General features: G+C 68.3%; 51 protein-coding genes (2 of these 51 running past the window's edge). 23 read left to right on the top strand and 28 right to left on the bottom strand.

The genetic code is table 11. The annotated features are described in order from the left end of the window. Positions 1 to 647, bottom strand: the 5' portion of a protein-coding gene (locus tag MLG87_RS04250; RefSeq protein WP_243293961.1) for a helix-turn-helix domain-containing protein. It extends 163 nt beyond the left edge of the window; 647 of the gene's 810 nt are visible here — the first part of the coding sequence; the start codon lies at positions 645 to 647; the stop codon falls past the left edge of the window. A gap of 92 nt (positions 648 to 739) precedes the next feature. On the opposite strand from MLG87_RS04250, the gene MLG87_RS04245 reads away from it, so the two are divergent. Continuing rightward, positions 740 to 1,249: a DUF3224 domain-containing protein gene (locus MLG87_RS04245; protein WP_243293960.1), complete on the top strand. Its 510-nt coding sequence runs from the start codon at positions 740 to 742 to the stop codon at positions 1,247 to 1,249. Here the strand turns inward: MLG87_RS04245 and MLG87_RS04240 are convergent. Then, positions 1,240 to 2,436 (bottom strand): phosphoglycerate kinase, encoded by a 1,197-nt coding sequence (locus MLG87_RS04240; RefSeq protein WP_243293959.1) that lies wholly within the window; start codon positions 2,434 to 2,436, stop codon positions 1,240 to 1,242. The two genes, MLG87_RS04245 and MLG87_RS04240, sit on opposite strands and share 10 nt — an antisense overlap. 53 nt (positions 2,437 to 2,489) lie before the next feature. Next, entirely contained in the window at positions 2,490 to 3,230 is a 741-nt protein-coding gene (locus MLG87_RS04235; RefSeq protein WP_243293958.1) for a class I SAM-dependent methyltransferase, read from the bottom strand. Positions 3,231 to 3,282: 52 nt separating this feature from the next. On the opposite strand from MLG87_RS04235, the gene rbfA reads away from it, so the two are divergent. Both rbfA and truB read left to right on the top strand, forming a co-directional pair. After that, positions 3,283 to 3,675 (top strand): 30S ribosome-binding factor RbfA, encoded by a 393-nt coding sequence (rbfA, locus tag MLG87_RS04230; protein ID WP_243293957.1) that lies wholly within the window; start codon positions 3,283 to 3,285, stop codon positions 3,673 to 3,675. Then, on the top strand, positions 3,676 to 4,575 hold the full coding sequence (gene truB, locus MLG87_RS04225; RefSeq protein ID WP_243293956.1) for a tRNA pseudouridine(55) synthase TruB: 900 nt from the start codon (positions 3,676 to 3,678) through the stop codon (positions 4,573 to 4,575). An 82-nt stretch (positions 4,576 to 4,657) separates the two neighbouring features. Here the strand turns inward: truB and MLG87_RS04220 are convergent, their stop codons facing one another. The 6 genes from MLG87_RS04220 to MLG87_RS04195 form a co-directional block, all read right to left on the bottom strand. Further along, positions 4,658 to 6,733: a bifunctional metallophosphatase/5'-nucleotidase gene (locus MLG87_RS04220; RefSeq protein ID WP_243293955.1), complete on the bottom strand. Its 2,076-nt coding sequence runs from the start codon at positions 6,731 to 6,733 to the stop codon at positions 4,658 to 4,660. 313 nt (positions 6,734 to 7,046) lie between these two features. Beyond that, positions 7,047 to 7,583, bottom strand: coding sequence for a hypothetical protein (locus MLG87_RS04215; protein WP_243293954.1), 537 nt, complete (start codon positions 7,581 to 7,583; stop codon positions 7,047 to 7,049). 50 nt (positions 7,584 to 7,633) lie between these two features. Then, positions 7,634 to 7,897: a hypothetical protein gene (locus tag MLG87_RS04210; RefSeq protein ID WP_243287844.1), complete on the bottom strand. Its 264-nt coding sequence runs from the start codon at positions 7,895 to 7,897 to the stop codon at positions 7,634 to 7,636. A 23-nt stretch (positions 7,898 to 7,920) separates the two neighbouring features. After that, on the bottom strand, positions 7,921 to 9,351 hold the full coding sequence (locus MLG87_RS04205) for a 2-oxoacid:acceptor oxidoreductase family protein (protein ID WP_243293953.1): 1,431 nt from the start codon (positions 9,349 to 9,351) through the stop codon (positions 7,921 to 7,923). Further along, positions 9,348 to 10,748, bottom strand: a complete 1,401-nt coding sequence (vorB, locus tag MLG87_RS04200) for a 3-methyl-2-oxobutanoate dehydrogenase subunit VorB (RefSeq protein ID WP_243293952.1) — start codon at positions 10,746 to 10,748, stop codon at positions 9,348 to 9,350. The genes MLG87_RS04205 and vorB overlap by 4 nt, the downstream gene beginning before the upstream one ends. A gap of 159 nt (positions 10,749 to 10,907) precedes the next feature. Continuing rightward, positions 10,908 to 11,786 (bottom strand): NAD(+)/NADH kinase, encoded by an 879-nt coding sequence (locus MLG87_RS04195; protein WP_243293951.1) that lies wholly within the window; start codon positions 11,784 to 11,786, stop codon positions 10,908 to 10,910. On the opposite strand from MLG87_RS04195, the gene MLG87_RS04190 reads away from it, so the two are divergent. Continuing rightward, the gene (locus tag MLG87_RS04190) at positions 11,785 to 14,295 is read left to right on the top strand and encodes a penicillin-binding protein 1A (protein WP_243293950.1); all 2,511 of its coding nucleotides are present in this window, start codon (positions 11,785 to 11,787) and stop codon (positions 14,293 to 14,295) included. The genes MLG87_RS04195 and MLG87_RS04190 overlap by 2 nt on opposite strands. Positions 14,296 to 14,371: 76 nt before the next feature. On the opposite strand, the gene MLG87_RS04185 is transcribed toward MLG87_RS04190, so the two are convergent. After that, positions 14,372 to 16,003 carry a DEAD/DEAH box helicase gene (locus tag MLG87_RS04185; protein ID WP_243293949.1) on the bottom strand — a complete coding sequence of 544 codons (1,632 nt, stop codon included), beginning with the start codon at positions 16,001 to 16,003 and terminating at the stop codon, positions 14,372 to 14,374. 140 nt (positions 16,004 to 16,143) lie between these two features. Here MLG87_RS04185 and MLG87_RS04180 point away from each other — a divergent pair, with 140 nt between their 5' ends. The 6 genes from MLG87_RS04180 (at position 16,144) to dusB (ending at position 22,986) form a co-directional block, all read left to right on the top strand. Beyond that, positions 16,144 to 17,199, top strand: coding sequence for an acyl-CoA thioesterase (locus tag MLG87_RS04180; RefSeq protein ID WP_243293948.1), 1,056 nt, complete (start codon positions 16,144 to 16,146; stop codon positions 17,197 to 17,199). Positions 17,200 to 17,208: 9 nt separating this feature from the next. Beyond that, positions 17,209 to 17,682 carry a SixA phosphatase family protein gene (locus MLG87_RS04175; RefSeq protein ID WP_243293947.1) on the top strand — a complete coding sequence of 158 codons (474 nt, stop codon included), beginning with the start codon at positions 17,209 to 17,211 and terminating at the stop codon, positions 17,680 to 17,682. Between the two features lie 229 nt (positions 17,683 to 17,911). Then, positions 17,912 to 18,748 carry an alpha/beta fold hydrolase gene (locus MLG87_RS04170; RefSeq protein WP_243293946.1) on the top strand — a complete coding sequence of 279 codons (837 nt, stop codon included), beginning with the start codon at positions 17,912 to 17,914 and terminating at the stop codon, positions 18,746 to 18,748. 97 nt (positions 18,749 to 18,845) lie between these two features. Continuing rightward, on the top strand, positions 18,846 to 20,108 hold the full coding sequence (rho, locus tag MLG87_RS04165) for a transcription termination factor Rho (RefSeq protein WP_243294560.1): 1,263 nt from the start codon (positions 18,846 to 18,848) through the stop codon (positions 20,106 to 20,108). 559 nt (positions 20,109 to 20,667) lie between these two features. Next, positions 20,668 to 21,720 carry a medium chain dehydrogenase/reductase family protein gene (locus MLG87_RS04160; RefSeq protein WP_243293945.1) on the top strand — a complete coding sequence of 351 codons (1,053 nt, stop codon included), beginning with the start codon at positions 20,668 to 20,670 and terminating at the stop codon, positions 21,718 to 21,720. A gap of 240 nt (positions 21,721 to 21,960) precedes the next feature. Then, positions 21,961 to 22,986, top strand: coding sequence for a tRNA dihydrouridine synthase DusB (gene dusB, locus MLG87_RS04155; protein WP_341848573.1), 1,026 nt, complete (start codon positions 21,961 to 21,963; stop codon positions 22,984 to 22,986). Here the strand turns inward: dusB and MLG87_RS04150 are convergent, their stop codons facing one another. The 5 genes from MLG87_RS04150 to MLG87_RS04130 form a co-directional block, all read right to left on the bottom strand. Then, entirely contained in the window at positions 22,987 to 24,459 is a 1,473-nt protein-coding gene (locus tag MLG87_RS04150; protein WP_243293943.1) for a helicase HerA-like domain-containing protein, read from the bottom strand. 38 nt (positions 24,460 to 24,497) lie between these two features. After that, the gene (locus MLG87_RS04145; RefSeq protein WP_243293942.1) at positions 24,498 to 25,487 is read right to left on the bottom strand and encodes a cation diffusion facilitator family transporter; all 990 of its coding nucleotides are present in this window, start codon (positions 25,485 to 25,487) and stop codon (positions 24,498 to 24,500) included. Positions 25,488 to 25,635: 148 nt separating this feature from the next. Further along, positions 25,636 to 26,823: a hypothetical protein gene (locus MLG87_RS04140; RefSeq protein WP_243293941.1), complete on the bottom strand. Its 1,188-nt coding sequence runs from the start codon at positions 26,821 to 26,823 to the stop codon at positions 25,636 to 25,638. Then, complete coding sequence (locus MLG87_RS04135) at positions 26,820 to 27,668, bottom strand: bifunctional hydroxymethylpyrimidine kinase/phosphomethylpyrimidine kinase (RefSeq protein ID WP_243293940.1); 849 nt, start codon at positions 27,666 to 27,668, stop codon at positions 26,820 to 26,822. The genes MLG87_RS04140 and MLG87_RS04135 overlap by 4 nt, the downstream gene beginning before the upstream one ends. Before the next feature lie 239 nt (positions 27,669 to 27,907). Continuing rightward, complete coding sequence (locus tag MLG87_RS04130; protein WP_243285920.1) at positions 27,908 to 28,204, bottom strand: HU family DNA-binding protein; 297 nt, start codon at positions 28,202 to 28,204, stop codon at positions 27,908 to 27,910. A gap of 361 nt (positions 28,205 to 28,565) precedes the next feature. Between MLG87_RS04130 and truA the strand changes: the two genes are divergently transcribed. Beyond that, positions 28,566 to 29,357 (top strand): tRNA pseudouridine(38-40) synthase TruA, encoded by a 792-nt coding sequence (gene truA / locus MLG87_RS04125; RefSeq protein ID WP_243293939.1) that lies wholly within the window; start codon positions 28,566 to 28,568, stop codon positions 29,355 to 29,357. A 21-nt stretch (positions 29,358 to 29,378) separates the two neighbouring features. On the opposite strand, the gene MLG87_RS04120 is transcribed toward truA, so the two are convergent. From MLG87_RS04120 to MLG87_RS04080, 9 genes are all read right to left on the bottom strand, one after another. Then, positions 29,379 to 30,086 (bottom strand): hypothetical protein, encoded by a 708-nt coding sequence (locus MLG87_RS04120; RefSeq protein WP_243293938.1) that lies wholly within the window; start codon positions 30,084 to 30,086, stop codon positions 29,379 to 29,381. 23 nt (positions 30,087 to 30,109) lie between these two features. Beyond that, positions 30,110 to 31,237: a DUF4388 domain-containing protein gene (locus MLG87_RS04115; RefSeq protein ID WP_243293937.1), complete on the bottom strand. Its 1,128-nt coding sequence runs from the start codon at positions 31,235 to 31,237 to the stop codon at positions 30,110 to 30,112. Positions 31,238 to 31,346: 109 nt separating this feature from the next. After that, on the bottom strand, positions 31,347 to 32,336 hold the full coding sequence (locus MLG87_RS04110; RefSeq protein WP_243293936.1) for a gluconeogenesis factor YvcK family protein: 990 nt from the start codon (positions 32,334 to 32,336) through the stop codon (positions 31,347 to 31,349). Between the two features lie 18 nt (positions 32,337 to 32,354). Next, positions 32,355 to 32,885 carry a tetratricopeptide repeat protein gene (locus MLG87_RS04105; protein ID WP_243293935.1) on the bottom strand — a complete coding sequence of 177 codons (531 nt, stop codon included), beginning with the start codon at positions 32,883 to 32,885 and terminating at the stop codon, positions 32,355 to 32,357. 85 nt (positions 32,886 to 32,970) lie between these two features. After that, entirely contained in the window at positions 32,971 to 34,161 is a 1,191-nt protein-coding gene (locus MLG87_RS04100) for an ABC transporter permease (protein WP_243293934.1), read from the bottom strand. Continuing rightward, the gene (locus MLG87_RS04095) at positions 34,161 to 34,928 is read right to left on the bottom strand and encodes an ABC transporter ATP-binding protein (protein WP_243293933.1); all 768 of its coding nucleotides are present in this window, start codon (positions 34,926 to 34,928) and stop codon (positions 34,161 to 34,163) included. Before MLG87_RS04095 ends, MLG87_RS04100 begins: the two co-directional genes overlap by 1 nt. A gap of 105 nt (positions 34,929 to 35,033) precedes the next feature. Continuing rightward, the gene (locus tag MLG87_RS04090) at positions 35,034 to 35,915 is read right to left on the bottom strand and encodes an undecaprenyl-diphosphate phosphatase (protein WP_243293932.1); all 882 of its coding nucleotides are present in this window, start codon (positions 35,913 to 35,915) and stop codon (positions 35,034 to 35,036) included. A 38-nt stretch (positions 35,916 to 35,953) separates the two neighbouring features. Next, positions 35,954 to 36,679, bottom strand: a complete 726-nt coding sequence (locus tag MLG87_RS04085; protein WP_243293931.1) for a hypothetical protein — start codon at positions 36,677 to 36,679, stop codon at positions 35,954 to 35,956. Continuing rightward, positions 36,676 to 36,999 (bottom strand): winged helix-turn-helix domain-containing protein, encoded by a 324-nt coding sequence (locus MLG87_RS04080; protein WP_243293930.1) that lies wholly within the window; start codon positions 36,997 to 36,999, stop codon positions 36,676 to 36,678. Before MLG87_RS04080 ends, MLG87_RS04085 begins: the two co-directional genes overlap by 4 nt. A gap of 66 nt (positions 37,000 to 37,065) precedes the next feature. Between MLG87_RS04080 and MLG87_RS04075 the strand changes: the two genes are divergently transcribed. The 3 genes from MLG87_RS04075 to MLG87_RS04065 all read left to right on the top strand — a co-directional run bounded on the left by MLG87_RS04075 (position 37,066) and on the right by MLG87_RS04065 (position 41,226). Beyond that, positions 37,066 to 38,094 (top strand): GntG family PLP-dependent aldolase, encoded by a 1,029-nt coding sequence (locus MLG87_RS04075; RefSeq protein ID WP_243293929.1) that lies wholly within the window; start codon positions 37,066 to 37,068, stop codon positions 38,092 to 38,094. 1 nt (position 38,095) lies between these two features. Further along, positions 38,096 to 38,962: a hypothetical protein gene (locus tag MLG87_RS04070; RefSeq protein ID WP_243293928.1), complete on the top strand. Its 867-nt coding sequence runs from the start codon at positions 38,096 to 38,098 to the stop codon at positions 38,960 to 38,962. Positions 38,963 to 39,819: 857 nt separating this feature from the next. Continuing rightward, positions 39,820 to 41,226, top strand: a complete 1,407-nt coding sequence (locus tag MLG87_RS04065) for a hypothetical protein (protein WP_243293927.1) — start codon at positions 39,820 to 39,822, stop codon at positions 41,224 to 41,226. Positions 41,227 to 41,247: 21 nt separating this feature from the next. On the opposite strand, the gene MLG87_RS04060 is transcribed toward MLG87_RS04065, so the two are convergent. The 4 genes from MLG87_RS04060 to MLG87_RS04045 all read right to left on the bottom strand — a co-directional run bounded on the left by MLG87_RS04060 (position 41,248) and on the right by MLG87_RS04045 (position 45,232). Continuing rightward, a complete protein-coding gene (locus tag MLG87_RS04060; protein WP_243293926.1) occupies positions 41,248 to 42,123 on the bottom strand; it encodes a YicC family protein in 876 nt (291 codons plus the stop codon). Positions 42,124 to 42,303: 180 nt separating this feature from the next. Then, positions 42,304 to 42,906, bottom strand: coding sequence for a 3-isopropylmalate dehydratase small subunit (gene leuD, locus MLG87_RS04055; RefSeq protein WP_243293925.1), 603 nt, complete (start codon positions 42,904 to 42,906; stop codon positions 42,304 to 42,306). Then, positions 42,903 to 44,315 (bottom strand): 3-isopropylmalate dehydratase large subunit, encoded by a 1,413-nt coding sequence (gene leuC, locus MLG87_RS04050; RefSeq protein WP_243293924.1) that lies wholly within the window; start codon positions 44,313 to 44,315, stop codon positions 42,903 to 42,905. The genes leuD and leuC overlap by 4 nt, the downstream gene beginning before the upstream one ends. After that, on the bottom strand, positions 44,312 to 45,232 hold the full coding sequence (locus tag MLG87_RS04045; protein WP_243293923.1) for a LysR family transcriptional regulator: 921 nt from the start codon (positions 45,230 to 45,232) through the stop codon (positions 44,312 to 44,314). The genes leuC and MLG87_RS04045 overlap by 4 nt, the downstream gene beginning before the upstream one ends. Before the next feature lie 132 nt (positions 45,233 to 45,364). Here MLG87_RS04045 and MLG87_RS04040 point away from each other — a divergent pair, with 132 nt between their 5' ends. The 9 genes from MLG87_RS04040 to MLG87_RS04010 all read left to right on the top strand — a co-directional run. After that, positions 45,365 to 46,927 carry a 2-isopropylmalate synthase gene (locus MLG87_RS04040; protein ID WP_243293922.1) on the top strand — a complete coding sequence of 521 codons (1,563 nt, stop codon included), beginning with the start codon at positions 45,365 to 45,367 and terminating at the stop codon, positions 46,925 to 46,927. Next, a complete protein-coding gene (locus MLG87_RS16035; RefSeq protein ID WP_279341058.1) occupies positions 46,924 to 47,058 on the top strand; it encodes a hypothetical protein in 135 nt (44 codons plus the stop codon). The genes MLG87_RS04040 and MLG87_RS16035 overlap by 4 nt, the downstream gene beginning before the upstream one ends. Before the next feature lie 2 nt (positions 47,059 to 47,060). Further along, entirely contained in the window at positions 47,061 to 48,197 is a 1,137-nt protein-coding gene (gene leuB, locus MLG87_RS04035) for a 3-isopropylmalate dehydrogenase (protein ID WP_243293921.1), read from the top strand. A 307-nt stretch (positions 48,198 to 48,504) separates the two neighbouring features. Further along, positions 48,505 to 48,630 carry a hypothetical protein gene (locus tag MLG87_RS16030; protein ID WP_279341056.1) on the top strand — a complete coding sequence of 42 codons (126 nt, stop codon included), beginning with the start codon at positions 48,505 to 48,507 and terminating at the stop codon, positions 48,628 to 48,630. A gap of 109 nt (positions 48,631 to 48,739) precedes the next feature. Then, entirely contained in the window at positions 48,740 to 50,428 is a 1,689-nt protein-coding gene (gene ilvD, locus MLG87_RS04030) for a dihydroxy-acid dehydratase (RefSeq protein ID WP_243293920.1), read from the top strand. Positions 50,429 to 50,438: 10 nt separating this feature from the next. Further along, the gene (ilvB, locus tag MLG87_RS04025; protein ID WP_243293919.1) at positions 50,439 to 52,181 is read left to right on the top strand and encodes a biosynthetic-type acetolactate synthase large subunit; all 1,743 of its coding nucleotides are present in this window, start codon (positions 50,439 to 50,441) and stop codon (positions 52,179 to 52,181) included. Positions 52,182 to 52,191: 10 nt separating this feature from the next. Further along, positions 52,192 to 52,734 carry an acetolactate synthase small subunit gene (ilvN, locus tag MLG87_RS04020; protein ID WP_243293918.1) on the top strand — a complete coding sequence of 181 codons (543 nt, stop codon included), beginning with the start codon at positions 52,192 to 52,194 and terminating at the stop codon, positions 52,732 to 52,734. Between the two features lie 42 nt (positions 52,735 to 52,776). Further along, the gene (ilvC, locus tag MLG87_RS04015) at positions 52,777 to 53,793 is read left to right on the top strand and encodes a ketol-acid reductoisomerase (RefSeq protein ID WP_243293917.1); all 1,017 of its coding nucleotides are present in this window, start codon (positions 52,777 to 52,779) and stop codon (positions 53,791 to 53,793) included. A 183-nt stretch (positions 53,794 to 53,976) separates the two neighbouring features. Next, positions 53,977 to 55,551, top strand: the 5' portion of a protein-coding gene (locus MLG87_RS04010) for an NAD(P)H-dependent flavin oxidoreductase (RefSeq protein ID WP_243293916.1). 153 nt of this gene lie beyond the right edge of the window; 1,575 of the gene's 1,728 nt are visible here — the first part of the coding sequence; it begins with the start codon at positions 53,977 to 53,979; its stop codon lies off the right edge, out of view.

The raw sequence follows: 55,551 nt of genomic DNA, 5'->3' as shown, positions 1-55,551 counted from the left end.
TACCGCTGGATCACCCATTTGGGGCTGACGCCGACGTAGTCCTGGAAGAGCCGCTGAAGCGACCGGAGGCTCAGCCCGGCTTCCCGGGCCACAGCCTCCGCCTGGGTCAGCTCGCGATCCTCCCGGATTCGGGCCACGATGCTTCGAGCCAGCGCGGCCTTGGCATCGGGTTCGGGAAGGCGCTCGAGAAGAAAGGCCTCGACGAGCGAGATCGCCGCATTCTCATCCCCGGCACAGCGCAACACGGAGGCTTCGAGGGCTTCGCCGGGGGCGCCGAAGGCCCTTCCCAGGGGAAGCACCTGATCCGTGAGTTCGTCCACCGGCCGGTCCCAGAACGGCCGGAAACAGCCTGGAAGGAACTTGATTCCGAGCACCCAGCCCCGGCCCTCCAAGAGGCGGCTGAAGCGCCCCGTGTGGACGCCCGCGAGGCCGGAACGGCCGGCTTCGATCACCAGGTGCATCGAAGGGTGGGGAAGAGTTTCCCGAGTCAGGGGCGGCCGCCCGCGCAGATCCCAGGAGACGGTCCAGAAGTGCTCCACGAACCCGGCCAGGGGTCCCTCAGGAAGAAAGCGGCCGGCCGGGGATTCCCGGCGGATCGCCTCGGCATCCACCACGCCCTTCGGTCGCCACACCACCGGCTTCGCCATGCCGAACCCTCTCCCAGCACCTGTCGCGTTTCTACAATACTGTCGTCACAGGCGGGTCGAGTCTGGGATCAGCCCCAGCGACCGGAGTCGCCATGTCCATTCCCCTGATCCAAACGTGCCTTGCCCTGCTCTTCTGCCTCGACCCCCAGGCCCCGGCCATTCACCCAAAGGAGACCCGCATGACGGCCCTTGCGACAGGATCCTTCGACGTGAAACTGGTGCCTCTCACGGAAGGGGCGCGGGAAGGCGTTTGGTCGCCGGGCCGGATGTCCATCGACAAGCGGTTCAAGGGCGATCTGGAGGCGGCCAGCCAGGGAGAGATGCTGGCGGCCGGAACGGAGGTCCAGGGTTCCGCGGGCTACACGGCTATCGAGCAGGTGCGCGGGACGCTCCATGGCCGAAGCGGCAGCTTCCTTCTCCAGCACTTCGCCGTGATGAGCCGCGGGGTACCCGGCGAATGGGTGGTGATGGTGGTGCCGGACTCCGGTACCGGGGATCTGAAAGGGCTGGCGGGGAGAATGACGATCCTCATCGAGGGCGGCCGGCACACCTACACGTTGGAGTACTCGCTGCCCGACGCCGCGTCCACCCCTCAGCGCTGAAGGGCCGCGACCCCCGGCAGTTCCAGACCGCTGAGGAACTCCAGGCTCGCGCCGCCACCCGTGGAGACATGGCTCATGCGGGTGGCCACGCCGGCCTTGTTCACGGCGGCCACGCTATCGCCACCGCCCACGAGCACGAAGGCGCCCTTGTCCGCGGCCTCCGCCAGCTCCTCGGCCACGCTGAGGGTGCCGGCCGCGTACGAGGCCATCTCGAAGACGCCCATGGGACCGTTCCAGAGCAGGGTCTTGGCGGCACGGATCTCGGCGGCGTAGGCGGCCACGGTCTCGGGGCCGATGTCGAGGGCCATGCGGTCCGCGGGGATGTTCTGGTCCACGGTGATGGCGCAGTCGGCGTCCTCCTTGAACTCGGCGGCCGTCACGTGGTCCAGGGGCAGCAGCAGGCGCGTGCCCTTGGCCTCGGCCTGCTTCAGCAGGTCCAGGGCCAGCTCCAGCTTGTCCTCCTCGCAGAGGCTCTTGCCGATCTGGAAGCCCTGGGCCTTGAGGAAGGTGTAGCTCATGGCGCCACCGATGAGGATGGCGTCGGCCCGACCCAGGAAGTTCTGGATGAGCTCGATCTTGTCGCTGACCTTGGCGCCGCCGAAGATCACCACGAGGGGCTTGTCCGGGTTCTCCGTGACCTTGCCCAGGGCCTTCAGCTCCTTCTCCATGAGGAAGCCTGCGGCCACGCGATCCTTGGGGAAGTGCTGGACCATGCCGCTGACGGAGGCGTGGGCCCGGTGGGCCGCGCCGAAGGCATCGTTCACGTAGGTGTCCGCCAGCTTCGCCAGGCTGGCGGCGAAGTCCTCCTTGTTCTTGGTCTCGCCCTTTTCGAAGCGGAGGTTCTCCAGGAGCAGCACCTGGCCGGGCTTCAGGGCCGAGGCCTCGGCCTCCACGGCCTCGCCGTTCACGTAGCTGGCCAGGCGGCAATCGAAACCCTGCTCTTTCAGCCAGGCCGCCACGGGCGCAGCGCTGAACGCGGCCTCGAAGCCCTTGCCCTCGGGGCGGCCCAGGTGCGAGGCCAGCACCACGGAGGCGCCGCCGTCCAGCAGGCACTTCAGCGTGGGCAGAGTCTCCCGGATGCGGGTGGCGTCCGTGATGCGGCCTTCCTTGAGCGGCACGTTGAGGTCCGCCCGCAGGAAGACGCGATGGCCCTTCACATTGAGATCCCGCACCGACTGGAAGCCCATGGCTGCTCCTTGCTCTTGGAAAGATCCATTCTGACGGAAGATGCGGTTGTCAGCTATCGGCTGTCAGCTGTCGGAAGCTTCTCGAAGATGCCGATCCAGCGGGGGCTGTCCTCGGTGAAGGGACCCCCGGCGTAGGTGCCCTTCACGGTCCGCAGCCGCAGCCCGGCGTCGGCGGCCAGGGCCTCGATGTCGGTGGGCTGGTAGAGGCGCACGCTCTCCAGGACTTGGCGGGTCTCTCCCGTGTCCACTTGCGTGAGGGTCATGCGCTTCACGATGCGGCCACCCTCGATGGCGCGGCGGCTCTGGACCCGCACACCCGAGCGTTCCAGCGTGTCCTCGGGCACCAGCTCGCGCGCCACCAGCCCCGCGTTGAGGTAGTCCATGAGGAGTGCGCCGCCAGGGCGGAGGACACGCCCGAGATCCAGCATCAGCGCCCGGTTCTGGGCATCGGAGAAGTAGCCGAAGGGGGTGAACCAGAGGCAGGCGCCGGAGAGGGATCTGTCCTTCACCGGCAGGGCGCGCATGTCGCCGCGGAGGAGCCAGGGGCGAAGCTCCGCAACAGCCCGGCGGAGCAGGGCGGCGGAGAGATCCATGCCGAATGCTTGGGGGTTGGTCCGCCGCAGGACCTCCAGGTGACGGCCCGCGCCGCAGCCCAGGTCCAGCACCGGGCCCACTGCCAGTTCTGGGGCCTCGCGCAGGGCCAGGGCCACGGCCAAACTGGCCTCCTCCGCGTCCCGGTGCGCGTAGAGCAGGGCATAGTCCTCGTCGAACCAGGTTTCGAACCAGTCGGCCATCGAGGAAGGCTAACACCTCCGAGCCCGGTAGAATGGGGGCGGAAGGAAGCCCATGCAACGCCCCGAACGCCTCGAAGACCAGATCCATTTCCTGCTGTCGAACCTCATCCAGCGCGAGCTCCGCGACCCGGAACTCGGATTCCTCACCCTCACCGCCGTGCGGCTTTCGCCGGACCGCAGCGTAGCCAAGGTGTATTTCACCGTTCTGCCCCCCAACGGCGGCGACCAGGAGGCTCAGGACGCCCTCACCCGCAAGGCCCTGGGCCGGGCCGCAGGCTTCCTCCGAAGCCAGCTGGCATCCCGCCTCAAGATGCGGCGGGTGCCCGAGCTGCGGTTCTTCCCGGATGGCACGCTGGAAGAAGGGAACCACATGGAGACCCTGCTGGCGGAGATCGAGAAAGAGCGGGCGGCCCGGCCTGTGGATCCGGAAGCGGAAGACGCCTGAATGGTGGAGCCGGGCATCCACCTCGTCCACAAGGCCGTGGGCCAGAGCAGCTTTGACGTGATCCGGGGCTTCAAGCACCGGGCCTTCGAGGCTGGGCAGAAGAAGCTGGCCCTGGGTCACGGCGGCACGCTGGATCCCTTCGCGGACGGGCTGCTGCTGGTGCTGGCGGGCCAGGCCACGCGGCTCATGGAGCTGATGCATCCCCTGCCCAAGACCTATGTCGCGGAAGTGACCTGGGGCCTCGAGACGGACACCTGCGATCTGCACGGGAAGCCCGTGTCGGAGGCTCCGGCCGCGCACCTGACGGCGGCGGCGCTGGATGCCGCCCTGGCGCCCTTCCTGGGCTGGACGGACCAGGTGCCCCCCGCCACCAGCGCCAAGAAGATCGACGGTGAATCGGCCTACAAGAAGGCGCATCGGGGCGAAGACGTGGTCATGCGCCCCAGCCGCGTCTTCCTGCTCTCCGCCCGCTGGACCGCCCACGACCTGCCGCGGCGGAGCACCCTGGAGCTCACCTGCCGCGGGGGCTTCTACGTGCGCAGCCTGGCCCGGGATCTGGGCCGCGCCCTGGGTTGCGGCGCCCACCTGACGGCACTGCGCCGCACGGCCATCGGCCCCTGGATGGATCCCGACGAAGGCCGGGAGCAGCTGATCACGGGCCAGGATCTGCTGCCCTGGTGCCCGTCGCGCCTGCTGTCCGACGTGGAGGCGGATCACCTGGCCCACGGCCGGGTCATTCCGGCCGGGGAGACAACGCCGGCGACCTGGCCCATGCCCGAAGGTTTCCCAGATCCCTGCGCGCCCCTGCGGGCCCTGCATGCAGATCGCCTGGTCGCCCTCCTGAGGCCTTCTGATGACGGGGGTCTCCGCACCTTCGCGAACCTGCGGGGCGGGTTGTAGGCCTCATCGGCGACGACCGCGGGAGAAAGATTCTCCTGCGGTCGTCGTGATCAATCCTGACGGGTGGCTTCGAACGGAAAGGTCACTCTGTGCCAGGGCCGGTGCCGATGGCCCGCCTGGGGGCCGCTCCCTCGGTCGACAGATCATCGTAGCGGGAGGGGAGAACGCCGCCATTGGCCTGGCACTGGGCGCGCACGTACTTCGCGAAGGCCTCGTAGGCCTTGATCGAGGAGCCGTCCGCGGACCGGAAGAGCATCACCTGGCCGATGTTCGTCACCAGCTTGGTCCCGCCGGCGAAATCCGCCGCCGTGGCGTCCGGCAGCCAGTAGGCGAGCCCCAGGGTCTGGGCCATCAGGGCCAGATACACGTCCGTCGCCACGACCACCGGCATGTAGGGATAGGTCGCATCCAGCCAACCGACTGGCGAATAGGTGAAGTCGAAGATCGGGAAGTCGTAGGTGTCCAGAGCCGTATGGTCGGTGGCGAAGGCGATGCGGGTGACCCTTCCCTTGGCGGGATTGCCCGGGTCCGCCGGATCGAAGACTGGCCGGGACGTGTCGAAGGTGAAGGAAACGCCCGAGGGCAGCACGTACTGGTCCGCGCCATTCAGAGACACGAAGGGGTAGGTGGCGGTCACCTCGAGGATGGCCTTCAGCTCGATGGCGGGGATGGCCACGCGCACCAATCCGTAGCCTGGGGTGTAGTGCCCCAGGGCATCGGGACCCAGCCCCATGGGGTAGACCCGGAAGGCGTCGGACATCGCGATGGTGCCGCTGTAGCCCAGGTGGATGCCGTCCCGGACGTTGCCGTAGGAGGTGAGGCTCACGTGGGTGGGCCCGCCGGAGGCCTCGGCCTCGGCGAGGATCGAATCGGCCGCGAGCCGGAGCATGCCGGTCTCTTTGCGGGGCCTGGTCTTCAGCTCGAAGGTGGTGGCGCCCAGCTTCCGGAAGAACAGGTCGCCGGTTGTCTTCGGATCGTTCACCACGGGCGAGCCCTCGATGTCGCTGAGGGTCCGTTCGAGCATGGACTGGCCGGCTCCGGTCCATTCCTCGGGGGTTTCGAGGGCCTGGATGGCTTCATCCACCAGGTACCTCATCTTGGGATCCGCGGGGGTGCGGTCATCCACGGGGATCAGGGTGGTCTGGTCCGCATCCATCTGGATGGTCCCGTCCTGCCTGACCTTGAGGACGAGCCGCTCCACAGCCTCCCCGTTCCAGCCGGGTTCCACCACGATCACGTTCTTCCCGGTGGTCACGTTGGCCACCAGGAAGGGCGGGGTGGTCACATGGGTGTGGCCGCTCAGGATCACGTCGATGCCCGCGATGTTCCGGGCGATCTGGTAGCTCTCGCCCAGCTCGGGGGTGTCAGGTTCCGTTCCAGCGTGGGCCAGCAGGACCACCACATCCACCTTCTCGGTGTTCCGGAGCTCATCTACCCGGGTCTGCAGTTCCTGGTCGGGGTCTTCCGGCACGGTGAACGAGACGGGGGCCTTGAGGGGGGCGGTGGCGGCCGGGATGGCCCCCAGCGCGCCCAGGATGCCGACCTTCAGGCCGTTGGTGGCCCGGATCACCAGGTAGGGCCGGATGGGCTTGGTGGCGTCCTGGCCGGTGGGATCGTAGAGGCTGGCCAAGGCGGCGTCGGGTGCGGAGGCCTCCCCGGAGAAGTGGATGTTGCTGGCGATGACGGGGACGAGGCCGCCCTGGGCCTGGGCCGCATAGAGGGCGCCCGCCAGGTAGGCAGGGCCCGCGTCGAATTCGTGGTTGCCCAGGGTGGTGGCGTCATAGCCCAGGGCCTTGAGAGCCCGGTAGTCCGGCGAGGCCGAGGTGGATGCCGCCTGGAACAGGGTGCCCATGAGGTTGTCGCCGGAGGAGAAGGTCAGGCTGCTCTCTTGCAGCACCTCCGCGCGCTTCCGCTCCGCGGCGAGGATGGAAGCGCGCCGGGCGATGCCCCCCACCAGTTTCCCTTGCGGGGATTTGCCGAGGGCCGGGTAGCCGTCGACCTCGGGGCCCACGCCCAGCAGGCGGGAATGCTCATCCGTGGTGTGGAGCAGGACGAGGGTGCGGTTGCCTTCCTTGTCGACGCCGAACCGGCCACCGCAGGTGATGAACGGTATCGCGGCGGCCAGGGCCAGCAGGGAGGACAGCAGTTGCTTGCGCATGGCAATGCCTCCTGGAGATGGGGTGGAAGAAACGCAGGGACAGAACCCCTCCGGCCCGCAGGTCGCAGGCGAACCGGCCCGGGGGCCCTGTGGAAAGTTCAGATCGCGCCACCCTGGGGAAGGGGCCTGGCGTCGGTTCGAAGGCCGGGCCTTGTCGGCGGAGCAGAGCAGAGGCGGTGGCGCAGATGGAAATATGCGGACCCGATGATGTCCTGCAAGTCCTTTTCCAAGACTCGCCGTCAAATGCCGCTGTTTGTCATGTCTCGAATATGAAAATACAGATTAAACATCAGGTCCTGAAGAGGACCGCCGGCTAGGGCTGACGCCGCTTGAATTGGATTCGGCTCCGAACCGAGAACGGCTTTCCCGCCTCGGCGACCTCGAAGGTCTCCACATAGGCCTCGGGGGAGATCTGTTCGAGGGTTTCCCGGGCCTTCGAGGTGGCGGCGCTGTCCAGCTGCACGCTTTCGAAGACCAGCTTGGTGGACTGGCTCTGGGCCGGAGAGAGGACGAAGGTGCCGCTGAACGCCTCCTGGCGGAGGAGGCGGAACACCAGGACCTTCCGGGCGGTGTCGTAGGCCAGGAAGCTGGCGTGGCTGGCCACCGTGCCGTCCGGATGCAGGGGCTGGGGCGGGAAGCTGGCCATGCTCCGCTCCTGGAGGAACTGGCCGCTCAGGATGAAGCGGTAGCGGCGCGTGGCCGTGCCCGTCCCCTGGTCTCCCGTGATGGCGCCCTGCCATTCCCCCACCAGGAAGCGGACGGGGGCCCAGGGGTCCGAGGGCGCGCCTTGCGCCTGGACCACGGCTGCGGTTCCGATCAGGCAGGCCAGCGCCCGGACGAGCTTGGTCATGGTGTCCTCGAGGTGGATGGAGCTCCAGCTTAACCCACCTCGGAAGGTCTTCAGCCCTGGACCGGGATCCTGCCCGCCAGATCGTCGAGGACGTTCAGCATGTGCTGGCATTCCTCGCAGCTGGTGTGGGGGCTCCCGCAGGGGAAACCGTCGCTCTGCATGCCCAGGCAGCGGGGCTGCTGGATGAACCGCGCCAGCTCGGCCAGGAGGCCGGAGACCTTGGCGCGGAGCGGGCTGTCCGGGATCTCCCGGAGGGCCATGACGATCTTCCATTCCTCGGCGTTGAGGGTGGTCTGGATGGCGATGTCCGTCATGGCTGCCTCCTGGGATTGCGGGCCTATTTGTCGAGCGCTTCCACCGACTTGATGCCCCAGGCGAAGGCTTCTTCGTTGAGGGGGATCAGGGCGCACTTATCCTTCAGGGCCGTGCGGATCGCGCCGAGCAGGGTGTCCTTGGGGAAGATGTTCGTGGCGGCCTGGAGGGCGCCCAGGGCCACGATGTTCTTCACCACGGCCTTGCCCAGGTCGGTGGCGATGCCGGTGAAGGGCACGGGGAACATCCTGATGCTGGGATCCAGCACGGGGGCGTCGGTCACCACGGAGCTGTCGTAGATCACGAAGCCGCCCTTGCGGACGGTGGGCCCGAACTTGGCGAGGCTGGGGGCATTGAAGGCGATGAGCACCTGGGGATCGGGAGATCCGGGGTTCAGCACCTCGTCCTCGGCCACGTGGACGTCGGCGTAGGACGTGCCGCCGCGGCTCTCGGGGCCATAGCTGGGGATGTGGGTGGCGTCGAAGCCTTCGCTGATGGCGGCCCGGGCGATGAGCATGGCCGCGGTCTGGGCGCCGTCGCCGCCGGAGCCGGCGAGCTTCAGCGAGATGTCATTGGGGGCCAGGTGCGTGGGGAAACCCTTGCAGAAGCGCTCGGGGTGCTCGGAGGTGGCCCCGGCCAGGCTGAGGATCTTCTCGCCCTTGAAGCAGGGGGCGTTCCGCTTGAACCAGGGATCGACCGTGAGGTCCTTCTTCACGCCCAGCGGATAGACGGGCTCCATGCACTCCTTGACCCACTTCTCCGTGTCCTCGGGGTTCATCTTCAGGTGGGTGGGGCACTCGGCCAGCACTTCGATGAAGGAATACCCGCGGCCTTCCACCTGCAGCTTCATGGCCTTATGGATGGCCTTCTTGGCCTTGATGCGCTGCTTGGCGTCGTAGAGGGCCACGCGCTCCACGTAGACGGGGCCGTCGAGACCGGCGATGAGCTCGGCCATCTTGAGGGGCTGGCCGTTGTACTCGTTGCGGCCTGAGGGGCTGGTGCTGCTCTGCTGGCCCATCAGCGTGGTGGGGGCCATCTGGCCACCGGTCATGCCGTAGATGGCGTTGTTGATGAAGATGACGGTGATGGGGGCGCCGAGCTGGGCCGTGGCCACCGTCTCGGCGAGGCCGATGGAGGCCAGGTCGCCGTCGCCCTGGTAGCTCACCACCACGCTCTCGGGGTTGGCGAACTTGTGGCCCAGGGCCACCACCGGTGCGCGGCCGTGGGCGGCCTGGGTGTTGCCCACATCGAAGTAGTAGTAGAGGAACACGGAGCAGCCGACCGGGCTCACGGCCACCGTGCGGTCCTGGATGCCCAGCTCGTCGATGGCCTCGGCCAGGTACTTGTGGGCCAGGCCGTGGCCGCAGCCAGGGCAGTAGTGGGTGGCGTGGCCCTTCAGGCCCTCGCCGTGGGAGTGGCGCTCGAACTTGTCGTAGAAGACGCTGGCCTTGCTCATGCGAGCACCTCCTTCCGACCCAGGACCCGGGTCATGATTTCGCTCTGCTGGGGCAGGACGCCGCCCATGCGGCGCACGGATTCGATTTCGGGGAACTGGTTCACGCCGGCCTTGCTGAGGGCGAGGCGGATCTCGTCCTCCAGCTGCCCGGCGCTGGCCTCCACCACCACGAGGCGCTGGGCGCCCTGGATGGCGGCCTTCAGCTCTTCCACGGGGAAGGGCCAGAGGGTGATGGGCCGGAAGAGGCCGGCCTTGATGCCCTGGTGCCGCAGCTCCTGGACCGCGCCCTTGGCGGTGCGGGCCGGGGTGTTGCAGGCGATGAGCACCACCTCGGCGTCGTCGCAGAGGAAGGACTCGGCGCGGGCCTCCACCTGCATGGCCTCGTACTTGGCGTTCAGGTGGACGTTGTGGGCCTCGAGGTCCGACTCAGTGAGGAAGATCGACGTGATGACGTTCTTCCGGTGCATGGCGTCGCCGAAGACCGCCCACTTGGGGATGCCGGGCTTGATCATGGTCTCGGGCAGCTGCACCTTGCCGGTCATCTGGCCCAGGTAGCCGTCCCCGAGGAGGATGACGGGGTTGCGGTACTTGAAGCTCAGCTCGAAGGCCAGCATGGTCAGGTCGAGCATCTCCTGGGGCGTGGAGGGCGCCAGGGTGATGGCCTGGGTGTTGCCATGGCCGAGGCCGTGGCAGGCCAGCTTGATGTCGGACTGCTCGGGGGCGATGTTGCCGAGGCCCGGCCCGCCGCGCATGACGTCCACGAAGACGCCCGGCAGCTCCGCGCCGATCATGTAGGACACGCCCTCCAGCATCAGGCTGAAGCCCGGCGAGGAGGTGAAGGTCATGGTGGGCAGCCCCGCGCCGGCGGTGCCGTACATCATGTTCACGGTGGCCACTTCGCTGACGGCCTGGATGAAGGTGCCGTCCAGCTTGGGCAGGAACTTGGCCATCAGCTCGGCGCCCTCGGTGGAGGGGGTGATGGGGTACCCGTAGACGTGGCGGCAGCCCGCCAGCAGGGCGCCCAGGGCCGAGGCGTAGGTGCCCTTGATGACCAGGGGCTCCGTGCGGGGCAGGGGCAGGACCTCGTTGGGGACGTCATGGGGTTCGGGCGCGTCGCTGGGCTTCACGCCAAAGAGCTTGGCGGGATCCTCCAGCTCGAAGTCCTGGATCTCGCCCTCATGGGCGGGCCGCAGGCCGTAGGGCTCAGGGCAGGCGTCCATGCAGAGGCCGCAGGCGTTGCAGTTCGTCAGGTCCAGCTCCACGGGGACCAGGCCCGTCAGGGGGTTGATCTGGTCGCTGAGGTGGATGCAGTCCTTGGCGCAGGCGTCGAGACACCGGCCGCAGCCCTTGCAGTACTCCGGCAGCAGGAAGGGTTTCGGTCGTTCTTTGAGGGCCATGGGAACTCCATGCAGGGACGCAGGTCCTACCACGGGGAAGTGTCATGCCCACCCCGTGTGCGCGTGGTCACAAGCGGGCTCCGGCGCAGACCGCCACCGACCGAAAGGTCAGGAATGGTGTGCAGACAGAGCGGTCTGTGGGGGCAGACCGCTCGTCCCCTACCGATCCCCCCAGTGCAGCTTCTGCTGGAGCAGGGCGAAGAAGTCCAGGCCGGGGCGCTGGAGGAGGGTGATGCGGGTCTGGGCCTGGCGGAGCCGCACCTCATCGCCGGGGAACAGCCGGTGCCCCACCTGGCCGTCCAGGGTCAGGTGGGCGTCCTCGGCTTCTTCCAAGGTGATGCTGATGGGGCGCGAGGCGGGCACCACGGACGGACGTAGCGTCAGGGTATGCGGGCAGATGGGGGCCACGACGAAGGCCTCCAGACTGGGATGTAATATGGGCCCCCCTGCGGACAGCGCGTAGGCGGTGGATCCCGTGGGCGTCGCCACGATGAGGCCGTCGGCCTTGATGGGACCGGCATCCTCGTTGCCGACCCGCAGGTGCATATCCATGATGCGGGCCAGAGCGCCCTTGGCCACCACCGCATCGTTCAGCACCGTCTGCCGGACCATCTGACGGTCCTCCCGCCAGAGCTCCACCTCCAGCGTCGGCCGTCGGTCGGTCGCCAGGGTTCCCGCCAGGAAGGCCTGCACGGTGGCGGCGGCTTCGGATACGGGATGGGCCGTGAGGAAGCCCAGGGAGCCGAGGTTGATGCCCAGGATGGGGGTGCCCCGCATGCCCACGCGGCGGGCCGCATGGAGCAGGGTGCCATCGCCGCCGAGCACCAGGCAGAGGTCCGCGACGGGATCCGCCGTGCCGAGATCCGGATCCAGGGCCAGCTTCGCGGGCGGCAGGCTGGCCTGGGCCCAGGCCTCGGCCAGGGCAGGCTCGCCCTTGACGACCCAGCCCCGATTGAGGAACGGCGGGAGCGCCTCGCGCAAGGTGGACACCAGGTGCGGAGACTTGGCCTTGGCCACGAGGATCAATCGCTGGGGCATGGCAACACTCTACCGCTATCCTTGTCCCATGGCTTCGAACCAGGCATCCCACTCATCCCCCGCCCGGCGCTGGATCGGGCGCGCCCTGTGGGCCTTCCTGGCCCTGGCAGTGGCCGGCGCGGCCACCCTGGCGGTGTCCTGGTCCGTGCTTTCGCGGGACGCGGACAGCTTCCTCACGCTGTTCGCCCTGCGCGTGCCCAAGACCATCACCAAGGTCCTGGATCACGACGGCAACGTCATCGGCATCTTCGCCGAGGAGCACCGGGTGGTGATCCCCTACGGCGACATCCCCAAAGCCTTCGTGAACGCGCTCGTGGCCACCGAGGACTCGGATTTCTGGAGCCACAGCGGCGTCTCCGCCCGGGGCATCATGCGCTCGGGCGTGAACTTCATCACCAGCTTCGGCCGCCGGCGGGAGGGCGCCTCCACGCTGACCATGCAGCTCATCCGCACGGTCACCGCCAAGCGCCAGAAGCGGCTGGACCGCAAGCTGAAGGAGATCATCCTCGCCCGCAAGCTCGAGAAGGCGTACTCCAAGAAGCAGATCATGGAGATGTACGCCAACGAGGTGTACTTCGGCGGCGGGCGCTACGGCATCGAGGCGGCGGCGGAGTTCTACTTCGGCAAGAGCGCCCCCCAGCTCAACGTCGAGGAGTGCGCGCTGCTGGCGGGGCTGGTGCAGAATCCCAACTGGTACAACCCCTACAATCCCGATCCCAAGGCCCGCGCCGCCGCCAAGGCCCGGCGCAACCACGTGCTGCTCCGGATGGTGAAGGAGGACTACCTCAAGGCCCAGGAAGCGAGCCTGCTGATGGACAAGCCCATCCGCCTGGCCCGCGAGAATGCCCACGAGGAGGCCGTGGCCCCCTATGTCGTGGAGGAGGTCCGCAAGTATCTCTACGAGAAGTACGGTCGCGAGCAGGTCCTGAACGGCGGCCTGGAGGTGACCACCACCGTGGACAGCTACTGGCAGGAAGCCGCCAACGAGGCCGTGCGGAACGGCCTGAAGGCGGTGGATCGCCGTCGCGGGTTCCGGAAGGACGCCGTACAGTTCGTGACGGATCCCGACACGACGCAGCTCAACGGCTGGAAGCGCTACTTCGAGGCCGGCGACAACGTCCGGGGCGTGATTCTCGCCTGGAAGGGCGGCAAGGCCCAGGTGCGCATCGGCAAGACCACCCTCGAGGTTCCCGACAGCGCCTTCGCCTGGATCGGCAAGGACCCCCAGAAGCTGCTACCCCGCGGAGCCGCGCCGCTCTTCCTGGTGAAGGCCGCGGATGACGGCACGCCGAAGACCCTGGAACTGGACCAGGAGCCCCAGGTGGAAGGCGCCTTGATGGCGCTGGACCCGAAGACAGGCGAGATCCGCGCGATGGTGGGCGGCTACGACTTCAACCGCTCCAAGTTCAACCGGGCCATGCAGGCGCAGCGCCAGGTGGGATCCACCATGAAGGCCTTCGTCTACGGCGCGGCGTTCACGGCGGGCAAGACGCCCGCCAGCATGGTCCTGGATGTGCCCACGCGCTTCGTCAACACAGTGGACTACATGACCGTCACCCTCCCCGACGGAACTTCGGAATACAAGCCCCTGCGCGGCGGCGTGAAGCCCTACGAACCCAAGAACTACGAACGGAATTTCTGGGGCCCCATTCCCATCTGGGAGGCTCTCCGCGATTCCCGGAACGTGCCCGCCGTCCGCACCCTGGAGGAGACGGGCGTCCTCAACGTCATCGATTTCGCCCGCAAGTGCGGCATCACCAGCAGCATCCCCCCCTATCCCAGCATGGCCCTCGGCTCCGCCGACCTGACGCTGAAGGAGATGGTGCGCGGCTACGCCACCATCGCCAACGGCGGCCTCCAGGCGCCGCCGCCCTTCTTCATCAAGAAGGTGGTGGACCGGAACGGCCGGGTCCTGGAGACCCACGGCGGCGCGGCCACGGAGCAGGTGCTGGACGCGCAGAGCACCTACCAGCTCATCCAGTGCCTGCAGGGCGTGGCCACCAGCGGCACCGGCGCCAAGAGCAACGAACTGAACTGGCCCGTAGCCGGCAAGACCGGCACCACCGACGATCACACGGACGCCTGGTTCCTGGGCTTCTCCACGCGCGTGGTGTGCGGCGTGTGGGTGGGTCTGGACGAGAAGAAGACCATCTTCCGGGGGGCGGATGGCGCCAAGGTGGCGCTGCCCATCTGGGTCGATTTCATGAAGGCGGCCCTGCCCACCACACCCAAAGAGGACTTCCAGACGCCCGAAGGGATGGAGTGGGCGGACATCGACCGTTACACGGGCCTGCTGGCGACCTCCGCCACCGCCGACAAGGTGCTCCACCTGGCCTTCAAGCCCGGCACCGTGCCCAAGTCCGGCAGCGACGCCGAGGCCATCCAGAAAGTGAAGGAGGCCCGGGACAAGGCGGCGGTCCAGCCCATGGAGAACCGTGTCTGGGGCCAGCCCGCCAAGGTCGAGGAACCCAAGCCCGTGGATCTCAACGCGACGGATCCGAACGGGTGATCCGTGGTTCACCCGCTCCAGAACAAAGGGCGCCAATCGGCGCCCTTTGTTGTTTTGGAGATAGGAGGATACAAGGCTACTTCTTCTTCCACGCCTTCGCAGGGGCGGTCTTCCAGGGGCGGGGTGTGTCCTTGGGGGCGGGGCGCTCCTCCCAGGTGCGGCGCGGGCGGGTGTCAGCCTCCGGCTTGGGCTTCTGATAGGGGCGCGGCTTCTCGTCGAACTCGCGGCGCGGCTTGAAGCTGCCATCGGGGCGGGTCTTGGAGAAGGCTGAATCGGGGCGGGGGCCTTCGCCATAGGCGGCGCGTTCCGTCCCACGCGCCGCAGCGCGTTCAGCGTAGCTGCGCTGGGGGCGGGGACCACCCTCCTTGCGCTCGCGGGGGGTGTCGAAGCGGGGCTTGGTCTTCTTCTCAGGCTCGTTCGGCAGCTCGAATCCCGCCGACTTCTCGGCCTGGACCAGCCCCAGCAGGCCGGCGACGAGGCGCACGGGATCGGCGTCCTTCAGCAGCTGGGTGGCCTGGGCGAGCAGGGCGGCGCTGGCGGCGCCCTGGATGCCGTCCAGGAGCTTGGCGGCCTGGGCCTCCCGGATCTCCGCGGGCGTGGGCACGGCGCGCCAGTCCAGCTTGAGCCCGCCACGGCGGCCCCAGGCCAGCAGGATGCGGCTCTCCTTCCAGTTCACGAGGGCGAGGCTGGTGCCCTTCGCACCGGCGCGGCCCGTGCGGCCGCTGCGGTGGATGTAGCTTTCCAGCTGGGTGGGGATGCCCACGTGCACGACCAGCGGAAGGCCGCCGATGTCGAGGCCCCGCGCCGCCACGTCCGTGGCCACGAGGTAGCGCAGCTTGCCGTCCTTGAACTGGCCGAGGATGCGGGTGCGGGTCGCCTGGGCCAGGTCGCCGTGCAGGAAGGCCGCGGGCAGGCCCGAGACGGTCAGCTCTTCGGCGACTTCCTCGGTCTGGGCCTTGGTCTTGGTGAAGATGAGCGCGGCGCTGGGCTCGTCCTTCAGTAGCAGGTTCACGAGGGCGCGGACCTGGTGATGGTCGGGCACGAGCACGGGCGTGTGCGCGATGTCGGCGTGGCTGGCCTGCTCGCCGGCCTCCGCCAGCTGGATCTGGACGGGATCCTTGAGGAAACGCTTGGCGAGCTTGGCGATGGGGGCGGGCAGGGTGGCCGAGAACAGGTAGGTCTGGGGGCCCGCGGGCACCTTGGCCAGGATGGTCTCCACGTCCTCCAGGAAGCCCATGTTGAGCATCTCGTCGCACTCGTCGAGGACGATCATGCTGACGCGACCCAAGTCCAGCGTGCCGCGCTCCAGGTGATCCATCACGCGGCCCGGCGTACCCACCACCACGGGAGCGCCCATGCTGAGGGCCCGCAGCTGGGGCGTGTAGCTCACCCCGCCGACGAGGGAGGCGATGGGCAGCTTGGGCACGAGGCTGTGCAGCTCGGCGCCCACCTGCTGGGCGAGTTCGCGCGTGGGCGCGAGGATGAGGGCCTGGGGATGGCGCTCGTCCGAGAGCCGGTGCAGCAGGGGCAGGCCGAAGGCCAGGGTCTTGCCGGAGCCGGTGCGGCTCTGCACCAGCAGGTCGCGCCCTTCGAGGCCCGGCTTGAAGGTCTGGGCCTGCACGGGCATGGGGGTCTCGAAGCCGCGCTTGGCCAGGGCGGCCAGCAAAGCTTCGCTGCAGCCGAGGGCTGCGAAGGTCAGGTCGTTCACGATGTCTCCCGGGGCTGTTCCCGCAGAAGATGGCAGACAGCGCCAGCCGGGAGGGGCCCAAACGAAAAGGTTCCCACGAAATGCATGAATTTCCAAGGAATATTGCGAATTTGTGGTGACAAGTTTTGGGATAATGACCCATGGCTGGTCCCGAAGACCTCATCCTCACCGTCCCGCTCGGTGCTGATCCGTCCCTTCGGCGGCGATACAAGCTGCACAACGAGGACGTCCCGGCCAACGTGCGTTTCGGGATGATCCTGGAGGTGCTCGACAAGGTGGCGGAGGAGTGCGCCCTCGCCTACGTGCGCCGCACCCATCCCCAGGCCCGGGTGGTGACGGCGGCCATCGACAACATCTTCGTGCGCAACGCCGCGGACGTGAACCGGGACCTGGTGTTCCGGGCCCGGGTGAACTTCGTGGGGCGGACCAGCCTGGAGGTGGGAATCCGGGTCGAACACCCGGAAGAGGAGGGCCTGGCCGCCACCCACATCGCCTCCTGTTACTTCACCATGGTGGCCCGAAGCACCACGGGGGCCAGCGCCGAGAGCCTGGTCCTGCCCACCTTCGAACCTGCCGATACCCTGGCGGTGCGACGCTGGGAGCGTGCCATCGCCCGGCGGGATGGCTACCGCCAACAGCTGCACCAGGCCGAGCAGCCGCCCACCCGCGAGGAGTACGACTTGCTGGCGTCGCTGCATGCGGCCCAGGAGGCGCCCGGTTTCAGCGGCCTGATGATGTCGGACTGTGTCACCAGCGGCTGGGAGCGCACCTATCCCGAGCATGAGAATGTCCCCACCAAGATCTTCGGAGGGCACCTCATCCGCGAGGCTTTCGGCCAATCGACCATCTGCGCGGAACACGTGGCGCCGCACCGGCCCGTCATCGTGGCCGTGAACCGGATCAACTTCGTCCAGCCCGTGCGCATGGGAGACACGCTGCAGTTCCTCAGCCGGGCCGTCTATTCGGGCAGCACCAGCGTCTGCGTGGAGACGGACATCATCCGGGTGAGTCGCGATCGGACCCAGACGAACCTTTCGAACAGCTGCGTGTTCACCTTCGCGAATGTGGACGAGGAGATGCGCCCGCAGCCGGTGCCGCCGATCTATCCCACCACCTATGCGGAAGACGCCCGCTACCTTGCGGCCCATCGGCGCCGCGAGGCGCGCCTGGCGTGGAAGGCGTCGCGGGGGCGGTAAGATCAGGGCATGACTTCGATCCTGCTCATCCGTCATGGCATCGCGGAGGATGCCCGGCCTGGCCAGCGCGATGCGGACCGGGCCCTGACCCGGGAAGGCTGGACCAGAACCCGCGCGGCCATGAAGGGGCTCGTGACCCGCGGCCACCGCCCCACCAGGGGATTCAGCAGTCCCTATCGGCGCGCCATGGAGACCATGGCCTGCCTCCAGGAAGCCGCCGGGGTCTTCCCCATGGAGACCTCCCTGCTGATCCTGCCGGAGAGTGGCCCCCCGCAGGCCGACCTCTGGTTGCGCGGGCTGGCGGCCGAAATGCAGGGCGGCACGCTGGCCCTCGTCAGCCACCAGCCGTTCCTGGGCGAACTGATCTTCCACCTCACGGGCCGCAGCCTCGAGGTGAAGAAGGCCAGCTGCACTGTCATCCGCTGGGAGGACGGCGCCTGGCGCTTCGAGGCGCAGTACCAGCCTTCGGAACTGAGGGGCTGATGCGGACCCAGCCGACCTTCGCGACGCTTCCTTCGGGTGTAAAGCTCCACTACCGCGTACAGGGGAATCCACAGAGTCCCTGGGTGGTGCTGCTGAACGGCCTGCTGTCGGATACCGCCATGTGGGACGGGGCCCCCTCCGCGATCGAGCGCAGCGAGGAGCGGGAGCGCAGGACTCGGCGTCCTGCGCGATCGGGGGGTAGTCAGGGCTCACACAGCAAGGCGCAGATATGAGGCCCGTTCCGACCTTCGCGACGCTTCCTTCGGGTGTAAAGCTCCACTACCGCGTACAGGGGAATCCACAGAGTCCCTGGGTGGTGCTGCTGAACGGCCTGCTGTCGGATACCACCATGTGGGCCGGCGTGTTGCCGGGCCTGACGGACCGCTACCGCGTCCTCACCTTCGACAGCCGGGGACAGGGGAAGTCAGACGCACCTGTCGAGGGGCCCTATCCCACAGCCCAGCTGGCCGCGGACGCCTGGGACCTGTTCGGGGTCCTGGGCGTGGAACGGCCCTGGCTGGTGGGCCTCTCCAACGGAAGCGCCATGAGCCTGGAGCTGCTCACCAGCCACTCCGGAGCCTTCGCCGGGGCGGTGCTCACCAGCGCCATGCCCCGCATCGACTTCGCCATGGCCCTGAAAGCGGAGCATTGGGCCCGCTGCCTGGAGGTGGGCGGGCCGCTCATGCAGTTCGACGCCGTGGCGCCCTTCCTCTGGGGCGACACGTTCCTGGAGGCCCGGCACGGCGTCCTGCGGGCCTACCACCAGGTTGTGACCGGCGGCGCCGGGAAGCCCATGCATGGCAACCTGCACCAGATCCGGGGGATCCTGGGTTGGGACCTCCGCGAGCGCCTGAGTCTCATCCAAGATCCAGTCCTGGTGCTCTCCGGTGCGGAGGACCTCCTCACTCCTCCTTGGAAATGCCTGGAGACGGCCCGGCGCATTTCCGGCAGCCGCTTCGAGGTCGTGCCAGGTATCGGACACGCCTACCCCGTCGAGGACCCCAAAGGATTCGTGGCCAGGATTCGGAACTTCATGGATAAAGTCGATGCCGGGTTTGGCCGATAGAGGAAACTGGCCTACCATACATCCTTCCCCGAGCCACTTCCGACTCGCCCTGCCCCTGAGGTGACCTATGGCCACCCCTTCTCAGTCCCCGGCCGTCCTGAGCTTGCAAGAGCTCAAGGAACTCTCCATCGGCAAGCTCGCCGAACTGGCGAAGGACCTGCAGATCGAGAATCCGCTCGCCATGCGCAAGCAGGAGCTGGTGTTCCGGGTGCTCCAGGCCCAGGCCGAGCGCGAGGGACAGTTCTTCGCCGAGGGCGTGCTGGAGGTCCTGCCCGAGGGCTTCGGCTTCCTGCGCAGTCCCGACCAGAACTACCTGGCGGGTCCCGAGGACATCTACATCTCGCCCAGCCAGATCCGGAAGTTCAACCTGCGCACCGGCGACACGCTCTCCGGCATGATCCGCGCGCCCAAGGAAGGCGAGAAGTTCTTCGCCATGCTGCGGGTGGACGCCGTGAACTTCGATCCGCCCATGGTGGCCAAGGACCGCGCCCACTTCGATGACCTCGTGCCGCTCTACCCGAAGCACCACCTGCGTATGGAGCGGGACGCCCAGGAGATCAGCACCCGCGTCATGGACCTGATGACGCCCCTCGGCAAGGGCCAGCGCGCCCTCATCGTGGCCCCGCCGCGCACGGGCAAGACCGTGCTGCTCCAGAACATCGCCAACTCCATCACCGCCAACCACCCGGAGGTCTTCCTCATCGTGCTGCTCATCGACGAGCGCCCCGAGGAAGTGACGGACATGGAGCGCAGCGTGAAGGGCGAGGTGGTCTCCAGCACCTTCGACGAGCCCGCCACTCGCCACGTCCAGGTGGCGGAGATGGTCATCGAGAAGGCCAAGCGCCTGGTCGAGCACAAGAAGGATGTCGTGATCCTGCTGGACTCCATCACGCGCCTGGGCCGGGCCTACAACACCGTGGTGCCCCCCAGCGGCAAGGTGCTCTCCGGCGGCGTGGACAGCAACGCCCTCCAGCGCCCCAAGCGCTTCTTCGGCGCCGCCCGCAACATCGAGGTCGGCGGGAGCCTCACCATCATCGCCACCGCGCTCATCGAGACCGGCTCGAGAATGGACGACGTGATCTTCGAGGAGTTCAAGGGCACCGGCAACAGCGAGATCGTGCTGGACCGCAAGCTCAGTGACAAGCGCATCTTCCCGGCCATGGACATCCAGAAGTCCGGCACTCGCAAGGAGGACCTGCTCATCGACGCCGCCAAGCTGGCCAAGATCTGGGTGCTCCGCAAGATCCTCAGTGCCAGCGGCCCCAGCGAGAGCATGGAACTGCTCGTCGACCGCCTCGGCAAGGCCAAGACCAACGACGAGTTCCTGGCGAACCTCCAGGAGCCGGCCCCGCGGCGCTAGCGCCGCGCGACGCCCAGCCTGACGCTGCTAGGGCAGCGTCAGGCTGGAGGCGTCGATGGGGCGGCTACCAGGCACGGATGGGGCTGGATGTGAGTCGCGAGCGCTAGCGACGCGCGACGCCCAGCCTGACGCTGCTAAGGCAGCGCCAGGCCGGAGGCGTCGATGGGGCGGCTATCAGGCACGGATGGGGCTGGATGTGAGTCGCGAGCGCTAGCGCCGCGCGACGCCGAGCCTGACGCTGCTAAGGCAGCGTCAGGCTGGAGGCGTCGATGGGGCGGCTATCAGGCATGGGTGGGGCTGGATGTGAGTCGCGAGCGCTAGCGCCGCGCGATGCCCAAGTTGGCGTTGCAAAGGCAGCGCCAACCTGGAGCGTCGATGGGCCGGATATCATGCAGAAGTAGTCAGGGAGATGATCCCGGGGATAGCGGCTGGAAGCTTCCTCCGCCTCGCACGTCTTTCCCATCACAGGTTCCAGCGCTTCCATTCGCGGTCGCATCAGGCAGTCCGGCGTTTCGTCGTGCCCACGTTGCGTGGGATCCACGAAAGAGGAGGCGAGCCCATGAGACACAAGCGAGTCGTTGTCTCCCGCTACGGCGGGCCTGAGGCGCTCCAGGTGATCGAAGAGGCGTGCCCCGAGCCACAAGCCGGCGAAGTGCGGGTGAAGGTGCTGGCTGCAGGGGTCGCCATGCCCGACATCATGGCGCGCGAGGGCATCCACCCCGAAACGCCCTCGGTGCCCTACACGCCGGGCTGGGACCTGGTCGGCGTGGTGGACCTCCCCGGCCCGGGGGCCTCCGGGTTCGCGCCGGGCCAGGTGGTGGCCGCGATGCCGATCCATGGCGCCTACGCGGAGTTCATCTGCCTGCCGCAACGCGAGCTCGTCCCCGTGCCTACCGGGCTGGACCCCGCGGAAGCCGTGAGCCTCATCCTCAACTACATCACGGCCTACCAGATGCTTCATCGTTCCGCCAAGGTCAAGCCGGGCCAGCGTGCGCTGATTCATGGTGCGGCCGGCGGCGTGGGAACGGCGCTTCTGCAACTCGGTCGCCTGGCCGGGCTGGAGCTGTACGGAACCTGCTCACCGCGCTCCGCTCCGGCCGTGTCCGAGCTGGGCGCCACCCCCATCGACTACCAGCTCCAGGATGTCGTGGCCGAGATCCGGCGCCTCACGGGCGACGGTGTGGACGCCGTCTTCGATCCCTTCGGGGGCGCCCACCTCTGGCAATCCCGAGGAGCCTTGCGGCCCGGGGGGAAGGTGGTGGGCTACGGCAACACCACGACCCTGCGCGGGGAGGGCCTGGGTGCCGGTCGCGCCGGCCGTCGCAACCGGCTTCATGGACTCCCCATCTACGTGCTCTACATCCTCGGGGGCTGGGTCCTCCCGGGCCGGAGGCGGGTGGTCCCCTACAGCATCCAGACGCTCAAACGGCTGCGACCGGCCCTGTTCCGCCAGGACCTCATCACCCTGCTGGACCTGCTCCAGCAGCAGAAGATCAAGCCGCTGGTCGCCCAGCGGCTGCCGCTCACCGCCGCGAGGGAGGCCCAGGAGCTGCTGGGGAAGGGCGGGGTGATCGGGAAGATCGTCCTGGTCTGCGGCGAAACAAGGGCGTAGGAGGGGACACCTTCCCGGGGGCGAAGCCCCTGGCTCTGAATTTGGCCGCAGGCTGGATTCGGCGCCCCCGCTACACTGGAAGGTCGGACGCACCATGACCTTCCCCCATGCCCCTTTTCACATCCGCGATGTCGAGGTGCCGAACCGCCTCGTGATGGCGCCGCTGCACGAGATCACAGACCGGGGGTCCCGCTCCGCGAGCGCGGGACCGGAGGTCCAAGCGAGTGGGAGGACGCCCCGGTGGGGCGTCCGATCGCGGGCTGCCAGGGGGCTGGTGTGATCTCGGGTGAGTTTCCTCACAGCCCGTTCCGGATCGGGCCGGTCGAGGTGCCGAACCGCCTCGTGATGGCGCCGCTGCACGAGATCACAGACCAGCCCTTCCGGAAGTTCATCCGCGAGGTCGGCGGGGTGGGCCTCACGGTCTCCGAGATGATCAGCAGCGAGGCGCTGATCCGGCATGCGGTGAAGGCAGAACGGATGATGGCCGCCACCGGCGAGCGGCCGCTCTCCATGCAGATCTCCGGCGGGCGGCCCGAGGCCCTGGCGGAGGGCGCGGCGCTCTGCGAGGCGGCCGGAGCGGACCTGGTGGACCTGAACATGGGCTGCCCCGCCAGCAATGTCACCAAGGGCGGGGCGGGCTCGGCGCTGCTCAAGGACATCCGCCTGGCGGAGCGCTGCGTCACAGCGATGGTGAAGGCCGTGAAGGTGCCCGTGACGGTGAAGATGCGGGCGGGCTGGGATGCATCCCAGAAGGAGCGGGGGGAGTTCCTGGACTTCCTGCGCATGTTCGAGGCCGCGGGTGTGCAGGCCCTGGCCATCCACCCTCGCACCCGGGCCCAGCAGTACGAGGGCCACGCCGACTGGAGCATCATCGCCCGGGCCGTGGAGGCGGGCACCTCGTATCCGATCATCGGCAACGGGGATGTGAACGCGCGGGAGGACGCCTTCCGGATGGTGGAAGAGACCGGCTGTGCCGCCGTGATGATCGGGCGCGGCGCGCTCTACAACCCGTTCCTCTTCCGGCAGATCCTGGAACCGGATTTCATCGTGACCACGGACATGCGCATCGACGCCACCCTGCGGTTCTTCCAGATCCTGCTGGACCTGCTGGAGCCCCGCGAGGCCCTGCACAAGATCAAGAAGATCGGCGCCTGGTTCACCAAGGGCGTGCCCGGCGGCCACGGCTTCCGCCAGAACCTCCACGCCGCCAGCGACCCCCAGGCCCTCATGGCCGCCATCGACGCCCTGAGGCATCCAGCGGCCTGATCAGCGCCTGCGGCCGCCGCCGCCGAAGATGGAGCCCATGACGCCGCGGATGATCTGGCGGCCGATGGCGCTGCCGGCGGCACGGAAGACGCTCTTGCCGAAGGACTCGATCAGGGTGTCGCTGCGGCGGGCGGGTTCCTTGCTGGCCCTCGCCTCCGCCTTGGCCTGGGCCTCGGCGGCCTCCTGCTGCATGGCCTGCTCGGCGCGGGCCTTGAGCTTCTCGAAGGCGCTCTCCCGGTCCACGGCCTGCTCGTAGTGGCCGGCGAGGACGGAGGCCTTGATCACCTGTTGGCGCTCCTGGGGCGTGATGGGCGACAGCTGGCTCTGGGGCGGGCACACGAAGGCCCGCTCCACGATGCCGGGGCGGCCCTTCTCGTCCAGCAGGGACACCAGGGCCTCGCCAACGCCCAGCTCAGTGATGGCGGTCGCCACATCCAGGTCCGGGTTGGCGCGGAAGGTCTCGGCGGCGGCCTTCACGGCCTTCTGGTCGCGCGGCGTGAAGGCGCGCAGGGCGTGCTGGACGCGGTTGCCCAGCTGGCCCAGCACCTTCTCGGGGATGTCCAGGGGGTTCTGGCTCACGAAGTAGACGCCCACGCCCTTGGAGCGCACCAGGCGCACCACCTGCTCGATCTTGTCCAGCAGGGCATCGGGCGCGTCGTTGAAGAGCAGGTGGGCCTCGTCGAAGAAGAAGGCCAGCTTGGGCTTCTCGGGATCGCCCACCTCGGGCAGGCGCTCGAAGAGCTCCGACAGCAGCCACAACAGGAAGGTGGCGTAGAGCTTGGGGGCGTTGATGAGCTTGTCCGCCGCCAGGATGTTGATGACACCCCGGCCCTTGGCGTCCGTCTGGATGAGGTCGTCGAGGTCGAGCGCGGGCTCGCCGAAGAAGACCTCGCCGCCCTGGCTCTCCAGCTCCAGCAGGCCCCGCTGGATGGCGCCGATGCTGGCGGCGGAGACATTGCCGTACTGGGTCTTGAACTCGGCGGCGTGGTCACCCACGAACTGGAGCATGCTGCGCAGGTCCTTGAGGTCCAGCAGCAGCAGGCCGTTGTCGTCGGCGATCTTGAACACCAGGTTCAGCACGCCACCCTGGGTGTCGTTGAGGTTCAGCAGCCGCGCGAAGAGCAGGGGGCCCATGTCGCTGACCGTAGTGCGAACGGGGTGGCCCTGCTCGCCGTAGAGGTCCCAGAAGGCCACGGGATAGCCCTGGTACTCGAAGCCTTCCAGCTTCAGCTGGTCCACCCGCTCGGCTACCTTGGGGTTGTCCCCGCCGGGCTTGCAGATGCCGGGCAGGTCGCCCTTCACGTCCGCCAGGAAGACGGGCACGCCGATGGCCGAGAACCGCTCGGCCATGGTGCGCAGAGTCACGGTCTTGCCCGTGCCCGTGGCTCCGGCCACCAGGCCATGGCGGTTGGCCATGCGGGGCAGCAGGGCGAGGTTGGACGCGCCTTTGGCGATCAGGAGGGGCTCGGACATGGGGGCCTCGTGATGATGATGGAGAAGAGTCTAACGGCTCAGGCTGGCCCGGCGGCCGTGGCCTCCTCCAAGCCGAAAGCTGCATCGCCGGTATGGGGGGCGCGTCGGATGGCGCAGGCCTCTGCCGGGCAGCGCTCGCAGTACAGGCGGCCGCAGGGATCCACATGCGTGTGCACTTCGCCTTCGATGTCGGCCCCTTCCAGCGCACGCTTGCCGAAGCCTTCGCAGAGGTCGTGTGCCTGCCGCACGGGGTAGTACTCGGGCACCACCATGTGCACGTCCACGTGGGTGTACCGGCCCGAGCGGAAGGTGCGCATCTCGTGAACGGCAATGATGTCCCAGGTCCGCACCCGGTTCATCGAGGCGAGTACCCGGGCCAGCACCTCGGGGTCCTCCATGTCCAGCAGGGCCTGGGAGGATTCCTTCACCAGGCGGAAGCCCGTGCGGGCCAGCAGCAGGCCCACGATCATGGCCATGACGGGGTCGAGCCACTTGATGCCGGTGAACTTCACGGCCAGCAGGCCGGCGACGATGCCCACGGTGGTCCAGAAGTCCGACAGGATGTGGTGCCCGTCGGCTTCCAAGGCCTTCGACCGCGTCTTGCGCCCCTGAGAGAGCAGGTACCAGCCCAGCAGGCCGTTGAGGGCGCCGGCAGCCAGGTTCACGGCCAGGCCCAGTCCCAGGTTCTTCAGTTCCACTCCGTGGATGAGCCCGTGGACGGCCTCGAAGAGGATGAAGGCTGCAGCCAGGGAGATGAGGCCGCCCTCGAAGGCCGCGCTGAAGTGCTCGATCTTGCCGTGGCCATAGGGGTGTTCCTTGTCCGCGGGTTTGCCGGCGAAGACCACGGCCCCCAGAGCGAAGACGGCGGCCACCACGTTCACGACGCTCTCGATGGCGTCGGATTTCAGGGCCACCGAGCCCGACAGGATGAAGGACAGGTACTTCAGCCCCAGGACGGCCACGCCCGCCGTGATGGACAGGAGGGCAACGCGGACTCGTGAACGCTGTTCGAGGTGTTCGGCGGACATGGCAGCTCCGGGTTCCACGCTACCAGCCGAGAGGAACAAAGGACTCCACGAAGGGCGCGAAGTGAAGACGAGAACACGAAGACACAGACTCATCCTTCGTGGTTCGGCTCTTTTCTTCGTGTCCTTCGTGGAGATCCTTTTCCCAGGTCTATTCGAATTCCTCGAAGAGCCCCCGCTGCACCCCGTTTCCGGGATCGGCCGGGAAGGGGAAGGCCGCGGGCGGGGACCAGGGGCGGTCGGGATCGAAGGGCGGTGGCGGCGGGAGATCCGGCGGTAACCAGCGGAGGGCGGGGGCGGGCTGGATCTGGGCCAGCATCGCCTGCGCCCCGGCTTCGGGAGGCACCGCCGGCACGCGCAGCAGGATCGTCGGCGGATGGTCCAGGGTCTCAGGCCAGCCGGCGGGCTGGAGGGCGCGGGCCTCGATGGGCGCGGGATCTCGGGGATCCGCGGCGAGGCCGGGGGTGAAAGCCCCGGGCGCTGGAGGAAGCGGCAGGCTCGCCCGCCAGGGCAGACCCTCGCGCAGGGCCTGGCGCCCGAGCAGGGCGGCCGTGACGGGATCGCCGCAGGCGCCCAGGTGGATCGGCGTCCGCAGGCGCTCCTGGAGCAGGGCCTTGAGGGCGCGCAGTTGGCCGAAGGCCGCGGGCCAGGCGCCGCCAGCTCGCTGGAACTCGATGCCGCCCGCCAGGGCCAGGCGCCAGCCAGCCGAGCGGCGCAGGAAAGGCAGGTCCACCCAGGCATTCGCGGACATGCGCTGGGCCAGGCCGCGTTCCGCCGAGCCCTGGGCTTCGGACATGGCCGCGACGAGCGCCTCGCCCGAGGCCAGCGTGGAAAGCGCGCCGAGGGGCAGGGCCACCTCGCCCCAGAGCCAGCCGGGCGGCACTTCATCACCGGGAGCTGGGGTGCCCAGCTCCGGCAGGCGCCAGGCGGTTCCGGTCCGCGGCACCCAGCCGATGACCCCCTGGCGCCAGGCCTCGCCCAAGGGGCCTTCCGGGGCCTCCGGGGCATGCAGCCAGGCGCGGAAGGCTCCGCCCGGGAGCTGGGCCGCGGCCTCCGGCCCCAGGTGCAGGGTGAGGCCGGGAATGGCCGAGATGGCCTCCCACCAGCCCTGGCGGGACTCCGCTGGCAGGGCTTCCATCCAAGCGGGGGGATGGTCCCAGACCAGGCCGAAGCCTCCCGGAAGCAAGGACACCAGGTTCATGAGCCGGGCCAGGGCCCGTCCAGGCGCCGCATGGACCGAGGCCAGGCCCTCCTCGAGGAAGCGCGACCCGGCCCAGCCGGCCCAGGGCCCGTCCGTCGCCGTGCGCAGGATGAAGCCCCGGCCTTCGTGCTCCGTCACCGGGCCTCCCCGGCGGCGGATTCAAGGAAGGCGGACACGGGCGCGAACATGGGCCGTCCCAACCCGCCCGGGGTGAAGGCTTGCTCCCAGCGCTCCCGCAGACGGCGGGCGGCCTCCCGGGCCGCGGCCCGGTCATCCCGTCCCCGCAGGCGCAGACCCAGCCAGGAGGCCGACAGGAGACACCCCGTGCCCCGGCGCTGGCCCGGCAGCCGGGGCGCGGCATCCAGGGCCTCGGTCCCGTCCCGGGTGATCCACAGGTCCTGCACCACGTCACCGGCGGCGTGCCCGCCCTTGAGCCACAGGGCGGCAGCTCCGGCCTCGAGCCAGGGGGCCGCGAGGGCCGAGGGGTCCGCCGTGCGGATGGCCTCCGGAGGCAGGCCGGCGAAGGCGGCGGCCTCGCCCCGGTTGGGGCTCACCACCCAGCCGCCCATGGGCAGGAGGTCCGCAGCCAGGCGGCGGAGGTCCCCGCCATCGTGCAGGCCCACGCCAGCGCTGGGGGCGAGGATGGGATCCCAGATCCGGACGGGCGGGGCGAGGTGGCGCAGGGTGGCGCAGAGGCGGCGGAAGGTGTCCGCCTCCAGGGCGCAGAGGCCGACCTTCACGCCCCAGCGGCCCGCCAGGTGGGGGGCGAGGGTCTCCAGGCGCTGGACCGGGTCCATGGCGGGCGCGTCGATCCGTGAGCAGCTCAGGCCATTCTGGAGGGTCTCCGCCAGGCTCACCGCCATGGGTTGGCAGCCCAGCTCCGCCAGGGCCAGCGCATCACGCAGCAGGCCCGCTCCGCCGGACGGATCCATCCCGCCCAGGCACAGGGCGACGGGCGGGGCGCTGGGGTGGGTGGCATCCATGGCGAAATCCCAGGATGACACAGGATGATCGCCAGACACGCCTCGATGGATTCGGCCCCATCACAAAGAGAAAAGGGGTTTACCGCCTGCCATCCACAGGAAATCGAGATGGCCGGCCCGTTGTGGCTTCAGGAGCATGCCTGACCATTAACAAATAAAAAAAGCCTTTTGATACAAAACAGGACCCGCCGTAGCGGGTCCTGAGATCCTGGTGTCCGGCAGGGCCGGCCAGCCTGGTTCTACTTGCGCTTCTTGCCGCCCTTGCCGTTGACTTCGTCAGCCAGCTTCTTGCCGGGCTTGAACTTGGCGACCTTCTTGGCAGCGATCTTGATGGGCTTGTTGTCGCGGGGGTTGCGGCCGGTGCGGGCGCCGCGGTTGGCGACGGAGAAGGTGCCGAAGCCCACGAGGGTGACCTTGTCGCCACTGCGCAGGGCGGAAGCGATGCCACCGAGCACCTGGTCGAGGGCGGCAGCGGCCTGGGCCTTGGTGATACCGGCCTTGTCGGCGACGGCGCTGACCAGTTCAGCCTTGTTCATGGAAACCTCCGAATTTGGGGATCTGTGTCCCCGGGTTGAGGAAAACGGAATCGGCTCCGTGTGGAGACGACCGTACCTATTGTGTTTTCGAATATCACTGGCCCGGAAAGGCCGATGAATACTGTATTTCCTAAACTGCCAAGAAGCTACGCCGCAGACGCAGCATGGTCAAGGTTTTTCTTTAAAAAAAATTCGCGGATCGGCCTCCCTGGGGATTCTTGGGTGCCATGGAACACACGAACGGCCGGAAACGCTAGAGCCTAAGTGCCATGAATGTCGCAGATCACCGTAGAACGGGCCATTGGGCCGGGACCCCTCCGTGGAAGGGGCGCCAGAGGCGGTTCGCGGCCTATGATGTCCTATGGCACATCCCTACTTCCTCACCGTGGCCTACGCGGGTGGGGGTTTCCACGGCTGGCAGATCCAGACGAGCCTGCGGAGCGGGCAGGGCGACCTGTGGAAGGCGCTGCGCGCCTTCGACCCGGAAGCGCCCATGCCCCAGGGCACGGGGCGCACGGACGCGGGCGTGCATGCCCGCGCGCAGGGGGTGCTGATCCACACCGGGCGGGCCTGGGACCCCTACCGGCTCCTGGCGGCGCTGAACGCGCATCTGCCGAAGGACATCCGGGTGATGGGGGCGCAACCAGCCCCGGAGGGTTTCTTCCCCCGGCAGCACGCCGTGGCCAAGCGCTACGTCTACCGGCTGGGCCTGGGGCCGTCGGAGGATCCGCTGATGGCGGCGTTCCGCTGGCACGTCCACCAGGCGGCGCCGCTCGACCTGGCGGCCATGGCGCAGGCCGCGCGCCAGGTGCTGGGAACCCATGACTTCTCCAGCTTCCGCTGTACAGAATGCGTGGCGAAGACGCCGGTGCGCACCATCCACGCCCTTCGCCTGGAACCGACGGAAGGCGGCGTGGACCTCATCTTCGAAGGCAGCAGCTTCCTCATGCACCAGGTCCGCATCATGACCGGCACGCTGGTGGAAGTGGGGAAGGGGAAGCGGAGCCCGGCTTCCCTCAGCGCCGTGATCGCCGCGAGGGACCGCACCCAGGCCGGCCTCACCGCCCCGCCCGAAGGCCTCTGCCTGGAGAAGGTGTGGTACGAGGCCCGGTGGGCCATCGGTGAGCCCAGCCCCTGGGGTGAGCGGGAGTAGGCCAGACCAAGGACTGAAGCCTTAGTCCAGATAGAACCCCACGCCCTGCCAAACCTTGAAGCGCGTCTTGCCGTCTGCCGAGGCGGCCGGGTCGAAGACGAGCTTTTTCGCCGCTTCCACGCAGGCATCGTCCGCTTCCTTCTCGTCGGGACCGTCCCCGGGCAGGCCCTGGATCAGCCGTGAGGCGACCACCTCGCCCTTCTCGTTGACCAGGACGTTCACCACGACGACCCCCTTGGGCCGGGCCTTGAAGAAGCCCGAAGACTTCAGGCGCGGCACCACCCGGTTCAGGTTGATGGGTCGGGCGGGCTGGAGGTCCTGGCTCAGCACCACCAGATCGCCCTCCGCCGGAACGGCGCTCGCCTTGGCGCGAAGCTGCTCGTTCTCCGCCCGGAGCTTCGCCGCTTCAGCCTTGGCGTCCTCGGCCTCCTGGCGGGCGGTCTTCACGTCCTTAAGAATGGCGTCGCCGCCCCGCTCGTTCTCCTTGAGGGAGGCGCGAACCTCGTCCAGCTCCTTCCGGGCGGCCTCCGCCTCCGTCTTGGACAGGTCTCGGGCCTTCTGGGCCGCGGCCAGTTCCTGCTGGATGTCCTCGGTGGCCGCGAGCCGCTGCTTGAGGCTGTCCCGCTCTTCCGTGAGCCGCTTCACCTGGGCCTGGAGCTGGGCGGCCGTGGGCTTCTTCGCCGCGGCGAGGGGCAGGGTGATCAGCAGCAGGGCGATGGCAATGCGCATGGCACCTCCGGATCCGGGGGGGATCAGCGCAGGGCGGCACCTGCCTGGTCGCTCCCCTTGATGGGTTTCGATGTCCTGAGAATCCCACGCTTGATGAGGCGGGAGAAGATGGCAAGGCACTCATCCTGCTCGAAGGGGGCGATGGACAGGATGTCGCGGATGGACCACAGGCCGTTCACGCGGGTGGCCAGGAAGGCCTCGTTGGATCCGAGATCGGTGGTCACCAGCTGGTCCAGGCTCACCGCCAACTCGGGCACCAGCTCCTGATCCAGCTTCTTGTCCTCCAGGAGGTTCTGGACCACGGCCATCATCCGGCCCGCGTCCAGGTGCCTGGGCTGATCCTGGAGGATGCGCCGGAGTTCCTCCTGGGCCTCCTGGAGCTTCTGCGTCTCCATGAAGGCGCGGGCCCGCTGGAGGTGGAGGCTCGGGTTCTCGCCCAGCCCGCCGCCTGGATCCACGATGCGGACCAGGCCCTTCTCGTGGAGGTCGAAGAGCAGCTTGTTGATCTTGTACTCAGGCATGCGGATGGTGAGCATGAGCTGGTCCACGCGGACCTGCCCATTCATGCGTGCCAGGATGTCCGCGTCCTCGGGGGCGAGGGGCAGGCATTCGGCGATGGCCTCGGGGATGGGCGCGAGCACGGCGTCGCCGCCTCGGATCACCCGACGGATGCGCTTCCATTCATCCATCCGGCGCGCGCCCTCCAGCACGACGCCGGTGACGTCGAGGCTGAGCAGCATGGACTTCTGGTGGGAATCGACGCCGTCGTGGTAATCAAAGCTGCCCACGCTCCAGAGGAACGTGTCGTAGATGCTCTCCTCGACCTTCACCTGGACGATGCGCCGGATCTCCGCCTCGGTGATCAGGTGGCGATCGACGAGGATGCGCCCGAGCAGCTGCTGCTCGTCCTCCTGGGTGGCCAGGGCCTCGCGTAGCTGGTCCTCGGTGATGCGGTTGAAGGCGAGCAGGTACTGGCCCAGGTACTCCCTGGGATCGGAGGACCAGACGCTGGTGATGCGGCCCTCATGGAGCGCCACGCGCTTGGTGTGCAGGGGGCCCCGGAGCTCCAGCACGCCGGATTTCTTGCCGACGGCCAGCCACTGGAAGAGATCTTCCAGGCCCATCGTCGCCAGATCACCGCTCAGGGCCAAGACCTTGCCTCCCGTTCCGTCAAGGGTACCTCGATCCTCGGCCGGAACCCAGGATGATCAGGAATATCCAAGCTCCGTGCGGCCTGATCCGCGGCCGCTCAGGCTTCGGTCAGAGCCGGTCCAGGGTGGCGCGGATGGCCTGGTTCAGCAGGTCGGGGTGGTGCCGCGCCATGGGGGCCTCCGGGTCCAGCAAAGGGAACCGGTGCACGGGGATGCCCAGGACCTCGCTGGCGGGCGCGGAGATAGGCTCGCCGCCCTCCTCCCGGTAGCGGGCGAGCATGTCGGGCCGGAGCGGCGCCGAATTGGCGATCACGGCCGAGATGCCGACGCGCCCGAAGGCGGCGATGGCGGCCACGTGGTTCTCCAGGTCCATTCCGGAGGATTCCCCGGGTTCGGTCATGAGGTTGGCCACGTAGATCACCGGGGCCCGGGAGATGGCCACGGCCTCTTGCAGCTCGGAGAGCAGGAGGTTGGAGATGGTGGAGGTGTACAGGCTGCCTGGGCTGAGGATCACCAGGTCCGCCCGCAGGAGGGCCAGCACGGCCTCGGGCAGGGGTTCAGCGTCTGCGGGTTCCATCCAGAGGCGGGCCAGGGGAGGGCGGCAGGAGCCCACGGCGGTCTCGCCCTGATAGAGGCGCCCGTCCATGTCCTCGGCGCAGAGGGTGATGGGAACCACGGTCGAGGGGAAGAGGCGCCCCACCGTCACCAGCACGCCCGAGAGCTGGCGGATGGCGCGGACCCAATCTCCCGTGAGATCCGCCAGGGCCCAGAGCATCAGGTTCCCCAGGGAGTGGCCCGCCAGGCTGCCGTCCCCCTTGAACCGGTAGTTCAGGAGGTCCGAGAGCGCCGAATCCTCCAGCGTCAGCGCCGAAAGGCAGTTGCGGAGGTCCCCGGGCGGGATGCCGCCCAGCTCGTCGCGGAGCCGGCCGGAGGATCCGCCGTTATCGGACACGGTGACGATGCCCGTGAGCTTCCAGGGGTCGCGGCTCCGCCCCGCCTCGCGCTTCAGGGCCCGCAGCAGCGCGGCGAGGCCGGTGCCCCCGCCCAGGGCCACCACCTTCAGCGGCTGATCGGCATGGAGACCCAGGGGGCCCGGCACGAGGATGGTCCTGCTGGCCTAGTGGCCTTCGGTGAAGGCGAAGAGCGGCGACTTCCGGACGGAGTTGAAGTCCGGCTCCATGTGCCACTGGAAGAGCAGGTCGCCGTCGAGCTCCACGGCCTTCTTCATGCTTTCCGCGGAGGCCTCGGCGTTCTCGGCCTGGGCGAAGGCCACGGCGCGCAGGTAGTGCAGGGTGCCCTGCGCGGGGTGTGTCTTGATGGCCTTCTCCAGCAGCTTGAGGGCGCCATCCGTATCACGCCGGTTGAGGCAGGCCTGGATCTCGGTGATGGCGTCGGCCGCGGCGGCCTTGGGCGGATGCAGCTTCGATTCGGCCAGGGCGCGATAGACCTCGGCCCGGCGCTTGACCGCCCAGTCGCCCGCGGTCCGGGCTTCTTCCATCAGCGTGTCCAGGGCTTTCACGGCCTCGGCGTACTTGCCGCCATCCACCAGCTTCACCGCCTTCGCGAAGGCCTCCGCGAACGGAGATGGCTGGCCGGCCGGGGCATGGGTGGACTTGGGAGATTGTTCTGACTTGGCTTTCGTAGCCATACGGGATCCTCTGGAAGCCTTGGAGAAACTATAGGATGACAGCTTTCCCCGGGCAAATCCCATGGCGGTGCCCCGGAATCGGCCGTCAAGCCTTGAACAAGGCCTTTTCGCGGTTGAGGAGCCGGGTGGAGACGTAGGTCATGAGCCCCGCCAGGCCCACCGTCATGGCGAAGGCCACGAGGTATTCCAGCTGGTCGAACTGCTGGCTGAAGAGCTTGCGGAGGGACAGGCAGACGTTCACCACCGGCACGTAGGTCAGGAAGGGCATCTTGTCCACGCCCGGGGCCATGGTGAACACGCCCAGGAACACCACGAGGAAGATGCCCGGCGTGATGGCGCTGCCCGCCTCGATGGTGTTCCGGGCCTGGATGCCCATGAGCAGGATGAAGTTCGAGAAGAAGAGGCCCAGCGGCACCATGATCATGAAGGTGAGGCCCAAGGTCATGGGGTTGGCCACGGCGGCCAGGGCCTGCATGGAATTCGTGGCCCCGCCGGTCATGAAGGGGATGGAGAGGCCCATGCTCAGCAGGTTCAGCAGGGCCGCGATCACGCCCATGCTGAAGATGTAGAGCAGCTTCCCGAGGATGATCTGGTTCCTCGGCAGGCGGGTGGCCATGAGGCTCAGGAGGGTGTGGCGCTCCTTCTCCCCAGCCGTGGCGTAGATCCCGTGCTGCATTGATCCGGTGTACATCATGATCATCAGCAGGTAGGGGAGGATCCGCCCCATGACCTTGCCCATCTCCAGGGCCGGATCCGCGGCGTTCTTCACCTCAAGCTTCAGAGGCTCCGCCAACTGCGGGGACGCGCCAAGACCCTCGAGCCGGGTCTGGATCCAGCTCTTCTCCTGGTTCCGCAGGGCCTCCTTGACCCGCTTCAAGGCCAGCTCCGAGGTGTGCTCGCTTTCATCGACGGTGGCGGTCAGGGAAAAGGTCTCGTGCTTTTGAAGGGCCTCCATCGCGCCGGGATCCGCCTCCAGGGCCAAGTCCAGCTTCTGGTCCCGGACCGCCTGCTTGAGGTCGCCTTCGGGTTTCGGCACCAGCTCGAAGCGTTTCGAGTCGGCCCGCAGCGTCCCGGTGAGGGCGCCGGATGGATCCGCCAGATAGATGCGGCTGGCCTTGCCGCGGTTCTGGGCCTCATCCCGCTTCGCCATCTTGGCCATCATGCCGAAGATGGCCGGGTAGAGGAGGAACGGCAGCACGAAGGCGAAGAAGAGGGTCTTGCGGTCCTTGGAGAGCTCCAGGAACTCCTTCTTGGCGATGAGCAGGGCGCCGCGCATCAGTGGCCTCCTTCGACTTCGGATTCGGCCGCCAGTTGGAAGAAGACCTCATCGAGGGTCTTCGCGCGCCGGGAGAGCAGCAGGTCCCTGGGCGGCGCGTCGCCATGCAGCTTGCCGTCGAAGATGATGCCCACGCGATCGCAGATGTCCTCCACCATGGGCATGACGTGCGTGGACACGATCACCGTGCGGCCCTCTTCGCGCATGATGCCGAGCAGGTCCAGGACGGTCTTGGCGGTGAGGACGTCCAGGCCCGTGGTGGGCTCGTCGAATATCACCACCTTGGGGTCGTGCAGCAGGGCCCGGGCGATGCTCACCTTCTGCTTCTGCCCGGAGGAGAACCCCTCCATCTTCACGTCCGCGAAATCCGCCAGCTGGAGCTTCTCCAGCAGGTGCATGCCCCGGCGCTCGGCGATGCGCGGGTCCACGTCCTGGAATTCGCCGAAGATCCGCAGCAGCTCCCTCGGTGTGAAGCGGGCGTACACCCCCATGTCCGTGCTGAGGTAGCCCAGGCACCCGCGCACCGCCTCCGGCGCCCGCCGGGTCTCGTGGCCGCAGACGTGGATGGAGCCCGCATCCGGATCCATGAGCCCGGCGATCATGCGCAGGGTGGTCGACTTGCCGGCGCCGTTGGGCCCAAGAAGGCCGTAGATCTCGCCCGGCCTCACTTCCAGCGAGATCCCGCGCACCGCGTCGATCCGCTTGGCGACATGGGTTTTCCTGTCCTTCACCGTGAAGGATTTGTGGACCTCGTGGAGCTGGATCACCGGACCTCCGGAAGGACAGGCCCCAGTGTAGGGGGAAGCGTGCTCCCCTGGCCCGGGGACCGGCGAACGGGCCAAACCGGCCGGCGAACGGGAGCGGCCGGGCCTTCAGTGGTGGCCGAGCGCGCCCGTGGCGCTGAGCGCCAGCATCACCAGGCCCAGGCCCAAGCAGTAGACCGCGAAGCCGTTGAGCTTCGGCTTGCGGGTGAAGCGGTCCAGGAGGCCGATGGCCAGGTAGCCCGAGATGGCGGCGGCCAGCACGCCCACCCCGCAGAGCAGGGCGGGGGCAGCCGATCCGGCGGGGAAGGCCAGGTCCGCAGGCAGGGGCTGGTGCCTCAGGATGGGTTTCAGCAGGCCCCGCAGCTCCACAGCCGCGGCGGCCGCAATGGTGGGCACGCCCAGGAGGAAGCTGAACCGCGCCGAGACCGGCAGGCGCAGACCCTGGAACACACCCATGGAGATGGTGGAGCCGGAACGCGACAGCCCGAAGCCGCCGCCGATGCCCTGGATGGCGCCCACGGCCAAGGCGTCCGAGGCGCGGAGGTCGCTGATCCCTCGGCCCGCCTGATCCTCCTGGCGCAGGTTGTTCCGCTCACGGCTCAGGCGGTTGGCGAAATAGAGCAAGCCGGAAGTGCAGATGAGCCCAATTCCGTAGACCCACAGGTGCTCCTTCGCCGCCTCCTTGACCGCCTTGGTGGCGAGGCCGAAGATCCCCGTGGGGATCATGGCGATGAACAGCCACAGCGCCAGCTTCCGGCCTTCGGAATCTCGGCCCACGCAGCCCATGGCCACCTGGAGCAGCTCCCGGCGGAAGTAGATGATCAGGGCGATCAGCGTCCCCCCGTGCAGCAGGACGTCGAAGGCCAGCGGCATGGGCCGCCCGCCGAACATCAGGTGCTCCGCCAACGTCAGGTGCGCCGTGGAGGATACCGGCAGGAATTCCGTCAGGCCCTGGATCAATCCCAGGAGGATGGCGTGCAGCAGGTTCATTCAGTCCCTCGGCGCAAAGGAACAGTGTGCCAGAGGAATCAGGCCTCCCGCGGAAGCGCCCGCAGGATGGCCAGGTACTCACGGTGTTCCTTCCAGCCCCGCACCATGGCCAGGGCGCTCCAGATGAGGATGGCCAGCAGGAGGAATACCAGGATGATCTGGACGACGGTGGAGGCGGTTTCCATGGAGGGTTGACGATGGGACCGGGTGCTCCAGAAGGCCAGGAACGAGGCCAGGAACCAGAGCATGCACTCGCCGACCAGGACGGCGTAGGCCCGCGCTTCTTCGATGCCGCGGAGCATCCAGGGCATGGGAGCGAGGTAGAGGAGGGGGAGCCAGAGGGCGCCCAGCGAAGGCATGGTCGCGCATGCGCCCGCCGGGATGGCGTGCAGGAACCCCGAAGCGAATCCAAGGATGCAGAGGATGAGGAAAACACCGATAAACAGGGCGATACCCAGGATCCAGAACCACCTCCGGCGCTCGTAGGCGGCATCCGGGCTGGCCTTGACCTCTCCGAGATCGCGATAGAGGACGCGGCCCAGGAGGGCTTTCAGGACCAGCCAGACAAACGGCGCGAGCAGGAGGTATTCCAGGAGGTAGCGCCCCATCAGGCGGATGCCGAGCGCATCGACGTACATCGGGGCCGTCAGGAAGAGCACCGCCATGAGTCCGCCCAGGGCCGTGGCCAGGCCGCTCTTGCGGGACTGGAATGCGGCATAGTCCCGGGTCAGGGATTCGAGGGCCTTCAGGTCCGTCGTGGTCATGGCTTTCCTTCCTTCGGGAGCAGGGTCCGGAGCTGCTGGTGATAGGCGCGGAGGGCGGTCCGGCCGTCCTCGGTGATGCGGAAGCTGGTCACGGGAATGCGGCCCTGGAAGGTCTTGACGGTCTCCAGATAGCCCGCCGCCTCGAGCTTCTGGGTGTGGCTCGAGAGGTTGCCCTTGCTCAGTCCTGTGATCCGCTGGAGGAAGAGGAAGGACACCTCCTCCGCCGAGGCCAGGACGGTGAGGATCGCCAGCCGGGCGGGCTCGTGGACGATCCGGTCGAGGTCGAGGATGGCTCTGGGGTCAGGTCCGTTTTTGGGCATGAAACAAGTTTGTATTGCAAACTTGTTTTGTCAACCTTCACCACTCGTCCATGCTTGAATCTCCCCATGCGATCCATCGACCTCCGCTCCGACACCGTGACCCAGCCTTCGAAGGAGATGCGCGCCGCCATGGCGGCCGCGGAAGTGGGAGACGATGTGCTGGAGCGCGATCCCACCATGGTCCGGTTGGAGGGCTGGGTGGCGGAGCTGCTGGGCATGGAGGCGGCGCTCTGGGTGCCCTCGGGCTGCATGGGCAACCTCATCGCCCTGATGCTGCACCTCAAGCGGGGCGACCGCTTCCTGGCGCCGGCCCAGGCGCACGTGCTGGGGTCTGAGCTGGGCACGGCCGCATGGCTGGCGGGCGGCATGCCCGAGGCCCTGGCCTGGGAAGGCGGCCCCGGCCGGCCCACCCCGGCCCAGGTGACGAAGGCCGCGGGAACGCCTGGCCCCTACTACACCCTGCACACCACTCTGCTCTGCCTGGAGAACACCCACAACTTCGCCGGCGGCACCGTGACACCGCGGGAGGAGCACCGCGCCCTCGTGGCCGCCGCGAAGGCCGCGAAGCTGGCCGTGCACCTGGACGGTGCGAGGATTTGGCACGCCGCCGCGGCGCTGGGGCTTCCGCCCTCCGCCCTCACCGAGGGCGCGGACACGGTGCAGGTCTGCCTCAGCAAGGGTCTGGGCGCGCCCATGGGCTCCCTCGTCTGCGGGTCGAAGCCCGCGGTGGCCGAGGCCCTGCGACTCCGCAAGATGCTGGGTGGCGGCGTGCGCCAGGGCGGCGTGGTGGCGGCCGCGGGCCTGGTGGCCCTGGACTACCTGCCCCGCATCGTCGAGGACCACGCCAAGACCCGGAGGCTGGCGGAGGGGATGCGAGCCTTCGGCATCGCGGCCCCCGCGCCCGAGACGAACATCCTGCTGGTGCCCGTGCCCAATGCCTCCGCGGCCCTGGCCGCCCTGGAAGCCGTCGGCGTCCGCGCCCTGCCGGTGGGATCGGCCATCCGCTTCATCCCCCACCGGGACATCGAGATGGCCGACATCGAGGAGGCCCTGCGCCGCATCGAGCCCCTGGCCCACCTTCTGCGGACCGCCTGACATGAAGCTCCGCCTGGCCCTCCTGACCATTGCACTCGCCGCCCTGACGGCGGGCGGATACTGGCTGTACCAGGATGCGCTGATGCCGGTGCCGCTGGCTCCAGGTGTTGCCCTGTTCGTGCCCGGCCAGCCAGAGTTCGGCGAAGACGATGCGGTGGTGGAGGCCCTGCTGCCCGCAGGCCCCGGGGTCGAGGCCTTCCTGGCCGCCCAGTCTGACCTCACCTTGCTGGGGAGGGCGCCGGAAGGCGGCTTGACGGGACAGTTGCTGTCGACGCTTGAGGGGTCGCGGCACGGCCGCCGGTGGCGCCTCGTGGCACGGCCCGGATGGCGGATGCAGGACGGGACCGTGCTCGACGCGCCCCGGATGGCGAAGGCCCTTGAGCCCGAACTGGGGAAGCTGGGGGGAACCTCCCGCCTGATCGATGGCGCCACGCTGGACCTGCGCTTCAGGATCCCCCAGAAGGGCCTGCCGGACCTGCTCACCCGCTGGCGGATCCCCGGCAGCGGGCCCTTCGTGCGGCAGGGGATGACGCTGACCCGCTTCGGGCGGTTCACCCCCGGCCGGCCGGGTCTTGCCGGCGTGCGGATCAGCACCGATCCGGCCCTGCTGGAGAGCCGCGCCTGGGCCGAGGGCCTGGCCGCCCGCCGCTGGGCCTGGGCCGTGTTCCCCGGGCAGATCACTCCGGAGGACATGGCAAAGGCCCGCCTCGCACCCTACGACGAATTCCGCATGAAGGACGGCACCGTGTGGTTCCTCTCCCGCCGCATGCGGCGCCTGAGGCCAGATGCCACGGACTGGACGCGCACCCGCCTCTTCGGCGCCTGGCGGAGCAGCACGGAGCTGCCCTACGATCCGCTGGGTTTTTGACCTATTCCAGATTGGCGGATTGCTCCCGGATCTGGACTAGGACGCTCTGGATCGTGAAACGACAGCAGATGGAGCCCAAAGGCCTGCTAATGATGGCAATCTGATGATTGGCGCTTGGGATAGTCCTAAGGACTAAAGGATTGCTTGAGGTGAGCCGTGGGTCTGTCAAAAGAGGTGAAGAAGGGGCTATGGATAAGCGGTGGCCTGCTAATCCTGCTCGCGGTGGTGACTGCATGTGGTCTTCTTGCCCTATTCCCTGGTCTGCGCGTTGAGCTACAAGCAAGGCTCGGAGATACCGAGTCGATGCTGAAAATGGGTGCAGTTACGCAGGAACTCCATTGGGATGAAGATGCCTGCGAGGCGGGAAATCCTTGGGGGATGCTGGTTAGTTTGGAATGTCAATCAGAGCCAAAATCACAAGAAAGCACTAGAGGCGCTGAAGCATGGCGCTGAACTGGAATTGAAGCAGAGGAAGGGGTATGTGTGCTTGTTGGAATTGACGCGGGTGCATGAGTATGGGTTGCTGGGGCAACCCGGGAACCCCCAGGAAGCTGAAAAGTTTCGAAAACAGTATGTTGAGATTCACAGAGAGCTTCGCACCAAGGGGATAATTTTGTAATGGGATTCATGCTTGGATGGAGGATGCCCAGCTACGATCCCATTCGCTTTGGCCCGGTTTGCTTCCTAAGGCCCAATTTTATATGATTCCATCACCGACCATTTGTATCTAGCCGCTGCCGCTGGAAGCCACTCCCTCTTTCCGCCCGAATTTGGTCGGCAAGGATCTTCTCATTTAGGCTGAGCAATCGCCAAGTCAACAGATGTCTGGCACCCACACCCTGGGCGGAGAAATGAGAATGAAGCGATTTCTTTATTTGGTTACGCTCGTCTGCGGGGGAGGGGCTGGTGCGGCCACCCGTGAGCAGCCATCGACTGAAATTCTGGTGATCTCTCCAGCCAGAGTCGACTCCGAAGGTGGATCCCTGTGGTTTAACGTCAATGCCACATTGACTAAAGAAAAATTTATTAAAACGAGTGATCAAACAAGTGCACTTACGATCCGATCTTTGGATGATCTAGACATTGAACTCTATTTCTACGGTGGCCACTTTCTCCACAAAGGCCGTGTTAAAGAAGAAATGGCGGCGGTCAACCGCAATTTCGGGAGGCACCAGTTCGAGTTGGAGCTCAAGGGTCTGGAAGCTTCAATCCAACAGATACGGCGGGACTACGCCCATCTGAAGAAGGCCGACATCGATCAGAAGCCGGCGGTCCGCGCGGCGGAAGCCCGGCGAGAGGAGTTGATCCAGGAAGGTCCTCAACCTAATGCATTTAACCTTTGGTACTACGGTGCCACGGGTGCCGTGAGTCCAGACGGGACCTACTTCTACTGCTACCAGACAGACCGGACGGAACCCCGCGAACTCTGGCAGTCCTACTGGGTCTTCGATGTGAAGACGGAGACCCGGCGCCCTTCCACCTTCAATTTCCGGGGCAAGGTCGACCAGCCCTGGCGCATTTCGCCGGATGGAAGATACGGCCTGGTCCGCACTGGGGATCTGGATCTCGTCCTCTGCGACCCCCTGACGGGGGAGATCAAGAAGAACTTCAAGTATCCCTGGCATATCGAAAATGTCTATTTTTCGCAGGACTCCAAGTATCTCGTCCTCATCGGGGGCGAAGCCTGGATATACGAGATCGAATCGGGGAGGCGGATGGGAAACCTCTTCATCAACCGGGAGGGGGCTCACCGGAAGGGGCTCTTCAAGAGAGAGACCTGGCCGGGCCAATACGCGGAATTCAGCCCTTCGGGAAGGTACCTCTTCCAGCGGGCCTACACCACCGCTGGCGGCATCGGCAAAGATCTGTGGACTGCCGCCCTGCATTCCACCCATGTCATCTGGGACTGGAGGCGGGACCGACTGGTGGAGAGCCTGCCGAAGGAGGCATTGATGCGGTTCGAGGGGTGGGGACCCACGGACGATCTGGTCCTCATCGCCGAGCCTGATCATGTGGCGGTGACTCATCTGCCCACGGGGAAGGTGGTGGCCAAGCTCATGCAGCCGCCAGGATTCAAGACCCGCCTCCAGCCCCTGACGGTGGACCACCGCACCCACGCGCGCAGCCTGTGTCGCCCCTCGGATGGGCTGGTGCTTAGCGATGCCCTGGCTGCTGACGGCTACTATCGGCTCATCCGATGGGACCTGGGGCCGTACATGGATGAGATACGGAAGCGAGTCGCAGCCCTTCCAGGGAAGCCTTGAACCTTCCTCGCCGGCCTTGACTCACTCCAAATTCGCCGACTGCTCTCGGATCTGATCCAGGACGCCCTTGGCCTCCATGACTGCGCGGGTCATGGCGATGCGTTTGCACTTGCTGCCGGTGGTGTTGAGTTCGCGGAGGACTTCCTGGCACCACACGTCGATGGCTTTGCCTTCGAGGCGGCCGGCGGCGAGGCGCTCGGCGAAGTCGTCCAGGTGGGCGGCGAGGCGGGTCAGCTCCTCGCGCACGTCCTGGCGTTCGGCCAGGATCCCCGCTTCGGCCAGGAGGCGCTCGGCGGGGAGCTGCCCGGCGAGGCGCGCGTCCTCCAGAAGCTGCTCGAGGCGCTGGCGGTAGAGGCCGGGGAGTTCGGCGGCCTGCTGTTCGGCCTCGGCCTTGAGGCGTTCGTGCAGGGACCGCAGCCGGGCCAGCCCATCCTCGAAGAACGGCCGCAGGCGCTCGGCTTCGCGGATCCGGCCCGCGTTCCAGAGCTCCAGCAGGGCGGCCATGGCCTCGCGCACGGGGGCCTCCAGCCGCTCCGCCAGGTCCGGGTCCGGGGCCTGGAAGGCACCGGGCACCCGGAAGAAGGCTTCCGCCGTCATGGGTGGCAGGTTCAGCCATTCGGCGTCCTCCTGCCAGCCCTTGGCGAGGGCGCGCAACAGGGCGCGATTCAGGCGGGGCTCGAGGGAGGGATCGTCCTGCACCTCCACGGCGAGGTCGAGCTTCCCCCGCGATCCCGCCTCGCGCACCTGGGCGCGGAGGCCCGCCTCCAGGGCGAAGAGGGCAGGGGGCAGGCGCAGGCTGAGATCCAGCGCCTTGTGGTTGACGCTGCGCAGCGTCAGGCGGAGCTGTCCGGCGGCCAGGGGCCGGACGACCTCGGCGAAGGCGGTCATGGATTTCATCAGGAACCCCGGAGGTGGCAATCCTTCAGGGTAACGCGACGGGGAGGTGGAAAAGCCTCCACGAAGGACACGAATCCGCTCTGCGAGCGTAGAAAGGACACGAACGGGAATCTGGGAACACCCCAGCCCTTTTCGTGTCCTTGCTTTTCCTTCGTGCCCTTCGTGGAGGTCTTTAACTCCTCAGTTCCCGCCGACCCCCAACCAGGGCGCCTCGGCGCGGCGGCGGATCTCGTAGGCTTCGATGTCGGCGAGGTTTGCCTCGCTGCGCTTGATCTCGTCCATGCCCTCCAGCAGGGTCGTCCTACGCGCCGGCTCGATCTCGAAGCGGAAGGACCGCCCGCCGCCGGAGACGGTCTGGGCCGGGAGGTCCACGGTGAGGGGGCCCTCCGCTTCCGCGAGCTGGGCGATCTGCTCCACGGGCAGGACCACGGGGAGGATGCCGTTGGCGAAGCAGTTGTTGAAGAAGATGTCGGCGAAGCTGGGGGCGACGACGCAGCGGATGCCGAAATCAAGCAATGCCCAGGGGGCATGCTCGCGGCTGGAGCCGCAGCCGAAGTTCGGGCCCGAGAGCAGGATGGTGGCCTGCCGGTAGGGCTCGCGGTTCAGCAGGAAATCCGGAAGTTCCTTGCCTTCGGGACTGTAGCGGATCTCGTGGAAGAGGTGGCGGCCCAGGCCCGAGCGCACCAGCGTGGTGAGGAACTGCTTGGGGATGATGAGGTCCGTGTCCACGTTGGCGCGGAGGAGGGGCGCGGCGATGCCTGTGAGGGTGGTGAAGGCCTTCATCGCTGCACCTCCATGCGGCGGACATCCGTGAAGTGGCCCGCCACGGCGGCGGCGGCGGCCATGGCCGGGCTCACGAGGTGGGTGCGGCTGCCGCGGCCCTGGCGGCCCTCGAAGTTGCGGTTGCTGGTGCTGGCGCAGCGCACGCCTGCCTCCAGCCGGTCTTCGTTCATGCCGAGGCACATGCTGCAGCCGGGCTGGCGCCACTCGAAGCCAGCCTCGAGGAAGACGCGGTCCAGGCCCTCGGCCTCAGCTTGGCGCTTCACCAGGCCGGAGCCGGGCACCACCAGAGCCCGTACGCCCGAAGCCACCTTACGGCCCCGCGCGACGAGCGCGGCCTCGCGGAGATCCTCGATGCGGCCGTTGGTGCAGGAGCCGATGAACACGGCCTGGATGGGGATGGCTTCCATGGGCGTGCCCGGCTCCAGGCCCATGTAGTCCAGGGCGCGGAGGATGGCCTCGCGTTCCTCCGCGCTGCGGGCGTGAGCGGGGTCCGGTACGCGGCCGGTGATGTCCGTGACCCACTGGGGGCTGGTGCCCCAGGTGACCTGGGGGGCCATGTCGCGGAGGTCGACGACCACTTCCTGGTCGAAGGCGGCGTCTGGATCCGAAGCGAGGGTGCGCCAGTGGGCCACGGCGGCGTCCCAGAGGGCTTCTTTCGGCGCCAAGGGCCGCCCGGCCACATAGGCGAAGGTGGTGTCGTCCGGGGCCACCAGGCCCGCGCGGGCGCCGCCCTCGATGCTCATGTTGCAGAGGGTCATACGGCCCTCCATGGAGAGGGCGCGGACGGCGGGGCCCGTGTATTCCATGACGCAGCCCGTGCCGCCGGCGGTGCCGATCTGGCCGATGAGGCGCAGGGCCATGTCCTTGGCGCCCGTCCACTCGGGCAGGTCCCCCTCGAAGCGCACCCGCAGGTTCTTCGAGCGGCGCTGGGGCAGGGTCTGGGTGGCCATGACATGCTCGACTTCGCTGGTGCCGATGCCGAAGGCCAGGGCCCCGAAGGCGCCGTGGGTGCTGGTGTGGCTGTCCCCGCAGACCACGGTGGTGCCGGGCAGCGTGAAGCCCTGCTCGGGTCCCACCACGTGGACGATGCCCTGGCGGTCGTCCAGGAGGGGGATGTAGGGCACGCCGTGGGCCTTCACGTTGGCTTCCAGGGCCTCCACCTGGAGGCGGCAGGTCTCGTCGGCGATGCCCTTCTCGCGGTCCGCGGTGGGCACGTTGTGGTCCGCCACCGAGAGGATCTGGCCCGGCCGGCGCAGGGCGCGCCCGGCCAGGACGAGCCCTTCGAAGGCCTGGGGGCTGGTGACCTCGTGGACCAGGTGGCGGTCGATGTAGATCAGGCTGGTGCCGTCGGCGCGGGTGGCCACCAGGTGCTCGTCCCAGATCTTGTCGTAGAGGGTGCGCGGGCTCATGGGCTCTTCCTTGCTGGAGCGGGGTCGGGATGGTCGAAGTCGATGGCGCGGATCAGGTCGAGGAAGGCCCGCGTGGCGGGGGACAGGGCCGCCTCGCGGCGGGTGACGATGCGGATGAGCTTCTCCACCTGGAGCTCCCGGACGGGGATCTCCACCACCCGGCCCTCGCGGACGGCGGCGGTGGTGGTCATGCGGGGCAGGATGGCCAGCCCGGCCCCCAGGCTCACGAATTCGAGGATGGTGGCGATGGAGGCCAGCTCCATGGTGAGACGCAGTGGCGTGTTGCAGCGGGCGAACAGCTCGATGATGGCGGTCCGGGTGGGCGTGGGCGCGTTGTGGGCCACGAAGCGCTCCTCCCCCAGGTCCGTGATGCTGACGTTCTTCCGCTTCGCCAGGCGATGCCCGGGCGGGACCACCAGCACCATGCGGTCCCGGTGGATCACCTCGCTCACCAGCTCGGGATGGAGGGCGTCGTAGGAGACGAAGCCCACGTCCAGGCGCCGCTCCAGCACCTCCGTGGGGATGCGCTCCGAGGTCTGGCGGTAGGCCTGGATCTTGATGGCCGGCCAGGCCTGCTGGTAGGCCAGGAGGATCCGGGGCAGGAGGAACTCCGACACGCTCTCGTTGGCACCTACGTTCAGGCGGCCCTGCTGGAGGCCCTTCAGGGCCCCGAAGGTGTCGAGGATCTCCTGGCGCAGGTCGAACATGCGCTGCGCCAGGGGGAGCAGGGTGGCGCCCGCGTCCGTGAGGGTGCCGCCCTTGGTGGTGCGGTCCACCAGGGTCTCGCCCAGCTCCTCCTCGAGGCGCTTCAGGGCGAGGCTCACGGCGGGCTGGGTGCGGAAGAGACGCTCCGCCGCGCGGGAGAAGCTCTTCTCGCGCGCGACCACCAGGAACGTTTCCAGCTGTCCGAGGTCCATGGACCCTCCGTCGGGAAGTGTAGGGTTTTAAGTATTACTTATGTAATCATAAAAAAAATTAAATGTATTTATGGGCTAGATCGGAGGATCTTTTGGTGATCCCTCCGGCCCCGGCCGGTCCAGGAGTCCTTTATGGGCAGTGAGCGGATCGCCATCTTCGACACCACCCTCCGCGACGGAGAGCAGTCGCCCGGCTGCAGCATGAACCTGGACGAGAAGCTGCTGATGGCGCGCCAGCTGGAGGCCCTGGGTGTGGATGTCATCGAGGCCGGCTTCCCCGTGGCTTCCGAGGATGACTTCGCCGCCGTGCAGGCCGTGGCCCGCGAATGCCGGAAGCCAGTCATCGCCGCCCTCTGCCGCGCCCTTCCCAGGGACATCGAGCGGGCCTGGCAGGCGGTCTCCGGCGCCGCCCGGCCGCGCATCCACACCTTCCTGGCCACCTCGGACATCCACCTGGAGTACAAGCTCCAGAAGACCCGCGAGGAGGCCCTGGCCATGATCCGCGAGGGCGTGCGGACGGCCAAGGGCTTCACGCCGGATGTCGAGTTCTCCGCCGAGGACGCCACGCGCAGCGACTGGGACTTCCTGGTGGCGGTGTTCACCGCGGCCATCGAGGAGGGGGCGACGGTCCTCAACGTGCCCGACACCGTGGGCTATACGGTGCCCGACGAGTACGGACGGCTCATCCGGTACCTGCGGGACAAGGTCCCGGGCATCGACGGCGTCACCATCAGCGTCCACTGCCACAACGACCTGGGCCTGGCCGTGGCGAACTCGCTGGCGGCCGTGGCCGCGGGGGCCCGCCAGGTGGAGTGCACGGTGAACGGCATCGGCGAGCGGGCCGGCAACGCCGCCCTCGAGGAAGTGGTCATGGCGCTGTCCGTGCGCCGGGACGCGCTGCCCTACGAGACGGGCGTCCACCGGGAGGCCATCACCCGCGCCAGCCAGACCTTGGCCAACATCACCGGCGTCCAGGTGCAGCCCAACAAGGCCATCGTGGGCCGGAACGCCTTCGCCCATGAGAGCGGCATCCACCAGCACGGCATGCTGAGCCACCGCTCCACCTACGAGATCATGACCCCGGAATCCGTCGGGGCGAACCGCACGAGCCTGGTGCTGGGCAAGCACTCGGGCCGCCACGCCTTGGGCAAGCGCTTCGAGGAGCTGGGCTACCCCCTGGACAAGGCGGCCCTGGAGAAGGCCTACAAGCTCTTCACCAAGCTCAGCGACCAGAAGAAGGAGATCTTCGACGAGGACCTCCTGACCATCGTGCGCGACGGGCTCGCGCATATTCCCGAGGCCTTCAAGCTCCGCGCGGTACAGGCCACGGCGGGCACGGCCATGTTCGCCACGGCCCTGGTCACCCTGGCCGGCGAGGCGGGGGAGGCCACGGAGACCGCCATGGGCGACGGCCCGGTCAACGCGGTCTTCGCGGCGGTGGACAAGCTCACGGGCCTGAAGGGGAAGCTCGTGGATTTCCGTATGCATTCCATCACGGGCGGCGCGGACGCGGTGGGGGAGGTGTTCGTCCAGGTCGAGTTCGGCGGCGTCATCCAAGGGGGGAAGGGCGCCAGCACGGACATTGTCGAGGCCAGCGCCCGGGCCTACCTGAACGCCTCCAACAAGGTGCTGTTCGCCCGCCGCTCCGCCGAGACGCCCGCCGCCGGTCCCGTCCGCCGCCAGGGGGTGATGTGATGAAGGAAACCCTGCCGCAAGGCCTTGAATCCGCCGACGTCAGGACGGACATTGCCGTCCAGGCCGCCGCGCTGCCCGCCGCGTCCCCGGAGGACGGGGCGGACCCTGACCAGTACCTCTGGGGAGTTTGAACGTGGAAGCCCGCATCACCCTTCTTCCCGGCGACGGCGTGGGCCCCGAAGTGGTCCACGAGGCGGCCGCCTGCCTCACCGCCGTGGCCAAGGCCTTCGGCCACCAGTTCCACCTGGAGGAAGCCCTGGTCGGCGGCGCGGCTGTGGACGCCACGGGCGATCCCTTGCCGGCCGAGACCCTGGCCCGTTGCCAAGCCAGTGACGCCGTCCTGCTGGGCGCCGTGGGTGGTCCGGCCTGGGACCGCCACCCGCGCGAGCAGCGCCCCGAGTCCGGCCTGCTGCGCCTGCGTCGCGCCCTGGGTCTCTACGCCAACCTGCGCCCCGTCAAGGTCCACCCGGCCTTGGAGGATGCTTCGCCGCTCCGCCCGGAGGTGGTCCACGGCACGGACCTGATGATCGTCCGGGAGCTGGGCGGCGGCCTCTATTTCGGAGAGCCCCGGTCCTTCTCGGAGGAGCGGGCCGTGAACACGCTGCCCTACACCCGCACAGAAGTCGAGCAGGTCGCGCGGGTGGCCTTCGAGCTCGCCGCCTCCAGGCGGCGGCTGCTGGTTTCCGTGGACAAGGCCAACGTGCTGGAGACCTCCCGCCTCTGGCGGCAGGTGGTGGATGAGCTGGCGCCTGCGTATCCCACGGTCAAGGTCAGCCACGCCTACGTGGACAGCTTCGCCATGGCCCTCATCACCCGGCCCCGCGACTTCGACGTGGTGCTGACGGAGAACCTCTTCGGGGACATCCTCAGCGACGAGGCCGCGGTGCTCGCGGGCTCGCTGGGCCTGCTGCCCTCGGCCAGTCTGGGTGGCCCCGTGGGGCTCTACGAGCCCATCCACGGCTCTGCGCCGGACATCGCCGGAAAGGACGCGGCCAACCCCATCGGCACCATCCTCTCGGCGGCCATGCTGCTCCGCCACAGCCTCCGGCTCGAGGTGGAGGCCCGCGCCCTGGAATCCGCGGTGGACCGCGTCCTCAAGGGCGGTCACGGCACCTCGGACCTGGGGGGCCTCAAGCACCACCACGGCACCCAGGCCCTGGGCGCCAAGATCCGCGATGCCATCCGCCCGCCCGGCGCCAAGGGAGCCCGGCTGGCTGACTCCGCCTACGCCTGGTGCGGTTCGCCCGAAGGCGCCCGCCCCCATCTTTGAACCCCCGATCCGGAACCCGACCCATGCTCCCCGTCTCCGCCCCCGCCGACGCAATCCCCACCTTCGTGGTAGGGACCGTCGGCGTGATTGGCGGGCTGCCTGGGCTGGTGCTGCGGCTGACGGGTTAGGGGCGGGGACGGCAGCATCCAGATCCCGGCCCCGCACCCAGGCGGGGCCTTTCCACATCGGCCCGGCCCCTTCGACCCGACCTCTTCGATATCGATTCTCCTGAGGACTCCCATGACTCCCCGATATGACCTGACTTCACGGTTGACTTTTCCCGCTCGATCCCTAAGACTCATCGCCCATGAGCCTTTCCCACCTCGACCACTCGGCAGCTGCGGCGATGTCGCCCGCAGTGGCGCGCCCCGTGGCCGACCTGGTGGCCATTCCCGCCGTGCTGATTATTAGCGGCGAGGTGGGGGCCTCCTAGACGTTCTCGGAACCAACCGAAACCGGCCCCGCACCTCGAACGATGCGGGGCCTTTTCACATCTGGTCCTGTCATCCCCGAGGTCGGTGGCCTTCCCACAGAGGAAGACCATGTCAGACGCAGGACAACCGCTCAACCGCCGCAGCCGGGTCATCACCCAGGGGCCCGACCGCGCCCCGGCCCGGGCCATGCTCAAGGCCATCGGCTTCACGGACGAGGACCTGGCGAAGCCCATCATCGGCATCGCGAACACCTGGACCGAGATCGGCCCCTGCAACTACCACCTGCAGGCGCTGGCGGAGCGCGTGAAGGCCGGCGTCCGCGCCGCCGGCGGCACGCCCATGGAGTTCTGCACGGTCTCCATCAGCGACGGCATCACCATGGGCACCGAGGGCATGAAGGCCTCCCTGGTGAGCCGCGAGGTCATCGCCGATTCCATCGAGCTGGTGGCCCGGGGCAACGCCTTCGACGCGCTGGTCTGCCTCTCGGGCTGCGACAAGACCAACCCCGGCGTGGCCATGGCCCTGGCCCGCCTGGACATCCCCGGCCTGATCCTCTACGGCGGCTCCACGGCCTCGGGACACTGCGGTGGCAAGGACCTCACGGTGCAGGACGTCTTCGAGGCCGTGGGCGCCCACAGCGCCGGCAAGCTGGACGATGCGGGGCTGAAGGAGGTGGAGGATGCCGCCTGTCCCGGTGCCGGTGCCTGCGGTGGCCAGTTCACGGCCAACACCATGTCCGCCAGCCTGGAGCTCATCGGCCTAAGCCCCATGGGCCTCAATGGCATTCCTGCGGAGGATCCCCGCAAGGGCGAGGCCGCGGAGACCTGCGGACGCCTGGTGATGGAGCTGTTGAAGCGCGACCTGCGCCCCAGCGCCATCCTCACCCGCGAGGCCTTCGAGAACGCTGTGGCGGCCGTGGCGGCCACGGGCGGATCCACCAACGCCGTCCTGCACTATCTCGCATTGGCCCGGGAGGCGGGCGTGCCCTTCACGCTGGAGGACTTCGACCGCGTCAGCACGCGCACCCCGCTGTTGGCGGACATGAAGCCCGGCGGGCGCTTCATGGCCCCGGACCTCTACGCTGCCGGCGGCATCCGGCTGGTGGCCAGCCGCCTGCTGGAAGGGGGGCTCATCCACGGCGCGGCCCTGACCGTGACCGGTCGCACGCTGGGCGAGGAGCTGGCCGGTGCTCCGGAGACGCCGGGACAGGAAGTCGTGCGGCCCTTCAACCGGCCCCTGAAGCCCAGCGGCGGCCTCGTGATCCTGCGGGGCAGCCTGGCGCCGGAGGGCTGCGTCATCAAGGTGGCGGGCCACGAGCGCCTGCACCACACGGGCCCGGCGCGCGTCTTCGAGCACGAGGAGGATGCCTTCGCCGCCGTGCAGGCGGGTGGCATCGATCCGGGCGACGTGGTGGTGATCCGCTACGAAGGCCCCAAGGGCGGCCCCGGCATGCGCGAGATGCTGGGCGTCACGGCGGCCCTGGTGGGTGCCGGGCTCGGCGAGTCCGTGGCGCTCCTCACGGACGGCCGGTTCTCCGGGGCCACCCGGGGCCTCATGGCGGGCCATGTGGCCCCGGAAGCAGCCGTGGGCGGCCCCATCGCCCTGGTGCGCGAGGGCGACACGGTGGTCTTCGACATCCCCACCCGGCGCCTGGACCTGAAGGTGCCGGAGGACGAGTTGGCCCGCCGCCGGGCCGAATGGAAGGCTCCCGCGCCGCGCTACCGGACGGGAGTCTTCGCCAAGTACGCCGCCACGGTCGCCAGCGCGGCTGAGGGCGCCATCACCCTGGCCCAGTGAAGGAGGACCCATGACCACCGGCGGAACGCACACCGGAGCCCAGCTCATCTGGGAATGCCTGCTCCGCGAGGGCATCAGCACCGTCTTCGGCTATCCGGGCGGCGCGATCCTGCCCGCCTACGACGCCATGGTGGGTTACGACATCCGCCACGTGCTCGTGCGTCACGAGCAGAGCGCGGCCCACATGGCCGACGGCTATGCCCGGGCCTCCGGCCGGGTGGGCGTCGTCGTGGCCACCTCGGGTCCCGGCGCCACCAACCTGGTGACGGGGCTGGCCACGGCCATGATGGATTCCACGCCCATGGTGGCCATCACGGGCCAGGTGGGCTCCGGCGTGCTGGGCACGGACGCCTTCCAGGAAGTGGACATCACGGGCATCACGCTGCCCGTCACCAAGCACAACTACCTGGTGACGCGGGCCGGGGACATCGTGCCCGTGCTGCGGGAGGCCTTCGCCGTGGCGAAGAGCGGACGCCCGGGACCGGTGCTGGTGGACATCACCAAGGACGCGCAGCAGGGCCGCGCGGACCTCGACTGGGAGGCGGCGGAGCCCATCCGGCACCTGCGCCACCTGCCGCCGCCCCTGGATCCCGAGGCCCTGGCCCGGGCCTTGGAGCTGATCCGCCACGCCAAGCGGCCCATCATCCTGGCGGGCCATGGCATCCAGATGTCCGGCGCCCGGGCCGAAGTCCTGACCCTGGCCGAGCGGGCGGACATCCCCTTCGCCCTGACCCTTCTGGGACTGGGCGCCGTGCCCGCCACGCATCCCCTCAGCCTCGGCATGATGGGCATGCACGGCGAGGCCTGGGTGAACAAGGCCATCCAGGAGGCGGACCTGCTGCTGGCCTTCGGCATGCGGTTCGACGACCGCGTGACCGGCAAGCTCAAGGAGTACGCCCCCCACGCGAAGAAGATCCACATCGACATTGACGCCAGCGAGCTCGGGAAGAACGTGCCCGTGGACGTGGCCATCGCCGGGGACCTGCTCACGGTCCTGCGGGCCCTGCTGCCGGACATCCCCGTGGCGGACCGCTCCAAGTGGCTGAAGCAGATCCGCGGCTGGCGGGGCGATTCCGCCGTGCGCGACATCAAGAACCTGCCCGATGACGGCCACCTCTACGCGGCCCACGTGATGCACGACCTCTGGCGCCTCACGGGCGGGAACGCGGTGGTGGTGACGGACGTGGGCCAGCACCAGATGTGGGAGGCCCAGTACTACCACCACGACGCGGAGCGCAGCCTCATCACCAGCGGGGGCGCCGGGACCATGGGCTTCGCCCTCCCCGCCGCCATCGGCGCCAAGCTGGCCCGGCCCGAGGCCGAGGTCTGGGTGGTGGCGGGAGACGGCGGCTTCCAGATGACCTTCGCCGAGCTGATGACCGCCGTGCAGGAGGGCGTGAAGGTGAACATCGCCATCATCAACAACGGCTTCCTCGGCATGGTCCGCCAGTGGCAGGCCCTGTTCTACGAGGGCCGCTACGCCGCAACGCCCATCCTGTCGCCGGACTTCGTGAAGCTGGCCGGCGCCTTCGGCATCCACGGCCAGCGCGTGGACACGCGGGCGGACCTCGCCAGCGCCGTGGCCGAGGCCCGGGCCGCGGAGGGCACCGCCCTGATCGAGTTCCGGGTGGAGCAGGAGGACAGCGTCTATCCCATGGTCCCCGCCGGGGCGGCGCTGCACGAGATGATCCGCCGCCCCGCCACTCATGCCGGCGCCAGCGCCATCGCCGAAACCGGATCCGACCCCGTCTGAAAGGAATCCCATGCCCCATGTGCTCGTGGTCTACACCGATGATGAACCGGGCGTGCTGACGCGGGTGGCCTCGCTGTTCCGCCGCCGCGGGTTCAACATCCACTCGCTCACCGTGGGTCCCACGGAGCGGCCCCGCCTGTCCCGCATGACCATCGTCGTGGACGCGGAGGAAGCCACCGTGCGACTGGCGGTGGAGCACCTCCGGAAGCAGGTGAGCGTCCTCGAGGTCCAGCAGCTGGGCGACCGGCCCAAGGTGGTCCGAGACCTGGCCCTCATCCGCGTGGCGGCGGGCCTCGAGGTGCGGTCCGAGGTCCTCCAGCTCGCCCAGGTCTTCCGGGCCAACGTGGTGGACATCGCCGGCGACAGCCTCGCCATCGAATGCACCGGCGGTCCCGACAAGATCGACGCCCTGGTGGACGCCCTGCGGCCCTTCGGGATCCTCGAGCTGGGACGCACGGGGGCCGTCGCCATGGCCCGCGGCCCGCGCGCCTCGCCGGAAGTCCCACGCCGCGCGCCCACCCCCGCGCCCAGCAACCAGGCCATGTCCGTCTGACCCTTCCTTCCACCCACCGCCCATCCACCCAAGGAGCCTCCCATGGCCAAGATCCACTACGACGCCGACCTCGGCCTCATCCGCGCCCGCAAGGTCGCCATCCTGGGCTACGGCTCCCAGGGCCACGCCCACGCCCTCAACCTCAAGGACAGCGGAGTCCACGTCCGCGTGGGCCTCCCGGCCGGCTCCGCCTCCCGCGCCAAGGCGGAAGCCCAGGGCCTCACCGTCACCACCCCCGCCGAGGCCGCGGCCTGGGCGGACGTGGTCATGGTGCTCACCCCGGATACGGGCCAGGCGGCGCTCTACCAGGAATCCATCGCGCCCCACCTGACGCCGGGGAAGACCCTGATGTTCGCCCACGGCTTCAACATCCGCTATGGCTGCATCGAGGTGCCCGCGGGCGTGGACGTGAGCCTGGCGGCCCCCAAGAGCCCCGGCCACCGCGTCCGCGAGGTCTTCGTGGAAGGCGGCGGCACACCGGGCCTCGTGGCCGTCCACCAGGACGCCAGCGGACAGGCCCTGGCGGTGGCGCTCTCCTATGCCGCAGCCATCGGGCTCACCCGCGCCGGCGTGCTGGAGACCACCTTCACGGAGGAGACCGAGACGGATCTCTTCGGCGAGAAGGCCGTACTCTGCGGCGGCACCAGCGCCCTGGTGAAGGCCGGCTTCGAGACGCTGGTGGAGGCCGGCTACCAGCCCGAGATCGCCTACTTCGAGTGCCTGCACGAGCTGAAGCTCATCGTGGACCTGATGCAGCGCGGCGGCCTCAGCTACATGCGCTACAGCATCAGCGACACCGCCGAATACGGCGACTACACCGGGGGCCCCCGCATCGTGACCGCCCAGACCAAGGCGGAAATGAAGGAGATCCTGAAGGAGATCCAGGACGGCCGCTACGCCGAGGCCTGGCTGGAGGAGAACCGCACGGGCCGGAAGTGGTTCGAGGCCCAGCGGGCCGCCGACTACGACCATCCGCTGGAGCAGGTGGGCCGCGAACTGCGTCGCATGATGCCCTTCCTGGATCCCGTCGAGGTGCCGGTCCCGGCAGTCAAGAGCTGACATAGCAGCTGTTGTGCATGGAACATCCACGAACATCCGGCCCGGCGGATTCTGACGCCGGGCCGGGTGGCTTTTCGGGGAGGTGATTTTGACCCCGAGTAGGAAGGTTGAACCCCGTCACAGGGGGAAAGGCCTCAGAATGACATTGGGAGAAAAGCCATTTCCGCTCCCACGGAGCCAAGCATGTCCGAGTCTTTCTTCAACACCGCGTCCCTGCCGACCCTCCAGGGCTGGCAGGCGCCCGGTTCCATGGATTTCCAGGCCGCCTTCCTCCGCGCCGGGGGTTGGGCGCTGCCGCGCACCGAGGCCTTTCCGGATGCCGCCAAGCTGCGGGAGCGCCTGCAGGAACTGAAGGCCTCCATGCGCGAGGGGGCACGCATCGGGCTGGACCTGCGTGGCCTTCGCGACAGCGCGGATTCGGTCATGGCCGCGGCCCGGGAGGCGGGTGTGGCCTTCCTGCTGCACACGGCGGAGCTGCCCCCCACCCTGGCCATGCTCCGCCATGCGAACCTGCCCCGCATCGTGGCCGTGCAGAACGCCGAAGAGGCGGCCCAGGCCAAGGCCGGCGGCGCCTCGGGCCTCCTGGCCCGGGCGGGCCTGGTGGCGGCCCTGCGGCACCTGGGCCTGCCTGTGATGGCCACGGCCGATACCGAGGCCGAAGCCCGGCAGGCCATGGCCGACGGCGCCGTGGGCCTCCAGCCCCGCACGCCCTCGCTTCTGGACGCCTCGCCCCTGGCGGCCTTCCGGACCCGGCTCATGGCGGGCCTCGATTCCATGGCCCAATCCCTGGTGCGCAAGGGCGCCTGCACGCTGCCCCGCCTGCGCATCCGCAACCTCGACCTGGCCTATCCCATCCAGCAGGGCGGCATGGGCGTGGGCATCTCCTGGGAGGGCCTGGCGGGGGCCGTGGCCCACGAGGGCTGCGTGGGTCTGGTGTCCGCCATCGGCACGGGCTACCACGGCTCGGCCAGCCCCAAGATGCGCCTGGGCCGGCCCGACGGCACCGATTCGCTGAATCCCCCCAAGGCCCTGGAGTGGATCGTCCGGGCCGCGCGCGAGCGCGCCGAGGGGCGCGGCGCCGTGGGCGTGAACATCCTCTGCGCCATCGAGGGCTACGAGGCCGCCGTGAAGGCCTCCCTGGCCGGCGGCGCCCAGATGATCGTGTCCGGCGCGGGCCTGCCTCTGGGCCTGCCGGGCATGGTGGGTGACGCGGACGTGGCCCTGGTGCCCATCGTGTCTTCGGGCCGCGCGCTTCAGGTCATCTGCAAGCAGTGGCAGCGGAAGTTCAGCCGCCTGCCGGACGCGGTGGTGCTGGAGGGTCCCGAGAGCGGGGGCCACCAGGGCTTCAGCCACGAGGGCTGCGCCGATCCGGCCCACACGCTGGAGAACATCCTGCCTGAGGTCATCGAGGAACGGGACAAGTGGGGCGACTTTCCCATCCTGGTCGCCGGCGGCGTCTGGGACCACGCGGACATCCAGAAGTTCCTGGCCCTGGGCGCCTCCGGCGTGCAGATGGGCACCCGCTTCATCGGCACCTTCGAGTGCGACGCCTCGCCCATCTTCAAGGAGGTCATCCTCCGCGCCCGGGCCGAGGACATCGGCCTCATGAAGTCCCCCGTGGGCCTGCCTGCCCGGGGCGTGCGCACCAGCCTCCAGCGCCGCATCGAGGAGGGCACCGCTCCCCAGGTGCGCTGCGTGAGCAACTGCCTGTCTCCCTGCGGCCACGGCAAGGGCGCGGCGGCGGTGGGCTACTGCATC

The organism is Geothrix mesophila (assembly GCF_022808835.1).
In the GTDB taxonomy this organism is placed as follows: Bacteria; Acidobacteriota; Holophagae; order Holophagales; family Holophagaceae; genus Geothrix; species Geothrix paludis.
The sequence above is the reverse complement of the archived record's forward strand: the minus strand, read 5'-3'. Positions and strand labels throughout refer to the sequence as shown.

Excerpts from the sequence above, each read along its gene's own strand:
- MLG87_RS04245 (WP_243293960.1), top strand. The coding sequence starts at position 740 with ATGTCCATTCCCCTGATCCAAACGTGCCTTGCCCTGCTCTTCTGCCTC.
- MLG87_RS04240 (WP_243293959.1), bottom strand. The coding sequence starts at position 2,436 with ATGGGCTTCCAGTCGGTGCGGGATCTCAATGTGAAGGGCCATCGCGTC.
- MLG87_RS04235 (WP_243293958.1), bottom strand. The coding sequence starts at position 3,230 with ATGGCCGACTGGTTCGAAACCTGGTTCGACGAGGACTATGCCCTGCTC.
- rbfA (WP_243293957.1), top strand. The coding sequence starts at position 3,283 with ATGCAACGCCCCGAACGCCTCGAAGACCAGATCCATTTCCTGCTGTCG.
- truB (WP_243293956.1), top strand. The coding sequence starts at position 3,676 with ATGGTGGAGCCGGGCATCCACCTCGTCCACAAGGCCGTGGGCCAGAGC.
- MLG87_RS04220 (WP_243293955.1), bottom strand. The coding sequence starts at position 6,733 with ATGCGCAAGCAACTGCTGTCCTCCCTGCTGGCCCTGGCCGCCGCGATA.
- MLG87_RS04215 (WP_243293954.1), bottom strand. The coding sequence starts at position 7,583 with ATGACCAAGCTCGTCCGGGCGCTGGCCTGCCTGATCGGAACCGCAGCC.
- MLG87_RS04210 (WP_243287844.1), bottom strand. The coding sequence starts at position 7,897 with ATGACGGACATCGCCATCCAGACCACCCTCAACGCCGAGGAATGGAAG.
- MLG87_RS04205 (WP_243293953.1), bottom strand. The coding sequence starts at position 9,351 with ATGAGCAAGGCCAGCGTCTTCTACGACAAGTTCGAGCGCCACTCCCAC.
- vorB (WP_243293952.1), bottom strand. The coding sequence starts at position 10,748 with ATGGCCCTCAAAGAACGACCGAAACCCTTCCTGCTGCCGGAGTACTGC.
- MLG87_RS04190 (WP_243293950.1), top strand. The coding sequence starts at position 11,785 with ATGGCAACACTCTACCGCTATCCTTGTCCCATGGCTTCGAACCAGGCA.
- MLG87_RS04195 (WP_243293951.1), bottom strand. The coding sequence starts at position 11,786 with ATGCCCCAGCGATTGATCCTCGTGGCCAAGGCCAAGTCTCCGCACCTG.
- MLG87_RS04180 (WP_243293948.1), top strand. The coding sequence starts at position 16,144 with ATGGCTGGTCCCGAAGACCTCATCCTCACCGTCCCGCTCGGTGCTGAT.
- MLG87_RS04175 (WP_243293947.1), top strand. The coding sequence starts at position 17,209 with ATGACTTCGATCCTGCTCATCCGTCATGGCATCGCGGAGGATGCCCGG.
- MLG87_RS04170 (WP_243293946.1), top strand. The coding sequence starts at position 17,912 with ATGAGGCCCGTTCCGACCTTCGCGACGCTTCCTTCGGGTGTAAAGCTC.
- MLG87_RS04160 (WP_243293945.1), top strand. The coding sequence starts at position 20,668 with ATGAGACACAAGCGAGTCGTTGTCTCCCGCTACGGCGGGCCTGAGGCG.
- MLG87_RS04150 (WP_243293943.1), bottom strand. The coding sequence starts at position 24,459 with ATGTCCGAGCCCCTCCTGATCGCCAAAGGCGCGTCCAACCTCGCCCTG.
- MLG87_RS04145 (WP_243293942.1), bottom strand. The coding sequence starts at position 25,487 with ATGTCCGCCGAACACCTCGAACAGCGTTCACGAGTCCGCGTTGCCCTC.
- MLG87_RS04135 (WP_243293940.1), bottom strand. The coding sequence starts at position 27,668 with ATGGATGCCACCCACCCCAGCGCCCCGCCCGTCGCCCTGTGCCTGGGC.
- MLG87_RS04130 (WP_243285920.1), bottom strand. The coding sequence starts at position 28,204 with ATGAACAAGGCTGAACTGGTCAGCGCCGTCGCCGACAAGGCCGGTATC.
- truA (WP_243293939.1), top strand. The coding sequence starts at position 28,566 with ATGGCACATCCCTACTTCCTCACCGTGGCCTACGCGGGTGGGGGTTTC.
- MLG87_RS04120 (WP_243293938.1), bottom strand. The coding sequence starts at position 30,086 with ATGCGCATTGCCATCGCCCTGCTGCTGATCACCCTGCCCCTCGCCGCG.
- MLG87_RS04105 (WP_243293935.1), bottom strand. The coding sequence starts at position 32,885 with ATGGCTACGAAAGCCAAGTCAGAACAATCTCCCAAGTCCACCCATGCC.
- MLG87_RS04100 (WP_243293934.1), bottom strand. The coding sequence starts at position 34,161 with ATGCGCGGCGCCCTGCTCATCGCCAAGAAGGAGTTCCTGGAGCTCTCC.
- MLG87_RS04090 (WP_243293932.1), bottom strand. The coding sequence starts at position 35,915 with ATGAACCTGCTGCACGCCATCCTCCTGGGATTGATCCAGGGCCTGACG.
- MLG87_RS04085 (WP_243293931.1), bottom strand. The coding sequence starts at position 36,679 with ATGACCACGACGGACCTGAAGGCCCTCGAATCCCTGACCCGGGACTAT.
- MLG87_RS04080 (WP_243293930.1), bottom strand. The coding sequence starts at position 36,999 with ATGCCCAAAAACGGACCTGACCCCAGAGCCATCCTCGACCTCGACCGG.
- MLG87_RS04075 (WP_243293929.1), top strand. The coding sequence starts at position 37,066 with ATGCGATCCATCGACCTCCGCTCCGACACCGTGACCCAGCCTTCGAAG.
- MLG87_RS04070 (WP_243293928.1), top strand. The coding sequence starts at position 38,096 with ATGAAGCTCCGCCTGGCCCTCCTGACCATTGCACTCGCCGCCCTGACG.
- MLG87_RS04065 (WP_243293927.1), top strand. The coding sequence starts at position 39,820 with ATGAAGCGATTTCTTTATTTGGTTACGCTCGTCTGCGGGGGAGGGGCT.
- MLG87_RS04060 (WP_243293926.1), bottom strand. The coding sequence starts at position 42,123 with ATGAAATCCATGACCGCCTTCGCCGAGGTCGTCCGGCCCCTGGCCGCC.
- leuD (WP_243293925.1), bottom strand. The coding sequence starts at position 42,906 with ATGAAGGCCTTCACCACCCTCACAGGCATCGCCGCGCCCCTCCTCCGC.
- leuC (WP_243293924.1), bottom strand. The coding sequence starts at position 44,315 with ATGAGCCCGCGCACCCTCTACGACAAGATCTGGGACGAGCACCTGGTG.
- MLG87_RS04045 (WP_243293923.1), bottom strand. The coding sequence starts at position 45,232 with ATGGACCTCGGACAGCTGGAAACGTTCCTGGTGGTCGCGCGCGAGAAG.
- MLG87_RS04040 (WP_243293922.1), top strand. The coding sequence starts at position 45,365 with ATGGGCAGTGAGCGGATCGCCATCTTCGACACCACCCTCCGCGACGGA.
- MLG87_RS16030 (WP_279341056.1), top strand. The coding sequence starts at position 48,505 with ATGAGCCTTTCCCACCTCGACCACTCGGCAGCTGCGGCGATGTCGCCC.
- ilvD (WP_243293920.1), top strand. The coding sequence starts at position 48,740 with ATGTCAGACGCAGGACAACCGCTCAACCGCCGCAGCCGGGTCATCACC.
- ilvB (WP_243293919.1), top strand. The coding sequence starts at position 50,439 with ATGACCACCGGCGGAACGCACACCGGAGCCCAGCTCATCTGGGAATGC.
- ilvN (WP_243293918.1), top strand. The coding sequence starts at position 52,192 with ATGCCCCATGTGCTCGTGGTCTACACCGATGATGAACCGGGCGTGCTG.
- ilvC (WP_243293917.1), top strand. The coding sequence starts at position 52,777 with ATGGCCAAGATCCACTACGACGCCGACCTCGGCCTCATCCGCGCCCGC.